Below are 53,937 nucleotides of genomic sequence, written 5' to 3'. Positions count from 1 at the left end.
CCGAGGAGGGGTCGAACTTCGAGGGGAAGCCCACGGCCGACGACGTGACCTGTGAGGAATGCGGGCACGGCAAAGCGTGGTACACGATCAAACAGACCGGGTCAGCCGACGAACCGCCGACGCGATTCTTCAAGTGTCAAGAATGTGGCCACCGGTGGCGTGAGTACAACTAGAGCAGCGAATCTAGAATCCGGAGCTCTTCGTCCTCGGATATTTTCTCGGAGTCCATACACGCGTGGACAACCTTATGGACGAGTTCGGGGTCCTGAAACGGGTCGGATTGCGGCGATCCGCCGCCATCCGCGATGGTTTCGACCTGCCCTTCGAGCTCGGCCAGTTGTTCGGAGAGGTCCTCAACAGTCGACTGGAACGTTGTCAGTGTGGTGTTCACCTCGCCGGCTGCTGTTTCGGCCGCCGCGATAGAGGACTCGGTGCTGTCTGACGCGGTATCTGGTTCTGACACCCGACCGTCGGCGTCATCTGGGGTGTCTGTTGACTCCGATGATTCGCTGTCGGATGCTGGGGTTTCGGTCTTACCGGAGGGGGTCGCCGACCCGGTCTCCTGCTCGCAGAACACAGCGTTTGCGAACGCCTCGCGGTTCGTCCAGTCGAACCCGTCGATGCCGTTGACGCGATTGCTCACGGTCGAAGCGGTGACGCCGAGCGTTTCTGCGAGATCTCGCTGGGACGCGGTGGGGTGTTGCTGAATTGCCCGGAGCGTCTCGCGCTCTGTCGACGAGAGGTCCTCGGGGGCCGGGTGCGACTGTGACCCCGCCGACGGTTCAGCCGGTGACTCGTCGGACGAGTCCGTCTCGTCGGTTTCAGCCGGGTCGCCGTGTTCTTCGAGGACCCGTTCGACCAGTTCCGCTGTCGCGCTCGGTACTTCGGCCGCAAGCTCTGCGATGGACGCCTCAGGGTTCTCGGCCGCTACGTCGAGTATTTGTTTGTGACGCATCGATTTGGGGGCCGTTTGGCCCTTCGTTGATTTGCTCATTGATATCACCACGTAGGGAAGGTGCCGCCACCCAATTCCCCCAACCTGATATACATTTGACCGAAACCAACGGAATTGTCAAAAGCTTTTGGTTAGACACAAACATTAATTAACATGTTATTTAATCAGACCGTGCCTGAATTTCGGTAACACAGACTATGCAAAGCGAGGAGGCAGGTGGGCTCCGGTCGAACGGGGAACGGTCGGTCAAAACAGAATCTGAGCCTTCTGAAGGCATTTATTCAGGGCAGGGCAACCCAGAGTCATGTACCGCCGTCGTGTTCTGGCACTCTGTGGACTGGCTATCATCGGTGCTGGATGTCAGGGTGAGACTGCTGACACCGAAACAGTGACGCCGGTCCGGTCGCCGGTCGTCAGCGAAACTGATACCGGGCCGCCGCCCGCGGTGACGGTTACCGACGCCGCGGTGATGCCCGGCGTCGTGGTCCCGGGTACCGACTCTATCACTGTCCAGCCAGCCGACGGCCAGTTCCTCGTGCTGACAACAACTATCCGGGGCTCGGGAGTAGACCGCACCGCGTTTTCACTCAGGTTCGACGGGTCGACGTACAGCCCCGAGACGTTCAGGAACGGCCTGTATCGCGATGGCGAGTGGGGCCGACAGTTCACCGAGACCGGTGGGCCGCTGGTCTTCAACCTCCCCGAAACCGGCTCAGCCAGCGATACTCAATTGTCCTGGCCCGGCGGGAAGTGGACGCCACCGGAGGCAGTTCGAGACCGACTCCAAATCCCGCTCCCCTCGTTCGATATCACGCTTGGCGGGCCAGAGCAGGTCACCGAGCCCGCCAAGCCAACGCTTTCGATAACGGTCACAAACACGGGCGACACCGCTGGTCGGTACGTCATTGCACTCAACCGAACCGGTCCACGCGTCGCCTACGCGCCAGTCGGCCGGTTTGACGGAAAACTGAAGCCGGAAGAGACAGCGGTCATCACGCACGACGGTAAAACACCGTACGTCGACGATACGGAACCCCGCGAAGTCATCTACCGACTACGAGCCCCGAAAGGCTCAACGACGCGACACACCGAATCAAGCCGGTCGACGAGGAAACCGCAACCGAATCGTAGTGCTCTATCGCGTTCGAAAACCGACTTTGCCTCGCAGAAAGTCACCAGACAGCCATGCGCTGGCGCAGAAGCGCCGCCTCAGACTCCTTCGAGGTCGGACCGGTACTCGTTGATCTTGTCGTCGGCGTCTTCGATGGCTTCGGTCACGTCGTCCGCGTCACCGCTACTGAGGTCGTTGAGCGCCGACTGGATGCGGGCGAGTCGACCGTGGTCCGGGCCGCGTTCGTCAGTCGCAAGACTGTCAAGCTGGTCGGCGAGTTCGGCGAGGCGTTCGCTCGCCTCATCGCTGCCAGTGTCTTCGGCCGCCGATTCGAGCAGTTCACTCGCGGACGCGAGTTCGTCGCGTGTCATACGTGGCAATTTACAGATGGGGACTAAAACGATTCGGCTTACGCGAGCGGGTTTATTTAAATAAGCAATGGGTGTCCAACGGGCCGGCATGACACTCCTGCGTGCAACAATCGCGATAAGGATGACCCGCGGTCGGCACGACGGACAACGTTTACCCCGCACCCGCTCGCAGACGTGCTATGGCAAATTTCCTCTTCTGTTCGCTGGACGCAGCGCTCATCGGCGACATTGCGTGGCAGGTCACCGAGGAGGGACACGACGTTCGTTATTACATCGAGGCCAACAGCGATCAGGAGATCGCCGACGGGTTCGTCCCGAAAACTGACGACTGGCGAGAGGACCTCGACTGGGCTGATGTCGTCATCTTCGACGACATCTGGGTGGGCAGCGATATCGGTACCGGCGAAATCGCACGGGAACTCCGAGCCGAAGGTCACGCCGTCGTCGGCGGGACGCCCAATACGGACGCGCTCGAAGAAGACCGCGGCTACGCGATGGAGATACTCGAAGACCACGGTGTCAACACTATCGAGCACCACGTCTTCGAGGACTTCGACGCCGGCATCCAACACGTACAGGAGAACCCCGCCCCGTACGTCATCAAACCGCTTGGGGAAGTCCAGAACGTCAAGCGACTCCTCTACGTCGGGAACGAGGACGACGGCAGTGATATCGTCGACGTGCTTCGTGCCTACAAGAAGGCGTGGGGCCATCGGATGAAAGGATTCCAGCTACAGCGGAAAGTTGCGGGCGTCGAAATCGCCGTCTGCGGGTTCTTCAACGGCGACTCGTTCGTCGAGCCAGTCAACTTCAACTTCGAGCACAAGAAGTTGTTCCCGGGCAACATCGGTCCCTCGACCGGGGAGATGGGAACCTCAATGTTCTGGGCCGGCCGGAACGAACTGTTTGAAGAGACACTCGGCAAGGTGGAAGGCTGGCTCGCCGACGAGGGGTACGTCGGCAGCATCGACATCAACTGTATCGTCAACGACAGCGGGATCTATCCGCTGGAGTTCACGCCGCGCTTTGGTTATCCGACCATAGCGCTCCAAGAAGAGTCGTTTGAATCAGAAACGGGCCAGTTCTTCCTCGATCTGGCACACGGGCGCGACCCGGACTTGAAGGTCCATCGTGGATATCAGGTCGCGGTTCGGGTCGTCCTCCCGCCGTTCCCATTCGACGACGAGGAGACCTACGATGAGAACTCCCGCAACGCCGCGGTCGTCTTCGAATCCGACAGCCGTGAGGGCATCCACATCGAGGACGCAAAGCGGGTTGATGAGCAGTGGCGGGTCGCCGGCGAGAGCGGGATGCCGCTGGTCGTCACGGGCAAAGGCGAAACAATGCAGGCGGCCCGCGAGCAGGCCTACAAGCGCGTCGATGCTATCCGTATCCCGAACCGCTACTACCGCGACGACATCGGCGAGCGCTGGATCGACGGCGACGGGGATCGGTTGCAAGCGTGGGGCTATCTCGGCCCGGCCCTGTAAGGACAGAGTGCCTGCATTGTCTTGCACCGCGCCCTTTGGCACGCGCCGAACGGGGACCTTTATGTGTGTAACACATACTCATGGATGACGAATGGATGCACAAACTGAACGGTCGCCGCTACACGTCTCGCACACCGACCACGACGACGGCTGGACGGTCGCCGTCGACCTCGACTCACTTCAGGTTAGCGACGACCACGTGACAGTTGACATCATCGGAACGGAGGCTATCGTGGCCGTCGACGCCCCGCACCTCCAGACGGAGTTCGACATCGACCTGCCGGCCGCCGGCGCAGTCCAGACACTCAGGAACGGCGTGCTCACGCTATCGCAGCGGAGCTAGCGCTGTCGCGGACTACTTGTTCAGCCGCAGTTTCGTCGTTGTGATAGCTCCATAACACGATGGGACTCCACAAGGGATTTGAGCGTGATGCTGGAAGCGTTCAGTGATGACCACTCATCCTGACCGGGACCCAAGCGACCTGCCGACGATTCGGGGCTCGGTGCCGCCGCTCCGTGCGTGGCTTCGAACGTTTCTCATCGGCCTCTGTATGGGCAGTGCCGATGGCGTCCCCGGCGTCTCTGGCGGGACAATCGCGCTTATCGCCGGGGTCTATGAGCGACTCATTGCTGCGATTACCGCCGTCACCCCGGGCCGGATAGTGCAGTTCTTTCGCGCACTCGCTCCCGTTGACGGCGGTGTCGATGTCCGTGGCGCGTTCTCCGAACTCCTCGAAATAGATATCTGGTTCCTCCTCGCGCTGGTCGCCGGCGTCGCCACCGCTGTCGTCATCGTGACACGAATTGTCCACATCGCCAGTCAGGAGACGCCGGCACTCCTCTTCGGATTCTTTTTCGGGCTCATCGCCGCCTCAGCGATAGTGCTACTGCGAAGTCTCACAGTCGACTCCCCATTTCAGGCCGGGGCCGGCGTCGTCGGCTTTCTGGTCGCATTCTACGTGTCCGGCGTCTCGAACGCCGCCACAAATGGTGGCGGCCTCGCACTGGTCTTTTTCGCCGGCATGGTCGGCGTTAGCGCGATGATTCTGCCCGGTATTTCGGGGTCGCTGTTGCTCATTATCCTCGGCCAGTACACCCGCATGTCGACGGCCCTCAGTGAGTTTGTCGACGCGCTCATCGCGCTCGTTACTGGCGGCCCAACCGAAGACGTGACCACGACCGCCGTGCCGGTCGTGACGTTCATTCTCGGCGGACTCGTCGGCTTGTTCACCATCGCGCGCGTCGTCCGGCGGGCGCTTGATTACAACCGCCGGGCCACGCTGGCCTTCCTCGTCGCGCTCGTCGTCGGCGCGCTGCGCGCCCCCGTCGTGGAAGTGCAGGACAAAGTGGGTTTTTCGACGGACGTGCTCATCGCGTTCGTCGCCGCTGGTGCCGTCGGCGCGGCCTTCCTGCTCGTGCTCGACTGGTACGCCGTCGACCTCGACCTCGATAAGGTGTAGGGCAGTCAGAAGCCCCAGGCGCGACGGTACTGTGGCGGCCCCTCTATTTCGTCGGTCGCGTCGAGTTCCTTCGCAGCAGTCATCGTGAAGTACGGGTCCCGGAGGTGTTCGCGGCCGACGATAGCCATGTCGGCCCGGTCATTAGCGATGACGGCTTCGGCCTGTTCGGGCGTCGTGATGCCGCCGACAGCGCCGACAGCAATGTCCGACTCGGTTTCCGCTCGAATCTGCTCGGCGTACTGGAGTTGGTAGTTCGGACCGGCGTAATCGGGGCGGGATTCGGGGTGGATGCCGCCGCCGCTCACGTCGATGAAGTCCGCACCGATGTCGGCGAGTCGGTCCGACAGGCGCACGGAGTCCTCGACGGTCCATGCGTCGCGGTCGGGGAGCCAGTCAGTCGCCGAGATACGGACGAACACCGGCTTGTCGTCGGGCCAGACATCACGGACGGCAGCGGTAACCTCCCGTGTCAGTCGCGTACGCCCCTTGAAGTCGCCGCCGTAGTCGTCCTCGCGGTGGTTCGTCACTGGCGAGAGGAACTGATGCAGGAGGTAGCCGTGAGCGGCGTGGACCTCTGCAACCTCGAAGCCGGCATCGAGCGCGCGCTCGGCGGCGGTGCGGAACGAGTCGATGACAGCCTCGATACCGTCCTGGTCGAGCGCTGTCGTCGGCGGTGCCTCAGTGTCCTCGTACGGCCACGGGTCGTCACTCGGGCCGACGACTTCCCAGCCCCCGTCGTCGGGCTGGAGCGGGTCGTGCCCATCCCACGGTCGTTCGATGGATGCTTTCCGGCCAGCGTGGGCCAGCTGAATGCCCGGGACGCTGCCCTGTTCGCTGATGAACCCCGTAATCGGTTCCAGCGCCGCCGCGTGCTCGTCGCTCCAGATACCCAGGTCCTCCGGCGAGATGCGGCCGCGAGCTTCGACGGCGGTCGCTTCGGTCATGACCAGCCCCGCGCCGCCGACGGCACGGGAGCCGAGATGTGTCCGGTGCCAGTCGGTGGCGAGGCCGTCGCGGGCGTCACAGGAGTACTGGCACATCGGTGAAACCATGACGCGATTCGGGACTGTCGTCTCGCGGAGTTCCAGCGGTGAGAACAATGCAGTCATCGCCGAGGATTCGCTGGCGAGACGGATAACCGCACTGGCGGCTGCAAGCATCGTCGTTAGTTCCGGCGACTGGTACTGAACGGCCCGCCGCTTGGCCCCTATTCAGTCAGCGACGCACCGGTGTTCCGGGGCGCGACAACGCGAACCGTTCCGTCGACATCGGCCGCATCGAGTGCCAGCACACCCGCGTCACGGGCCTCCGATTCGTAGTCCGCTGTCGTCAGTCCCCAGACGGTTGGCCCCCAAGAGCTCTGGCCGGCCCCGGAGATGACCGGGGCGCTCGCCAGTGAATCGACGAGTGCGCCGGCTGGCGGGCGGTAGACGCCGCCCTGTTCGTCAGCGTACCACGCGCCGTTGAGTCGGCCCAGCCGCGCCGCGGCCTGCCCGAAGTCGTCGTGGTCTCTGGTAGCAATCGCAGGAAGAACCCGGCGAGTCAGTAACGTCGAAATCTCGTCGGCGATGCCGGGGTCGGCGCGCTCAACGGCCTGCCGCATACTCTGGTCTTCCGCACTCCCGCTCTGCCCGGGGTCGGTGTCCGGGACGACGATAACAAAACGCCAGTGTGCGGGCACGTCGTGATGCGCCAGCACTGGCGGCACATCCCAGTCGCCTTCCGCTGGGGGTTCGGCCGTGAACCGCTCCGTTGGGTGACCGCCGTCAACGATGAATCCGCCCGACTCGAACGCGGCTACGCCGACGCCGCTTCGGCCGCCCCGTCCCAGTTGCGGCGCGTAGGTCCGTGCGTCAGCGGTCCGGTCGTAGGCCCGAACGACGGCGATGAGCGTCGCCAGCGAGAGCTGTGTGCCGCTTCCGAGGCCGACGTGTCGCGGGAACCGCTCCTCGACGGAGACAGCAGCGCCGGGAACGTCAAGCACGTCGACGACGCGCTGAACGTACGGCTCGGTCGCCGGGTCGTCACACTGGACTGTGTCGGCTCGTGTCGCCTCGACGGTCAGCCGCGGCTCGTCGAGGGCAAGCCCGACACCGCCATAGAGGCGCTCGTGGGCGAGCGAGAGGTTCTGAAACCCGAAATGAAGTCGCGCAGCGGTCGTGACCGTCGGCATACCGCGGCGGAAGTTCCCGACGGAAAAGAACCTGCTGTCACCGGTGGGTTTCGCCGTGCTCTCATGTGGGACGTTAGCGTGAGTACAAGTTATTTAAGGTTGCCCATGGCCTCGGTGAAATATGAGCAATCAGGAGCGGCAAGAACGTCCGGAAAAAGACCCGGACCTGCGGAGTACCGAGGTGACGGAGGGATACGAGAAAGCCCCCCACCGCGCGATGTTCCGCGCGATGGGCTACGACGACGAGGACCTCTCCTCGCCGATGATCGGCGTTGCGAACCCCGCTGCCGACATCACGCCGTGTAACGTCCATCTCGACGACGTGGCCGACGCCGCCTACGATGGTATCGACGACACCGAAGGGATGCCAATCGAGTTCGGGACCATCACCATCTCCGACGCCATCTCGATGGGGACCGAGGGGATGAAGGCGTCGCTCATCTCGCGTGAGATAATCGCCGACTCAGTCGAACTCGTCACCTTCGGCGAGCGCATGGACGGCATCGTCACCATCGGCGGCTGTGACAAGAACATGCCTGGGATGATGATGGCCGCCATCCGGACGGACCTGCCCAGCGTCTTCCTCTATGGCGGCTCCATCATGCCCGGCGAGCACGACGGGCGTGAGGTCACTATCCAGAACGTCTTCGAGGGCGTCGGCGCGGTCGCCGACGGGGAGATGAGCGAAGGCGAACTCGACGAGATGGAACGCCATGCCTGCCCCGGTGCGGGCTCCTGTGGCGGGATGTTCACCGCCAACACGATGGCATCTATCTCCGAAGCGCTCGGTTTCGCGCCGCTCGGGTCGGCCTCCCCGCCGGCCGAACACGAGTCCCGCTACGAGGAAGCCCGCCGAGCCGGCGAACTCGCCGTCGAAGTAGTGCAGGAACGCCGTAGCCCCTCAGACTTCCTCACCCGCGAGTCCTTCGAGAACGCCATCGCCCTGCAGGTTGCGGTCGGCGGGTCGACCAACGCCGTTCTCCACCTGCTCGCGCTCGCGGCGGAGGCCGGCATCGACCTCGATATCGAGACGTTCAACGAAATCAGCGCCCGGACGCCCAAAATCGCCGACCTCCAGCCCGGCGGCGAGCGGGTCATGAACGACCTCCACGAGGTCGGCGGTGTCCCGGTCGTGTTGCGGGCCCTGAACGACGCCGGCCTGCTCCACGGTGACGCGCTCACGGTCACGGGCAACACAATCGCAGAGGAACTCGAACAGATCGACCCGCCAACAGTCGAGGACCTCGATGTGGACTATCTCAACACTGTCGAGGACCCCATCCACGAGCGCGGTGCAATCCGCATCCTCTCCGGCAACCTCGCGCCCGACGGTGCGGTCATCAAAATCACCGGCGAGGACCACCTCCACCACGAGGGGCCGGTCCGCGTGTTCGAGCAGGAGGAAGGAGCTATGGAGTACGTTCAGGAGGGCCACGTCGAGTCCGGGGACGTGATCTGTATCCGCAACGAGGGGCCACAGGGCGGCCCCGGGATGCGCGAGATGCTGGGCGTCACCTCGGCTGTCGCCGGCCAGGGCCACGCAGAGGACGTGGCGCTGTTCACTGACGGCCGCTTCTCCGGCGCGACCCGCGGCTTCTCTATCGGCCACGTCGCCCCCGAGGCGTTCGTCGGCGGCCCAATCGCCGCTCTGGAGGACGGTGACACCATCACCATCGACATCGACGACCACGAACTGTCAGTCGACCTCACCGAAGATGAGATGCAACAGCGCCTCGAAGGCCACGACCCAGAACCGACGTACGACAGCGGCGTACTGGCCAAGTACCACAATGATTTCGGCTCCGCGGCCAACGGTGCGGTGACGAACCCCGGCGCGAAGTGGGACTGAGAGCCTAACGACCTCAGGGTTTTTATCGGACCGAACAGCGCTGTCAGTCCGGCAGTACAGACTTATTTCCGTGTGACCGTGATGAGGCCCTCTTTGAGCGCCGCTTCGAACCGCTCGTCCAGTGTCATCTGGTCCCAGCCGTCCGGCTGGTTCTCCGTGGCGATTGTAGAGAGCGACTCAACCAGCGACCTGTGGAGGAACCGTCCGTTCTCGCCGCACTCGCTGCAGGTCCTGATGATCGACCGAACCTCGAAGTTTCGCTCGACGGCGTCCTGACATCGGGCGCACACGTACGTTTCGGACACACCTAGCTATACGCTGTCCGGATACTCGGTTGTTGTGAATCCTTTCATCTGACCATCATTACTGGCTATTGGCTGTCCCGTCGACAGCTCTTTCTATCGAACATCACCGTACGGTTCTCTGGTCAGGAGGCAGGTACCGTGCCATGAAATTGCTCCATAGTGTCCATTCAGCCCAGTTAACGGGCACACACAGAAGATGACCGGTCACTGCGAACACCGGTGTCCAGTATCGGTCGTAGAGGCTCGTCCCGTTGTTGCTTCCTGTCGCATCGTCATCATGACTACTAAACATATTTACAATCCCAGTACAAATCGTGGGCGTGTTGATGTCCCCGCCGACTGTCCTCCTCATCGCTACCGAGACTGCTGCCGGAGAGCAGTTACAGGCGGCACTTGAACAGGCAGCAATCGACGCCACGGTCGATACGGCTGAACCCGAATGCGTCGATACAACGCTGCTACGTACTGCGGTTGACTGCCTCGTCGTCCCGGTGACGTGTGAGGGGATGGCGGGCGGACACCTGGCGGAGGCGGCTACGGGACTCTATCCGGACCTCCCAGTGATCATGTACGGCAGTGCGGCGGACCGTGGAGGCCATATTCAGACGGTCGCTGCCGACGATCTGGGTTCGCCGGAACTGGCAGCCGCAGTCGGTGAGGCGCTCGAAAACAGTGAGACAATGGCCGCACGGCCGGCTTCCCGGCCGGAGACGATCCTCGCCACGATGTTCGAACGGAACTCCGAACACCTGTACGTAAAAGACACTGACAGGCACTATCTGCTGCTCAACGATTCCTCGTACGCACCCCCGGAACTGCTTGGCCGGCGAGACGAAGACGGACTCCCCGCCGGGGCGACGTATCTGGATGCAGCACGCGGCGACGACTTACAGGTCATCAACGACGGGACCGACATCCTCGATGTCCATGAGTTCTCGCCGTCAATGGGGAAACACCTCCGAACGTCGAAGGTCCCCTGGTACGACGAAACCGACGAGCTGGCCGGCCTTATTGGCATTACGCAGGATGTCACCGACCAGAAGGAACGCGAACGCCTCCTCAGGCAGCAGAACGAACGCCTCCGGAAGGTGGCGTTGCTGGCCGCACACGAACTCCGAAACGAACTGCAGGTATCGACCGGCCATCTCTCCCAAATCGAGGCCGATGACGAGCACGTCGACGCAGTCGAGCGTTCTATCGACCAACTCTCCGGGATTGTTGATAAGGTCGTCTCGCTGGCCTCAAGTGATTCGCCGACATTCGAACCCGAACAACAGTGGCTCTCGACGGTCGTCTGGGACGTATGGAGTTCGCTGTCGCTCGAAGCCGCGTCGCTTGAAGTAACATCTGACAGGCGACTGCTGGCAGACGCGGAGTCGATGCGCCTGTTTGTTGAGATTCTGCTCTCGAACGCTGTCGAACATGGCGGCCCCGACGTTGCGATACGCGTCGGGGCCACGTCGTCTGGATTCTTCGTCGCGGACGATGGGCCCGGTGTTGATGTCTCGCCACCGGAGCGGGTGTTCGAGGCGGGGTACGCATCGGAGAAACAAAACAGCGGGTTCGGACTCTACATCGCCAACCGGATCGCAAAAGAACACGGGTGGTCGCTGTCGGTCGGTGACAGCGAGAACGGCGGCGCACGGTTTACCGTGACTGACGTGGAACGACCGGATTAAAGCTCGAAGGTCTCGTCGCCGTCAAGGACGTGAACGTCGGCATCGCTTCCGGTGCCTTTGACCTCGTTCACGAAGTCTTGCGTCTCGATTTCGATGGGTGGGAACGTGTCGTAGTGCATCGGGAATGCGTGGTCGACGTCCAGCCAGTCGACAGCAACGGCAGCCTGCATCGGTCCCATCGTGAAGTGGTCGCCGACCGGCACCGCCGCGGCGTCCGGTTCAAGGAACGGGCCGATGACGTCGCGCATCTCCGTCATGAGACCGGTGTCGCCGGCGTGGTAGAACGTCGTCGACTCTGCGTCGCTGACCTGTGTCGGCTTCGTATCGGAGATGATGAACCCGCCTGGCATCCCGCCGCTCGCGCCGTAGCTGGTTTCCATGCCGTTCGTGTGGTCTGCCCGGTGCATCGTGACGAACGCGTCGCCGATTTCGACGGTGCCGCCGAGGTTCATCCCCATGCCGCCGACGGCGTTGAACTCGCCGAAGTTGTCCTTGCAGTACTCGACGACCTCCGGCGTCGCCACGAGCCCACAGCCCTCGTAGCGGTCCACGTCGCCGATGTGGTCGGCGTGGCCGTGGGTCAACAACACGTAGTCCGGGCCCAGTTCTTCGGGGTCGGTGTCTGTGTGTGGGTTATCGAAAAACGGGTCGATGAGCAATTCGGTGTCGTCGACTGTCACGTGCCACGTCGAATGGCCGTACCATGTGAGTTCCATACCGGATGGACGCTACTCGTGGCGTCTACTTAATATTACAGTGGACTGGCTCTGTGGTGTCCGAGCGAGAGACCGGTCCCAAGCTATCACCGCTGGCAGCACCCAGTCATGGTGATTATCCGAAGGGTCTTTCAGCGTGTTCCCAGTCTGTCCGTTTGACTGCACTGGCCCCACCGGTAGCCACGCTTCGATGGGAGCGTTCTATGGGACGGGAACCGAAGCCGTTTTATATTTTTTAGGCTAGCCTAAAATCATGTCGAGTAATTCAAATGACCAGTCGGAGCTGACACGACGCGAATACGTCACCTGCGGCGGGACGGTCCTCGCTGGAGGACTGTTGTCTGGGTGTACGGGAAGCAGCGGCTCAGACCCGTCGGACTCGGAGACTGCCACGGAAACGGCCACAACAACAGCAACGGAGTCCAAACCGGCGGAGACGGCGGCCACGGACAAGCCTTACCGCGTCACCGTCGAACCAGTGGGAGAGGTGTCATTCGAGACAGTGCCACAGACGTGGGTCGCAGAAAACGCCAGCTGGGCCGATATGGGCGTCGCACTCGGCCTGACCAAACCGAGCGCGGTCGTTCTCAGCGGGGAGTACCGCACGTGGCATTACGAGGACGTGCCGGGACTTTCACCGTCGAAAGAGGACATGGTTTCACTCTGGCAGGACGGTATTTCGAAGGAACTACTACTCGAAATCGACGCCGGTGTTCACTTCATCGACCCCAACTACATGGTGAATCTCATCCCGAACTGGGACCGGTCGGATGTCGAGGAGATGCACGAACGCGTCGGCCCGTTCTGTGGGAACACCAGTTTCTCGACGTACTCCTGGCATGAGGACTATCCGTACTACAGCCTGTACGAAGCGACCGAGAAGGTAGCCGCAGTGTTCCAGCGACAGGACCGGTTCCGGGCACTCTCAAGTCTCCACGAAGGGTTCCTCGACCGATTGCAGGAACGGCTCCCCCCGGAAGACCAGCGTCCGGAAATCGCGCTCCTCTCGCCGGGGTCGACCGAGCCGGAGACGTTTTATCCGTACCGGCTCGGGGACCGAACGGCATACAAGCACTGGCGCGACCTGGGGGTGAGCGATGCGCTCGCCGGGAGCGAGATCCAGAGTTTCACGTCCGACCGAGGGACGATCGACTACGAGCCGCTCCTCGAAATCGATCCGGAGGTGCTGTTGCTGTACACGGACACCCATCGGACGGATACAGCGTTCGAGGACACGTACCGCTCGTTTCTGCAGGACCACGACACAGCAAGCCAGCTCACTGCCGTGCAGAACGGCGCTGTGTACCCGGCTGGCGGGATGTACCAGGGACCGATTATCAACCTCTCGAAGACAGAGCGAGCCGCAAAACAGCTGTTCCCGGACGAGTTCGACGAGGAAGAGACGCTGTATGACCGCCAGCGAATCGCGGACATCCGCGCCGGCGATATCTAACCGTCGCCGCTCTCCGACCGGACTCGTGAGAGCCGCAGCGCGTTCCCGGTCACGGCCGTTGTCATGCCGGCGTCGCCGGCCAGCACAGCAGCCCAGATGGGAACGACGCTGAACGGCACGGCGAGCGCGAGCCCAGCCTTGACCGCCAGGCTGGCCCAGATGTTCTGCCGGATGACGCCGTTCGCGTCGTTCGCCAGTTCGTACAGGTACGGGAGCCTCGAGAGGTCGTCACTCATCAGGGCGATGTCGGCCGTCTCAAGCGCTGTGTCCGTGCCAGCGGCCCCCATCGCGACGCCCACGGTCGCGCTCGCCAGTGCCGGCGCGTCATTGATGCCGTCTCCGACCATCGCGACGTTTTCGTACTCGGCAACGAGGTCATCGATAGCGGCGACTTTCTCGTCGGGCAGGAGTTCGGCCTGATAGTCGTCGATTCCGACCTCCCGGGCGATAGCCCCCGCAGTGCGCTCGTTGTCGCCGGTGAGCATCACCGTCCGCTCAACACCCAAGTCCCGGAGCCGTGAAACGGTGGCTTTCGCCGCCGGGCGTACCTCGTCGGCGACGGCGATGATGCCCTCTATCTCTTCGTCCGTGCCCACGATGACGACCGTCTTCCCTTCGGCCTGAAGCTCGGGGACGGCGTCTTCCAGCAGGTCCAGACAGTTGTTGCGCTCACAGAGCTGCTGGGCCGTTTTTGTGACGACGCCGCCATCGGTAGTGGCGTGAACGTGTGAGAGGTCGAAGCCGAGCTCCTCGAACAGCCCCGGCTTCCCAGCGTAGTGGGGCGTCCCGTCAAGGTCCGCCCGGACGCCCTTGCCGGTGATGCTCTCGAAGTCGTCGACATCGGCGCTCTCCACGCCAGCGGTCCCCGCCTCAGCGACAATGGCCTCGCCGATGGGGTGTTCGCTCCGCTGTTCGAGCCCGCGAGCGCACTGCAGAACTCCTTGTTCGGTGTTCCCGTTCAGCGGAACCACGTCGGTGACGGTCAGTTCACCTTTCGTCAGCGTCCCCGTCTTGTCGAAGGCGACCACGTCGACATCACCCATCGCTTCGAGGTGGTTCCCGCCCTTGATGAGTACGCCGTTCTTCGCGGCGCTGGTGATACCTGAGACGACCGACACGGGCGTCGAAATAACGAATGCGCAGGGACAGGCAAGCACCAACAGCGTCAGTCCGTGCACGACCGCGGTCGACCACGCCACCCCGAATACGGCGGGAGACGAAAGCGTCACAAGAACGGCGAAGGCGACGACGACCGGCGTGTAGTACGCCGAGAAGCGCTCGACGAACTGCTCGCGCTCGGTCTTGTTCGACTGGGCGTCTTCGACCATCTGAACGATGCGCGAGAGGGTGTTGTCGCTGGCCGCCGCCGTGACCTGCACTTCCAGATACCCCTCTTCGTTGATGGTTCCAGCGTACACCTCGTCGCCCTCGGTCTTGTCGACCGGGACGCTCTCGCCGGTAATCGGGGCCTGATTCACCGCGCTGGTTCCGTCGATGACCTCACCATCCATCGGAATCTTCTCGCCGGGCCTGATGACGACGACATCGCCGACCTGTACGTCATCGACAGGCAGGACCTCCTCGGCTCCGTCACGTTTGACCGTCGCTTCGTCGGGCGAGAGGTCCATCAGTTCCGCAAGCGAGTTCCGCGCGCGGTCCATCGAGTACCGCTCTAGCAGTTCCGCGATGCTGAAGAGGAACGCCAGCGTCGCGGCCTCGAAATACAGCGCCTCGCCGAAGGCCAGACTGGCGGTGAGCGCGCCCAGAATGGCGATAGACATCAGCAGGTCGATGTCAAGATTCCGGTTTTTCAGGGAGTAGTAGCCGCCACGCAGGATTTCCTGGCCGCCGGTCGCTACCGCGATGAGAAACAGGATATCGGCGACGTGGAGCGGCGAGCCGAGCACGCTTCCGACCTGCGCGTTCGCGCCGCGCAACAGGAACTCGAAGAGGAGGCCGAAGGCCACGAACACGCCGCTGGCCCACGTCTTCAGCGCTCTCGAACTGGTCCAGAGCGAGCCGTTTTCGTCCGGCTGTCTGGTCCCCGTGTCGTCCTCGCCCGTCGTCTCCGTGACCTCGTAGCCGGCACTCTCGATAGCGGCCACGAGGTCTCCTTCCGTCGTCGCGTCCCGGTCGTACGTGACAACGACCGTCCCGGTGGTCGGGCGTGTTTCGGCGCTTCTGATGCCGTCGACCCCACCGAGCGCGCTTTCGACCTTCCCAGCGCAGGAAGCACAGTCCATCTCCGGAACGCTGAATCGCAGCGTCTCGCCGCCGTCGTCTGGGACGGTGTAGCCCGCCGCCTCGACGCGCGCCGCTATCGCATCCACGTCCGTCTCAGTCTCGTCGTACTCAACGGTGAGTCGACCCGTTGTTACCTGTGGGTCAACGGCCTTGATGCCAGACAGTTCACGGACGCTCGACTCCACCTTTCCCGCACAGGAGGGACAGTCCATCTCCGGGACGGACAGCTGTGCGACGTGGGGCCCATCATGCGAGTGCGTTGCTGTAGGGGGACCGTCGGCACTCGCGCCGCCACACGCACCGCCATCCGAACAACCGTCGGACTCTGTCATTACCGGGGCTAGGCTACCCTGTCTTATTAATTCGGCTGCTAAAAACAGGTCCAACGGTGCAATAAGTTAATAAAATATTCCGATTGAGATATTAAAACGGGCAGTATCGACTCTACATATAGCCGGGGCGGTCGCCACTCTCAGTCGAACGGCGTCGTCCGCGTCGGCTTCCCCTGTGCGTACCGGATCCAGCGCCGCATATGCCGGCCGACTGCCCAGAACAGTACCACTGTCATTGCCAGTAGCGCCGACAGGAAGACGATTCCCAGCCGTATCGGTTCCTCGGTCGGGAGGCCGATGAGCAGGACAATCGTCCCGACGAGTGCCATCTCGACACCACATCGCAGTCCGGGCAACACGAACCCCGGTGTCGGCGTGTTCGTTCCCGATGAATCCTCTGCCATGCGCCCCCGTATGCAATCGGGACGATTGTAGTTTGTGCCCGCTTGCGGGCCGAACTGAGAGTCAGCGCACACGGCAATCAGGCACTCTGGTTGCGGTAAAGAGTTCTGACCGTGCCTTTTTCGCGGCACAGACCCACGCCCCAGTATGAAACAGTCTCTCACTCGCCGGGCGATGTTAGGAGCCCTCGGGACAGCCGTCGCAGCCACGGCCGGCTGTCAGAGTCCCGGGACCGGCAGCGACTCAGGCAGTGACACCGGAGAGCAGCCGGAGTCAGCCGACGCGGTTGCACAGTCCGACAGCGTCTACACCAACGTGTATCAGGAGGTGGCCGATGCCGTCGTCTCGATCAGGGTGTACGCCGAGGACTCCCGTGGTGGGCAGGGGAGCGGCTTCCTCATTGACGACGAGCATATCGTCACGAACGAACACGTCGTTGCGGGCGGGGACGAGTACTACGTCCGCTTTGCTGACACTGGCTGGCGGACTGCCTCCGTCGTCGGCGCAGACGTGTACAGCGACCTGGCGGTCCTCCGCATCGGTGCGACCCCGGACGTGACCCCCCTCTCGTTCGTCGAGACCGAACCCACAGTCGGAACCGAAGTCGTCGCTATCGGGAACCCCTTCGGACTGTCCGGCTCAGTGTCCGCGGGCATTGTCAGTGGCGTCGACCGCACGCTCCAGAGCGCCAACAACTTCTCCATCGCCGATGCGGTCCAGACCGACGCGCCGGTCAACCCCGGCAACAGCGGGGGGCCGCTCGTCACGCTTGAGGGTGACGTGGTCGGTGTCATCAACTCAGGTGGCGGCGACAACGTCGCGTTCGCCATCTCCGCCCCGCTCACCCAACGCGTCGTGCCGTCGCTCATCCAGACCGGCGACTACGACCACCCGTACATGGGTGTTGGACTCCGGAGTGTGTCGCCGCGAGTCGCTGAGGCGAACAATCTGGACCCCGGGTCGGGAGTGTATATCACTCGTGTGGTCAGTGATGGTCCGGCGGCGGGCGTTCTGCAGGGAAGCGATGGGGAGACGACGATTTCGGGGACAGCAATTCCCACTGGCGGTGACGTGGTCAGACAGATGGACGACACCCCGACGCCGACGCGGCAGGCGCTGGGGAGCTTTCTTGCACTGGAGACCAGCCCCGGCGAGACGGTCGACGTACTGGTCGAGCGCGACGGCGCACAGGAAACAGTCGAACTCACGCTCGGGACCAGACCGGAGCCGTAACGAACGTCGGCAGCCGAATCTGCTGTCCAGACCGCGGTTACTGCGTCTGGACCTCACCCAGTTCGCTACGGCTGCCACCGGCCACGAGGTAGCCGACGGCGGCGGCAAGCGGCAGTGTCACTGGGAGCCCCGCAATAAGCAGGCTGATACCGAGACTCCTACCGAGGACCACGTAGAGCCCAACGCCGGCCGCGGTGACCGTGACGAAGTCCGCAATGGTCGCCAGCGCTGCCAGCCGAAGGCGAACAGCGCGCCCGGAAACCGTACCGGCGGCCGCCTGATCGCGGTGCCACAGCAGGACGTAACTGGCAAACAGCGCGGTCAGGCCGGCCGACACACCCACGGGAAGTCCGATGAGCAGCGAGAACTCTATCTGTGGTTCGAAGCCAGCGGTCACCACGACGGTCGTGACAGCAAATACGAGTGCACCGAGGAGCAGGGCAACAACGATGCGGACGTGCGTGTTCATACGTATCAACTGAACGACTGTATATAAATAGTCCGCCGCTGCCGCAGAACAGGGTATCCAGCGGCGTTTCACACAGCGGCCCGTTCGCCCCCGTCGCGTCGGCTTATTCTAACGGCTCGGCGGCGTCCTGTTCGACTAGCGGGTCGGCGTTGTCGGCCGGCAGCGTCACCACGTCGTCCGTCGAAAGGTCGTACTCGCGCTGGTCGACGCCGAATATCTCGCCCACGTCGTCCGTGATGCGGACCGTGCGCCGGTCTACGTCGGCGGCCCCCGTGTCAGCACTGGCTGGTGACTGCGTTCCGCCGTCAGCCTGCGTCGGGTCCGCCGCAGGGCCGGAGGTCGACTCAGCACTCTGTTCAGCTGGCGGGGCAGGAACGTCGTCGCCGGCCGGCACGTCCGCCGGGTCAGTCTGGCCGTCAGCCGTGGGGTTGCTGCCCGTGTCCAGCTCGGGCGGCGGCGTTGGTGCGTCGGAATCCGCTGCTGGCGGGGACTGGTCCCCACCGCTGCCCATCATGTCAGCCGCGTCAACGCCGGTGTCCGGCGTCGACTGCTCGGGCTCACCGGCTGTCGCCTCGTCTGCCGTCTGTTGTGGGTCCGGGTCAGGGGCCTGTCGCTCGCCCGAGTTCGGCTCGTCGCCGACCGCGCCGGTCGGAGCCTCGCCCGCGATCACATTGAGGACGTGGCCTCGGTTGGATTCGATGGCCTCAACCATCGTCTCGAACAGGTCTCGTTCCTCCTGTGTGAGACCATCGTCCTCGGTCGGCATGTCCGCCGCGGCCAGCGACGCCATTTTGACAATTTTGCCCACGCGCCGTTCGTAGACCGCTTCGACGGTCTGTTCTGCGGTCTTGATGTCGTCCGTCAGGCGGTTGACCTCGGGCGAGTCGAAGGGGTCCTCGGCGCGCTCGGCCGCGCGGTCGCGCTCCGACCGAAGCTGTTGAATGAACTGCCCGGCGTCCTCGTAGAACGTCTCGCGCAGCTGCTGGAGCTGGTCGGTCTGGCGTTCCCGCGATTGGACGGACTGTAGCTCGTCTACGTTCATTCCTTCCCCTTCTCAGCACGCCCGCGGGCCATGAGAAACACGCCCACGTGCTCTGGTACAGTCTGATTACCCGCCTCCAGTGTAAAGCTATCGCCATCCAGTTCGACGAGGCCGCCGTCGGTCACCTCAACGGTGATGTCGTGGCCCCGGAACGTCTCCGGGACAGGGTCGACCAGCGGGTCGAACGCATCGAGGTCGTCGCGGTCGATTCGTTGAACCTCCAGCCCGCTGCCGCCGTGCAGCGAGCCGGGCAGGCGGATGAGCCGGTTCGTGTCCGTCGTCACCGGTTCGTCGATCGGTGCGTTGTCCGCCGCGACGACCTCGTGGAGCAGAATCTTCGCCAGCTGGTAGAACGCCGGATGCACGTCGATGTTGCCGGCTTCCAGTTGCTCGTAGTTCGACCGGGCGGCGTTCAGTGCCGCCGTCGCCTTCCCCTCGCCGATGCCGTCGTACTCCTGCAGTTGTTCGAGCGCGTCGGCCTCCTCCATCGCGAGCAGGTCATCGACGACGGCGAGCATGTGTCGGTGGGCGCGGGCGCTCCAGCCGCCTTCCGTCGAGAGTGTCCGTTTCTGGGCCGGACTGGACCGACCAGCCGTGCCGGCGACGGATTCCTCGTCGACGAGTTCGTCGAACTCCAGCCCGATGCCGCGGACGTAGTCGACAACCTCCCGGCGCGCGTCCCGCTCCAGGTGGCGGATACGCTCGTCACGGACGTGGACGTGGTAGCCCCGGCCACCGGAGAAGACGATAGTCAGGTCATCGAAGCCGAAATCGTCTTCCAGAAAGTCGAGCAGCCTGCGCAACGCGTCCTTGCACTTTGCGAGCATCTCGGCGTAGCTGTCCTCGCCCAGCACTACGGAGGGTAGGTGGTCGGCGTCGAGGTCGAACACGAGGTCAGAGGAGCGCCAGCCCTTGTCCGACATCGTCGAGGCGCTCGGCTCGTCGTAGCGGCCCGCGGAGAAGTAGACGTGGCGGGGCTTTCGGCGGCCGAGGAAGTCCTCGATTTCGCCGAGGTCCAGCAGCGAGCGATGGCGGACCATCGTCTCACCGGGGCCTTCAGTCCATGGGATGAACCCCCATTCACGTTCGTTCGCGGCCGGCGGCGGCGTTACGGACGCCTGTCGGTAGTGATCGCCGAACCGGCCACGGAGGTACGCTCGGGTCCGCTCTTCCATCGGCTACCTCGTTGGGGAGGTCCCTTGAAAAGCGTTCGCTTAGCCGCGCAGGAACTTCGACAGCTTGTCCGTAATCGAGTCCTCGCCGAGTTTGAGGTAGTAGGCGTCGCCGCCGTCCTCGTAGTAGTTGTCGATGCGCCGCGTGATCTCGAAGCCGATGTGTTTGTAGAACCCGAGTGCCTCCCGATTCGTCGCCCGGGCGTGACAGGTCACGCTGCCGTAGTCCTCGGCGACGCGGGCCACCAGCCGCTTGCCGAAGCCGTGACCCCTGTACTCGTCACCGACTGCGAGAAAGAGAATGTAGCCGTCGCGTCGAACCGCGGCGAAGCCGATGAGGCGGTCTTTGGAGCGGTCGATGTAGAGATAGGTGGTCGACCGTCGGTAGGCGTCGCGAAAGAACCCCCGTCGCTGCCGAAGAACGCCGTCGGACTCCCGGATGTCTTCCTTGAGCCGCCACGCCGCGTCGACGTGTTCGTCGTCCCCGCGTTCGACGATCTGTGTCTCGATGTTGACGCTCACTGCCGTATAAGTAGTGGAGGCGTGGATATAATTCCACCGCCTACAGAGAGGGGTGTCTAAGCGTCCAGTTTCACGGACCGGACGAACAGGATTAGGTAGATAGCGCACAAATTCTCAGGTATGGACACGCGTATACCGAGTTTTATCGGCACTGTCGCGCTCGTGCTCACGCTCCTTTCGCGACCTGCGGCGGCACACGTCGACTACGTGACGGAAGGGCCGGGCGAGGCCCTTGATGCAGTGGCGTTTGCGATATCCGTGCTATCGAACCCGGTGAATGCGGCCGTTTTCGGCATCTCGGGACTGGCTGTGACTGGCGGCCTCGCGGCGTATCTCTGGGTCCGACCGACGATTGCAGACATCGTCATCCTTCGGGACGTGCTCGTCGGCTACGCAGACCTCGTCCCGTGGATGCTCCGACTCAGCGTGGGGCTGCCACTCGTCGGTGCCGGTTTTCAGGGGTATCTGTTCGCCCCGACGGTGACGTTTGACCCCGCAACGAGCCCGGTCGTCCGCATCCTGTTTATCGGGCTGGGGTTCACACTCCTGTTCGGACTTGCGACCCGTATTGTCACGACGATTGGGCTGGTGACCTTCGGCTGGGCGCTGAGCGTTGACCCCGGTGTCGTACTCGCCATGGAGTACGTGCCGGCCTTTCTGGCACTGTTGATTCTTGGCGGTGGTCGTCCGAGCGCGGACCATATGCTCCAGCGGGTCGCCAGCACTGACGGGACCTACTACGGTCGCGTTGACCCGGTGCACCATCTCAAGGGGTTTCTGGACACAACAACGGCAACGTATCGTGAGTACGTCCCAGTCATCATCCGAGTCGGCATGGGTGTGACGTTCATCTATCTCGGACTGTTCCAGAAACTCGCTGAACCCGGACAGGCGCTTCTGGTCGTCGAAAAGTACAATCTCACCGCCGTCGTCCCCGTCGACCCTGGCATGTGGGTGCTCGGTGCTGGCCTGACTGAGATGCTGGTCGGCCTAGTGCTGATATTCGGCTTCATGACCCGCGGAGCCGCGGCTGTCTCCTTTGTCCTGTTCACCACGACGCTGTTCGGCCTGCCTGACGACCCGGTACTCGCACACATCACGCTGTTCGGAATGGCCTCGGCGGTGTTCACGATGGGTGCCGGGCCGCTCTCATTCGATGACTGGTTCGGTCGGCCGGCACAGAGCGACCGGGAGACCGTCGTCTCGGCGGACTGAGCCGGGTTGAAACGCTGACCGTGCTGGTCAGTTCGTGCCGTTCCACTGGTCCAGCTGGGTCCGATTCCCGCTCGCGTTATGATAGATCGTGATTGTGTCCTGTGCCCTCACCTGTTGCTGATAGGCACTCCCGCTGCTCAATTGCACAACATCGCCGGGTCCGACAGTTGCCTCCGAGTCTCGGCCAGCCACTTCTGCCCAAGTAACCCGATTGTCAGGGCCCTGAATGTCGACGTTCCCAGCTTTGAACTCGTCGCCGCGTTCGTGTGTGACGATAAGGACTTGATTATCTGAGATGTAGTCGTAGCTGTAATTCGCCTGCGGGCCGCCGCCGTCGTCGTCCTCGATGACGAGGACGTTCAGCCCGACAATAGCCGTGACGAGTAGCGTCAGTCCGATGAGGACGGCGACGCCGATGCCCTCTGTCATCCCGACTGTCTCAGTCCTAAACTGTCCCATAGCCGTCTATCACTCCTAATGTGAGACGGCGTTAAATGCTGTTCGACGGCGAGGGGAAGACACATATCGGTTCAACTCACAGCCACCGGTATGATAGACGAGACTGTCGAGGAGATCTCGGAGATGCAGACCCACAGTTCCTCCGTGGTCGCAGTCAAAGCCGCCCAGGCGCTCCGGGACCTGACTGACAGGGAGTACCCGACGGTCGAGGATTACCTCCGTTCGCTCGACCGGAACAGCAGCGCCCTCCGGCGAGCGAACCCCTCACACGCCTCCCTCCATACGACCCAGCACCGGATCGTGAACACCGTCTCGGATGCGGAGCCCGACGACGTGGCGGCCGCCAAGGAACTGACCAACGAGGCTATCGACGACGTTATCGACTCGGTGGAGTCGTCAAAAGACCGCGCCGCTGCCCGCGCCGTGTCGGAGATCGCCGATGACGACGTGCTGTTGACGCATGACTTCTCCTCGACCGTCCTTGCGGCCATCGACGACGCCATCGAAGCCGGCCACAGCTTCGAGGTGTACGTTACGGAGTCCCGACCGCGCTTCCTCGGTCGAAAGATGACGCGCCACCTTTCCGACCGGGACGGGGTCGACGTGACGCTTATCGTCGACAGCGCCGCCGGGCACTTCATGCCAGAGGTCGACCGCGTGCTCGTCGGCATGGACTGCATCGTCGACGACACGCTGTACAACCGCATCGGCACGTATCCGATTGCGACGGCGGCGGCGGACAACGACGTTCCGGTGACGGTCGTCGGGGCCGCCGCAAAGTACGTCGACGGGGCATTCGCCTTCGAAAACGAGATTCGGCCACTGTCGGAGGTGCTCCGGGAGCCGGCAGACGGATTCGAGGTCGCAAACCCGGCCTACGACGCCACGCCGACGCACCTGCTGGATACAGTTGTCACTGACGACGGGGTCCACGAGTACTGAGACTGCTGTACGTTCGTTCCGGCATCACTGGCCAGCAGGGCGGGTCCCGGCAACGGAAACCGGGGTCGAAGGTTCTTGTTGCTGGCAGTGAAGAAGCCACGTATGGACGACACTGCCCTCCTCCGCCAGACGATCCGTCGGTGTACCGCCGTGCTCGTTGCAACGCTTGCCACTGTTGGTGTGAGTCTGCAGCGTTCTTCAGGAGCGGGTTTCTTGCTCATACTGGCCGTTATCTCAGTGGTGTATCTCGCCGTTGAGTTCATCAAAGTGAGTCCGCCCGCTGAGAGTCTTGGCGGCTCCTCGTCTACAGAGGATGAGGAGTAATTACGTAGTGGTCCTACCGCTGTTGGACGACGGTGTCACAGTCCGGACACCGGAGTAACAAACTGTTCTCGGTTGCTTCGGCTGTCCAGTCGCCAGTCACTGCGCTCTCGTGACCGCAGTCGGGACAGAACAGCGAGGTCTTGGACCGCGTCTGTGGTGGTGGGTCTGAGTCGACCGCGCTGGTCGTGTAGATTTCGGTGGAGGTCATCAAAGAAAAGAACGCGCTGTAGGCTCAAAAATGTGTCGGCAGAATGTTTGATTGTTCACGCATAATGTGGAATTAGTATAGTTTAAATCCCAGTAAATGTGGACACTCGTGCCAAATTTTACCCTTCACATGTACATTCGGTCATCAGCGAACTGGTCGGAATCGGCGGCGTCCATCCGTTCTGCAAGTGCCTGATAGTGGGCCTCGATGTTCGCAGCGAAGTTCTCCAGTGGACCAGTGTCAATCTGGATCGAGTGGCTCTCTTTCAACGCAGTGAGCAGTCTGATTGCGGCCGCTGCGTCGGGCGCTTGTGGGTGGGTTGGCGTCGTGAACACACCGGTTGGAAGCGACTCATCGATTCCGCGCGTGACTAGCTCGGCACTCAGTCCGTCGAGGAACCCGTTTCCCATTGGTCTGATGTCGGTGTCGTTGAGATACGATTCCTGATACATCGGCGTTGCAATGTAGAACGGGACGTGGTCGTCCGGGCCGTGTGCGATGGGGACGCCGGTGAGCATCGTAATGTCTGAAACCCCCAGTTTTCTCCCCGCGGTCGCAATTGCGCCAGCGAGCGATCCGGCCTGAGCCGGCGGCACGAACCGCTCACCCACTAAGACAGCAAACGACGACGCCTCATCGACATACAGCCGTGTGTGATGTCTCGGGGTCCCGTTCTCGAAAGGGGTACTGAACGGCGGCTCCGACGTCCGCAGATGGCCGACTTCGCGCATCGAGTGCTGGTCAGCGAGATAATCGACGGCTGTGAGGCCGGCCAGGCCGTACTCAGAGACACCGACTGCCAGCGTATCTACCGGTGGTCGGTCGTCTGAGAGGACCACCGAGATGTCATCTGAAGACATATTATCTCAAACAGAGTGAGATGGCTAAGTAGTTCGGGAGGGGAATCCTTTTCTCGTGGCGGGATTGATTCCATGTCATGCGTTTTGGCCCTGTCTGGCCGTTGCAGACACCCACTCCGACGCCGACCGAAGCCGCGACGGAAGTGGCGACAGAGGTAGCCACTGACATCGGTGGATTGCTCCCCTTCGAAATCCCGATGTGGATTGCCAACATCGGGAAATCCCTGATCGTCATCGGGCTGGCAATTGTCGTTTCCCGCGTTCTCGTCCGTCTTCTGGGTCGGCGCGTCGCTCAGCAGTTCCGGCGGCCAAGTCTCACTCGAACAGCGCTTCGCGGCATCCGTGCCGGTGTGTACATTTTCGCGTTGCTGACCATTCTGGGCATTTACGGTCTGCAACTGGGTGATATTGCACTCTCCGTCACTGTGTTTTCTGCCGTGGTTGGTGTCGTGCTGGCCCCGATTCTCGGGGGCCTGATCTCTGGCGTCTTCTTGCTGGCTGACCAGCCATACGAGATCGGTGATATGATCGAACTCGCCGACACTGGCCAGCGAGGGTTCGTCGAAGATATCACACTCAGACACACCAAAGTGTTCACCCTTGACAACACGTTTCTCGTCATCCCCAACGGGGAGATTCGCCAGCGGGATGTCGTCAACTACTCGGCAGAGGACTCACGAACGCGGCTGTCGCTTGACGTAATGGTCACCTACGAGAGTGACATCGCCGTCGCGCGGAGCCTCATCGAAGCGGCGGCCCGGGAAGTGGACAACGTCATCTCCGGCGGGCCGGACATCCGCGTCGGTGCGGCCCGGTACCCCGCCTCGCCGACGGTGTATATCAACAATTTCGCCGACCACGGCGTGTTGCTGACATTACGGTACTGGGTGACCGAACCGTACAAGCTGCTTGCTGCCCGCTCGAGAGTCCAGACGAACGTCTGGCGGCGGCTCGAAGACGCAAATGTCGAAATCGCCTATCCACACTCCCACCTGTACTTCGACGACACCAGCGGGGAGATGAACGTCTCACTCACCAACGGATTGGGCGGGCTTGACGGCGTTGACCGGTCCCACACGGCCACCGGAGACGCGCCGGTCCCGCCGCGTCAGGATCCCGATGAACTCGGCGACGAGTGACGGCTGGACTGGGCATCCGGCTGGGCGGTGACGATTTCGCAGTCGAGTTCCTCGCGAAGGAACTGTTCGACATCGGGGTCGTCGACCAGCCGTCGGATCATCTGTCGCCAGCGACTCGCCTGTTTGCTCCCGATGACGACGATATCGGCGTCCTGTGCAGCGACCTCATCGAGGATCGTCTCTTCGACCAGCATCCCCGACCGGACGACGTACCGCGTCCGCGGGACGTGGCCGAACGCCTGCTCGACGGCGCGTTTGAGCTCTGTCCGGTCGACGTGGTGGCTATTCTGGTATAGATTTACGTGGAGGACGGTGAGGTCCGCATCTTCCGCGTCGGCGATCTGAATGGCCTCCGCGAGCGTGGCTCGGGAGTTCTCCGAGAGTGGGTATCTGACCGGGACGACGACCTGTGGCATCGGCGGAACGTACCGCGCCGAGGTTTAAATCGCTAGCGACGAGTGAGTCGTCCGTCGACCGCCGGGGCGATGTCCGTCTCGCGGACGTAGTCGGCCAGCGCCCTGTACTGTACGTCGGCGACGCTGACCCGGTGGGATTCGGTGAGGATCGGGAACTCCAGTTCGGTGTAGTAGAGGTAGTTGCTCGTCGCGAGCGTGTACGTCTCGGTGTCGCGGACCGGTCGCCCGTCGACCTGCAGTCGCTCGATGATTTGTGTATCATCGTTCCAGACCAGTTCGACGCCGCTGAAATGGGCGTGCCACCAGTCCGGCTCGCCGAACGCGACCTGTTGCCCGCTCCCCTGTCGACACAGCGTCCGGAGCTCCGCCCCCGTCAGTTCGGCGACTGTCAGGGGTTCCTCGAAGGGGACGACAGAAACCATATCGGCGACCGTCAGCGCCCCATCGAGCGGAACCGTGTCGTTTCGGAGACCGCCGCTGTTCTGGAGGGCCACATCTGCGCCCGTCGCCCATCGGTACGCGTCCGCAACGAGGTTGCCGAGCCGACACTCGCCGCCGTAGGTCGTCGCCTGACTACGGTCGATGGGGTCGGCGGCGTGACCGATAACCTCGTGCAGTCCCGCTGCGGAGAGCCTGTCTTCGATTGCCGCCGCGACGCGGTCATCGAGAGGGCCATCAGCTGTCTCGCGGAACTGTGCAGTCGGTTCCGGTCCGGCAAGGTCGACCTCAACGACGGTCCGGCCGTTGGCTCCTGGTCTGGTGAGCAGCGTCCCGTCGAGACGGTCGATGCGGCGCTCGTGGACGTGCCCGCCGAGGATTACGTCCACGTCGCAGGCGCGGGCCAGTTTCTCGTCAATCCGGCCCAGATGTGAGAGCACGACAACAGCCTCCGCCCCGGCGTCCCGAAGCGCTGTGGCCGCCTCGCTGACAGCCTCGAACGGATCTGTGAACGTCAGCGTCGTCGCCTGTGGATTGGCCGAGGCCGTGTCCGGGCTGGTGACACCGACGAAGCCGACTTGCACTCCGTCGACGATCCGGTTCGCCCACGGTCGGGTCAATCGTCTGGCAAACCGCTCGCCGTCCTGTTCGACGTTCGCAGTCAGCCACGCCTGTGGCGACCGTGCGATAATCTCCCGCGTCATCGCGAGTCCGTGGTCGAAATCGTGGTTCCCCAGCGTCTCGAACGCGGGCGTCAGCGCAGTGAAGAGGTCGAGCGACTGCTCGCCGTCGGTGACCAGCGACAGCACTCCCGGACCGGTGTTGTCTCCGGTGCCGACCACCAGCGCATCCGGGCCGTCAGCGGCGGCGACTGTCCCCGCAAACCGCCCGATTCGCTCGGGTGTATCGTACGCTTTCTCCACGTCGGAGTAGTGGATGATCCGGGGACTCACACCCATAGTGCAGGGGAACCAGCCATTAATGGTTTCCGCAGTGATTTAGCCGCTGGCGCGTCATGAGTCCGTATGGACGCACTCGACGGTCCCGATGGAGAGACGCTGTACGTCGACCGGAGCGACGGCGACACCGGTACGAAAGGCGCGTTTTACGTCGTCTACCGCGACGCCGACCGCGAGCGCCGCTGGGGCTACTTCTGTAGCAACTGCGAGACGTTCAACAACGCGATGGACTCGATGGGACGCATCCGCTGTAACGACTGTTCGAACCTCCGCAAAGCCGAAGAGTGGGACGCCGCTCACGAGTAGTAGTCGGCCTGCGCGGCCGAACTGCCTACGCCGGCCACTGAGCTAGGTCTACCCCAGCCCCTGTGCCGAGTCGAATCACCCACCAAGCGTCCCTGTCTCACTGGTAGCGCTGCCGATTTCGTTTGTTTCCCTGGCCGTTTCCCCAGGCGAACTGTCAACAGCATGGCCAGTGGGAACGTTTATCAGATAGCCAGTGGTACTGGATCTCAGATGGGGGCCGTTACCACATCACTCGACGAGCAGGCCCGGTCGATATTCGACGACCTCGGATACACCGTGTCGCGCACTGGCACCGAACTGCGAGCGGAACGCGACTGGCGCGTCGTCACTGTCACAGTGCTCAACTCGCAGGACCCGATACCCGAGGGCGGCGACTTGCGTTGTTTCGTCACACGCACCGACGATGCGACGCACCTCAGCCGCCGCCTCAATCGGCAGGACGTATCCTATGACTGGGCTGTCATCGGGATTACTGAGGACGGCGACTACGAGGTGGTCCGTCACCCCGGCGATACAGCCATGTCGGCTGACGCCAACACTTAGGGGCCTCTCCCTTCACCATCCGGCGTGCAAGTCGGTGTCATCAATCAAGCGCTCGAACAGCTAGTTACGAACGTTATTGACGCACTTCCGCGCCTCATAACCGCGTTCGTCTTTCTTGCGATCGCTGCGGTAGGCATCAAAGCGATCATGTTCGTTGTCCGGGCCGTTCTGAAACGGTCGCTGCCCGGCGAATCCCCCGTGTACCGACAGTTTCTGTCGGTGATCGTACTCGTGTTCCTGTGGTTCGGCGTGGCGCTATCCTTCCTCTCTATCGTCGGCCTGACCGCCATCGCCGCGTCGCTGGGCACGGCGACCGGATTCCTCGCGCTTGGCGTCTCATACGCGCTATCGGAGATGATCAAGGACGCTGTTGCCGGCGTCTACCTCCTCCGTGACCCCGATTTCAACCCCGGCGACACCGTCAAAGCCGGCGACACCACCGGGGAGGTGGCCGCCATCGAACTCCGGAAGACGCGGTTCCGCGTCGACGGTGACACCGTTGTCAGGGCCAACGCGGCCATCGAAGAACGCTGGACGAAAGTCGAGTCCGAGTCCTGAGCGAGGGTGAGGGCCGCGCTACCCGTTCACACGTGGTGTTTAAGCCTATCGACATCATATTCGACGTATGTTCGTCGGCCACGCGCTACTTGCGTTCGCCCTCGGCGCCCTCGCCGCGTGGTGGCTTGGGCTCTCCCGTGAGCGAGCGGTCCAGTTGGGCGTCATCGCCGGCCTGTTCGCCGCAGTTCCCGACGTTGATATCGTCTACGCCCCCTTCGGGCTACTCGTCGGGGCCGCCGAGAACCTGACGGCCGACGGCTTCTGGGAAACAGCAAACGTCGTCCACCGTGGGCCGACACACTCGCTCCTGTTAGGGGCGGCACTCGCCGCCGCCGCCGGCCTCTGGGCCAGTAACTCGCGGGCTACCCGAATCGGGTCGCTGTCCATCGGCGCCGTACTGACCGTTCTCACGGGCGCAGTCAGCGGTCCCATCGCAGGACTCGTGATGCTCGTGTTCGTTCTGGCCGTACTAGGTGTCGCCACAGTCGCACAGTCCCGCGATGTCAGCCCCCGGACGGTGACCGGGCTAGCGCTACTGGGACTCCTTACTCACCCGTTCGGCGACCTCTTCACCGGCGGCCCGCCCCCGTTCTTCTACCCCTTCGACGTGACACTCGTCGCCGAGCGGGTGATGCTCCACCCCGACCCGACCACGCACCTTCTGGCGGCGTTCGCTATCGAACTTGCGACGGTGTGGCTCGCCGTGTGGACGTACGTCCACCTCCGCGGCTACACGCTGACCGGACTCGTCCGTCCGCGGGCAGCGCTGGGACTGGGGTATGCAGCAGCCATCCTGTTCATGCCCGCACCGACGCTCGAACAGTCCGCGCACTTCGTGTTCAGCGTCCTCGCACTGGGCGTCGTCGGCGCACCGACCCGGCCCTTCAGTGACGGTGTCGACTGGCTGGAGACGGTCGTGACGGGGCTGGCGGCAGTGTCTATCGCTGCGCTCGCGTATGCCATGGCGTATGGCGCTATCTGAAACAATCCCCGCGCCGATATCGGTCGATAGGGTTTTTCCAGTCGCGACTCACCAGCCAATATGAGCCGAGACGTGGCGCGGTTGCTCCGGGACAGGCGCGTCAACGCCATCGCGGCGTGGTGCATCGTCGCTATGCTCGCGGCCGTTTCGGTGACAAGTGCCGTTCAGGCCGACCTGTTGTGGGCCGGATTCGCGGCGGCCGTTGCGGCGTTGGCGCTCTTTCCGCCAGTTCTATTGCGCAACCGGGACGCCATGCTGCCCTGGGAAATCCTCTTGCTGGCGGCGTCACCCGTTGTCGGCCGGCTGTTTGCGACGCTCTCGATGACCGGTAATCTCGCGACGTATCTCTCGGTTGCCGCCATCGCGCTCATTCTCGCCGTCGAACTCCAGCTCTTTACCCCTGTCCGGATGACGCCCCGGTTCGCCGTCGTCTTTGTGGCCATCACCACGATGGCTACCGCCGGCGTCTGGGCCGTCGTCCGCTGGGTAGCCGACCAGTTTCTCGGGACCACCTTCATCCTCGATCCGACGGTGTCCGAACACGTCATCGAGGAAGCGATAATGTGGGAGTTCGTCGCATCGACCATCGCCGGCATCGGTGCCGGGGTGGTTTTCGCGTACTACGTCCGCCGGCAGGCTGGGACCAGCCGCGTCCCCGAGGAGGTCCAGCCTGACCTATGAGGGTCCGTGACCGCTTCAGCATCAGCACGGCGACACAGCAACGGCTCTCGCGAAGTCTGTCACTGGCTCTCATCGGCCTATTCGCAGTTGGTATCGAGCGGGGCAACGTCGGCATCATCGTCAATTCGGGCGTCGCCATCCTCGTCACGCAACTCCCGGCGCTGCTAGAACGGGACTATGGCATTGCACTCGACCCCGCGCTGACGCTGTGGATTACCTCGGCGGCGTTCTTCCACGCGCTCGGGACTGTTGGCCTCCCGGGGTCCGAGGAGAATTTCTACGTCAGTATCTGGTGGTGGGACCACTTCACCCACGCCCTCTCGTCATCAGTTGTCGCCGCAGTCGGGTACACGACCGTTCGTGCGCTCGACGAGCACACTGACGAGATCTCGATTCCCTCGCGGTTCATGTTCGTGTTCCTCCTCCTGTTCGTGATGGCCTTCGGCGTGCTCTGGGAGGTCATCGAGTTCTCGATTACGCTTGCTGCCTCGGCGACCGGGAACGACACGATTCTGACACAGTTCGGGCTCAGCGACACGATGCTCGACCTCGTGTTTGACGCTATCGGAGCCATTATCGTGGCTATCTGGGGGACAGCACACCTCACTGACGTGGTCGGTCACGTCGAGACACTGCTGAACCGGCAGTCGCAGTGACCTGTCCGTACTTTTATCACATATCTGTGTGAACAAATAGCACGCAGATGGTTTTCAAAAAGATCACACTCATCGGGACCAGTTCGGAAAGCTTCGACAAAGCCGCCGACGATGCTATCGAGCGCGCGGAGGCCACACTGGACAATCTCAAATGGGTGGAAGTGGAGGAACTGGGCGTCGAGATCGCTAGCGTCGAGGGCCGCGAGTACCAGGCCGAGGTCGTCGTGGCGTTCGAGCTCGAAGCGTAGCTACGTCCGGAAGGACTCGCCACAGCCGCATTCGCTAACCACATTCGGGTTCTTGACGTGGAACCCGGCTCCCTGCAGGCCACCCTCGTAGTCGAGGACTGACCCCTCGATGTAGTCGATGCTGGCGTCGTCGACAAACACGCGGAGCCCGTTGCGCTCGAACACCTCGTCGTCTTCCTCGGGTGCGTGTTCGAACCGCATCCCATAGGAGAGTCCGGCACAGCCGCCCTGCTGGACGTACAGACGGAGCCCAGATTCTTCGACATCCATGCCTTCGCTTTCGAGGAGGTCCAGTGCCTCTCCCGCTGCCTGCTCGGTGACGGCGACGTCCTCGCCCCCGAGGTTCGGGTCGCCGTCGTCCGCTGTGCTGCTCATACACTTACGTGGACGCCCGAACGTGTTAACAGTGACGCCGGCACAGGGGGAACGCCCCCCATTCAGTTGACCTCGCTGTACAGCGTAACGATATCGTCGTATTCGAGCTTGCCGTTCTCGTTGAAGTCGTAGGCCGTCTTGTTGAGCGCGACGCTGTCATCGTCGAAATTGTCGAACAACAGCTGGATGTCATCGTAGTCTACCCGCCCGTTGCCGTTGACATCCTCGAAGTGGCCGTCGCCGTCGGGGTCGGTCGGCTCGTCGCTCCCGGTGACCGGCGGCGGGCCGACGATGATGACACCCAGTTCCGTGTTCGCTACGAGCGCAGTACCACTGTCGTCATCAAGCCTCTCGACCGACACTTCGATGTCAGCCGTTCCGGCGCTCTGTCCACGGATGTCGAGCGTGGCAAGTCGGGTGTCAGTGCCACCGACAACTGACTGGGCGTTCTTTTCCACATCGGCAAACCGGATATCGGCGGACGCTCCATCACTGGCAACGTCCGTCTCGGAGATACTGAATGGGTCAGCGACTGACACACCTGTTATCGTTGCGATTTCGGGGTCAGAAATAGTGACAGTCATCGCTGCGCCTGAGAGTCCTGTCTCCAGCCAGCGGCCGGTCAGTTCTGCCGTCCCGTTCTTGCCGTTGCCGACGGCGATAGAGTCGGCGAGGATCAACGGGTTGTCATCGGGGATGCCGGGCTGGCCTGCGGTGAGTTCAACTGTTGCATCCGTTCGCATCGGCGCACCGGGTTCGTCGACGTACTCTAAGACCTGAAACTCCGTCGTCCAGTTGTCAGGCGTGACCGTACAGCGGACGTAGCCGCGCTGATTGTTGTAGTACTCTACGTTGTCGTTCTCTGTGACGACGTAGCGACCGAAGTCGTCCATGTCGGTGCCGTTCCCGCCCGACGAGATTGATGTCCCGACGAACTCCGCGCCAACTGGTTCACTGGAGCCGTCTTTGGCACTGATAAGCGTATTCGCCCAGTGAGAGTGGAAATCACCGGTGATGACCACCGGGTTGTTGGCGTCCTCCTCAAACGCAGTTTTGACCAGATTCTGCTCGGGGACGTAGCCGTCCCACTGCTCTGTCCGGAACCCTTCTTCTGGCCCCTGCTTGAAGTCCATCGTCGCGAAGGGAAGCTGGTTCGCCAGCACGTTCCACGTCGTCTCAGTGGCCGAAAGATTCTCAAGCAACCACTCCTCCTGTGCGTCCCCGAGGATGGTTCGGTCCTCCTCGAAGCGCTCCGCACAGTCGACCTTATTGAACACGTCATCACAGGCCTGGTCGGACCGATAGAGCCGCGTATCGAGGACGTTGAAATCGAGCAGGTCACCGAACTCGTAGTACCTGTAGAGCTTCTGGCTGGCGTCGTCGGGCTTTTGCTCCATCCGGAACGGCAGATGCTCGTAGTACGCTTTCAATGCCGCCGCGCGGCGCTGTATAAACGCCTCAGTAGATTGCTTGTCGGGGTCCTGCGGAACGTTCCCTGCCCAGTTATTGTCGACCTCATGGTCGTCGCGAGTAACGAGCCACGGGGCGCTGGCGTGAGCGGCTCGCAGATTCGGGTCTGATTTGTAGAGGCCGTAACGGAGTCGGTAGGTGTCAAGATCCGTCGTCTCCTTCTTGTATTCCTGTGGGAGCGACTTTTCGCGCGGTGATTCTGAAACATCGATGCCGTACTCGTAGATGTAGTCTCCCAGATGGACGATGAGGTCAAGCTCGTCTTCAGCCATCTGCCCAAATGCTGTGTAGTGGCCATCGACCCAGCGGTTACATGAAGCAAAGCCGAACTGAAACGCGTCGACGGACGCGCCGGCGGCGGGCGCGGTCTTGGTCCGGCCAATCGGACTCGTCTCACCGCGGCACGCAAACTGGTAGTAGTACTCGGTAGCGGGTTCAAGCCCGTCTGCGTCGACGTGGATAGTGTGCGCGTGGTCCGGTTCGGCAGTCGCGGTCCCGGTGTTAACGATATCGCTCATCCCTTCGTCAGTGGCGACCGTCCACTCGACGCTGAATGTCTCACTGGGCATCGCACCGTCCGCTTCGAGGGGGTTCGGGGCGAGCCGCGTCCAGATGATGACAGAGTCAGGGAGCGGGTCACCGGATGCGATCCCTAACGTGTACGGGTCCGATTCGAAGTTGCCGTCGTCGTCCACCATCGCACTGGCGCCTTTAGACAGTCCGAGCACAGCCGCCAGCGAAACGCCGCCAGTTCGCTGCATGAACGTTCGCCGGTTCTGTGCTGTTGTGTCTATTTCAGGGAGGTCCGTAGGCCTCATGCCTAACTGCCGCCCCAGACGCCGATTAAAATTCTATAATATTGATATGTTATAGTTGTATCTCTTCGTTCCGGGTATGTTGTTTCTGGGTTGCGAATTACGCATACACCGGGCGCAATAGGTATCGATACCTGTAAAATCAAGCATCTTATGCTGCAGGCTATTCGGTGACCCGGCAGCAACGCAGACGCGGCGTGGTCCTACCCACGCATCTGACGAAAGCACGGAGTACCGACGGACTCACACCGATATATCGACGGCCACTGTGCTGTCCGGTGTGGCAGCTACTCGAACCGTTTGCGGACGCTCTCAGCGTGGGCGTCCAGCCCTTCGGCTTCGGCGAGAGTCGTAATCGTGTCCGCGATGTCGCCCAGCGAATCCTCGGAGAGGCGCTGGACTGTCGTCGACCGGACGAACGTGTCTACGGAGAGACCGCCGGTGACCCGCGCGTTGCCGCCGGTCGGCAAGACGTGGTTCGTCCCGGTCGCGTAGTCGCCGGCTGCAACGGGGCTGTACGGGCCGAGGAACACGGACCCGGCGGAGGGAATCCGTTCGAGGAGCGATTCGTCGTCAGCGGCCTGAATCGAGAGGTGTTCGGCGGCGTACTCCTCGGCGAAGAGGACGGCTTCGCTCATCGAACGAGCGAGGAGGACGCCAGATGTGTCGTTGTCCAGTGCGGCGCGGATGACTGCCTCGCGCTCCCGGCCGTCAGCCTGCTCGTCAACGGCATCGACGACCTGCTCGGCGAGGTCCGCGTCGTCGGTGACGGCGACGACAGAGGCGTTCTCGTCGTGTTCGGCCTGTGCGATGAGGTCTGCCGCGACCAGTTCCGGGTCCGCGTCGCCGTCGGCGACGACCATAACTTCGGAGGGGCCGGCCAAGAAGTCGATTGCCACGTCGCCACGGACCTCGGCCTTCGCTGCTGTGACCCAGCGGTTGCCGGGGCCGACGACGATATCCGTCGCGCTCACGGTCTCGGTCCCGTAGGCCAGCGCCGCAATGGCCTGTGCGCCGCCGACCTGATAGACGGCGTCAGCACCGGCGACGTGGATGGCGGCCAGCGTTACGGGGTTGACCTCCTCGGCTGGCGGGGTGGCGACGGCGACGTGTTCGACGCCAGCGACCTTCGCCGGGATGACGCCCATCAGCGCGCTGGAGGGGTAGGCCGCCGTGCCACCGGGGGCGTACACCCCAGCGCTGTCGAGCGGGCGGAATCGGCGGCCCAGTTCACGCCCCTCGAAGTCGTCGCGCCAGTCCTCGGGGACCTGTCGCTCGTGGAACGCGCGGATGTTCGCCGCGGCGTCCTCGATTGCCTCGCGCACGTCGTCGTCAATTTCCTCGTAGGCTCGCTCTGCGGCGTCGGTGATGTCGATGTTGCCCACCGACACATCGTCGAATTCTTCGGCGAAGCGCCGGAGCGCCACGTCGCCCTCCTCGTGGACCTGCGAGACAATATCGCGCACGTCGTCTCTAACGGCGTCGACGCCGGCGTCGCGGTCGAAGAAAGCGGCCCGTTCGTCGGGACCAAGGTCAGCTATCGTCCGTACGTTCATACGCCTGATTCGGGACGGGGCAAAAAACGGGTTTCCCTTCGTCGGCCGGCAACGGCAATGGAGCGGAGTGCGGGAGAGAGGGACCGATTCGTCGGGCAAGAGTGACTTCAGAATCAGAGGCTGTCGGGACGCACATGCCTGTCGCGAATGTTCGACTCACTGTCAGTCGCTCTCTCGTCACCGTTTTCCGGTACTCGGGCCTACACAGACTATGGCTTCAGTCGACGACCATCGTCGCCGGACAACCGACCTCCCTCCGGCGACGACCGAATATTTCGCCCCCGAACTAGCGACTATTGATAGCTATCTCGAAACGGTCCCGCCAACTATCGACACGGCGGCCGGCGACGCCGCAGTCGGCCCGATACACACGCTCCCGTGGTTCTACGTGGCCGACCTGACTGGCTGGCGCGGCAGTACGCTCGCCCGACTGCTAGCCGCAGAGCAGGGCGTGGCCTGCTACGAACTCTCCGCCGGCGCTGCGGACGCGCTTCCGGCCCTGTGGTCCCTCATTGACGAGAGCGGTGACAGCCCCGTTGTACTCCATCTGGACCTACAGGGCGACGGCGGACGGATTCAGCGAACGCTCCGGGAGGCGCTCCGACGCGGCTACACGCATACTCCCGACGGCTGGGACGAGCCGGTGCGCGGCGAACCGGCGAACCTCCACGTCGTCTTCACCGATACGACCCCCTCGAAGCGGCTGGCAGTACCACTGCCCGCCGCGACCACGCCGACCACCGGTGCGGTCCTCTCGTATGCGCCCCGCCGGAGCATGCTCCCGGAACGGCCCGACGGGACGACGATGCTTTCGGACCCGCCAGCGCTCCACGACCGCGAGGCCGAACTGGAGCAGTTCCTGCTGGCTGCGCTGGCTGGCTACGGTGACGACGACGCCAGACAGCAGTACGTCGACACCGCCGTCGAAATTCTGTCGATAACCCATTCGCTCATCGGGAAGCGTGACCTGCTGTTCGACGTGTCGCCGCGACTGGCGCTAAAATACGGGTCGCTCTTGGACAGGCTTTCAGTCGGTGCGACGACAGAGCGACTCGGTCAGGACGTGCTCGGGCAAGTGCCACAGAGTCCCGGGAGCGAGGATATTCGGGCAACGCTTCGGGACCTGCTGCCGAAATAGGTGGCCGAGATGGCGGTTGTAGCGCCGTCCGCGCGCTCAGTTCGCGTCGCTGACGATTTTGATGACCGCTCCCTCCTCAAGTTCCGTCTCATCGCTGATGCGCCGGTTCTCACGGGCGTCGACGGCGTGGATGTAGCCGTCGCCGATGTCTGAGTGGACAGCGTACGCAAGGTCTTTCGGGGTTGCTCCTTGTCGCAGCAGGAATGCATCGGGGAGGACGTTCTCCTGCCCATCGGTCCAGTGCGTTTCGTTCTGGACAGGGTAGGCCGTCAGATGGTCGAGCAGGTCGTAGACGGCGGTGTCGAGAGCGCCCTGAACGCCGGTGCCGCCCCAGTCGTCCATCACGCCACGGATGCGGTTCAGCCCCTCTCGTTGCTGGTCGCTCACGTCGCCGACGATATCGAAGTCCGGGTCGCCCGGGTCGTAGTCGATGACGCCAGCCTGTGCGGCGTTGCGCAACGCGAGTTCGCCGTCGGCGGTCGCGGGCACGACCACGTCGGCGGCTTCCTGCAGGGCTTCGATGTTTCCCTCCGGAGCGATATCGGCCTTGTTCGCGACGACGACGAGCGGCTTCGTCCGCTGGCGTATCTCTGTCGCCAGTGCTTCGCGGTGCTCGTCGGTCCAGGCGATGGGGTCCTCGGGGTACTCTAGGTCACGGAGCGTCCGTGCTACGTCGAGTTCGGAGGCCCCGACGCCGGCCAGCATATCCACGAGCGATTCGTCGAGCTTGAAATCCGGCGACCGGGACTGCCGTTCGATTGACTCCCAGTTGCGCTCGACGATGCTGGCGAGCCACAGGTCCATCTCCTCCTCGACGAAGTGGACATCCTCGACAGGGTCGTGCTCGCCGACTTCGACGGGTTCGCCCTCGGCGTCAGTCCCACCAGAGGCGTCGACGACATTGAGGATCACATCGGCGGTCGACAGCTCGTCGAGGAACTGGTTCCCGAGGCCGCGCCCCTCGTGTGCCCCGGGAACGAGGCCGGCCACGTCGATGAGCTCCACCGGGACGTAGCGCTTGCCGTCCCGGCAGTTATCGTCACCACAGCGTTCCTCCCGGTCGAGACAGGGGCAGTCCGTTCGGACGTGGCTGACCCCGCGGTTGGCGTCGATGGTCGTGAACGGGTAGTTCCCCACGTCCACGTCGGCCATCGTCGCCGCCTTGTAGAAAGTAGACTTGCCGGCGTTCGGCTTCCCGGCCAGCGCGATAGAGAGCATGGCAGGACCTACCAGTGGCCGCCGAAAGGGGGTTTCGGTTCGCGGCCCTACAGGCTGACCCGCTCGCCGCGGTCGTCACTTTGTTCGATGGCGTCGAGGACTCGCTGTGCGGCGAGGCCGTCGGCGAAGGACGGCTCCTGTTGCCTGCCATCGGCCACGGCTGAGAGGAACTCGTAATTCTCGTGGACGAACGTGTGTTCCCAGCCGATGACGTGGCCGGGGGGCCACCAGTGGTCGACGTAGGGGTCGTCTTCATCCGTGACAAGCACCTGCTGGAAGCCGCGGTCACCCTCGGTGAGCACCTGCAGTTCGTTCAGCCGTTCGAGGTCGAACTTGACTGCGCCCTTAGACCCCTCGATTTCGATAGTGTGGGCGTTCTTGTGGCCGTTGGCGACCCGCGACGCTTCCAGCGTTCCCATCGCGCCGCTGTCGAAAACAATCTGTGCGCTGTAGGCGTCGTCGACGGTCACCGGACGCGTCTCGTCGCTGCCCTCCACAGGGCGCTCCTCGGTGAACGTCCGGAGATGGCCGCTTACGTCTGTTATTTCGCCGGCGGCGTCGCCGAGCAGGAACCGGGCCAGGTCGACCGTGTGCGACCCGAGGTCGCCGAGCGCCCCGCTGCCGGCCATCTCCTCGTCGTTGCGCCAGGACCACGGGGCCTCGGGGTCGACCAGCCAGTCCTGGAGGTACTGGCCGCGGAAGTGGTGAATCTCCCCGAGGACGCCGTCGTCGATGAGCCCCTTCGCGTACTGGATGGCCGGGACGAACCGATAGTTGAACGCCGCGCCTGCGGGCACATCAGCGTCAGCAGCGGCCTCGGCCATTTCCTCAGCCGTATCGAGCGTGGGCGCAAGCGGTTTCTCGCAGAACGTCGGCGTACCGGCCTCTAGCGCCGCGATGGACGGCTCGGCGTGGACGTGGTTCGGGCCGAGATTGTAGAACACGTCTACCTCGTCGACGATAGCCCGCCAGTCTGTTGCAGTCCGGTCGAAGTCGAACTGGTCGGCCGCGTCGGCCAGCGCGTCCTCGTCGCGGCCGACGAGCACGTCCTTGTTGACGGCGGGCGCTTCGGGGAAGAACATGGGCAGGCGGTCCAGCGCGTTTGCGTGGGCCTTGCCCATGAAGCGGTAGCCGAGCATACCGATATCGAGGGTCATAGCCGGCTGTTCACTCGGAGCCGAAATAACGCTCATGGTGACGGCAGGGCAGCGGGCCGCCCCGAGGGAAAAGCCAAAACCGGATGCCCGTGTTGATACTCCATGGCCACTGAAACGACCGTTCGTATCGAGGATATCATGTCGACGCCGTTAGAGACGATTTCTGCCGACGAAACCGTCAAAGCGGCCGCGACGCAGATGCAAGCGCAGAACATCAACGGCATCTTCGTGCCGGGGGCAGAGGCGGGCATCATCACCACCACCGACATCGTTGATGCCGTCGCAAGCGGGAAGGACCTCTCGTCGGCGACCGTCGGCGACGTGATGACGTCGCCGGTCGAGCGGGTGACGACCTCGCTCGAACTGGGCGAGGCCGCCGCGATGATGACGACCTACGACATCAAGCACCTCCCAGTCATCGACGAGCATCAGGACTACGTCGGCATGGTGTCGTCGACGGACATCACGCAAGCGCTCTCCTGAAGGGAGCTGTTCTCCGGCGGGCTTTCGACAGTCAGATGAAGTCGTCTATACCGGTTGAATTGCCGTCGTTGTCACCTGTTCCGGGCAGCGCGTCCGCGATGGCCGAGGTGAACGAGGCGAGGCCGCGGGTCTGGTACCAGACTGTTCCGGGGCCGGTGAAGTCCATCACGAGGCCCTCGCCGCTGAGCAGCGTCGACTTCAGCCCGCCGACGCGGTGGGCGTCAAAGTTGACTGACTCCTCCCAGGCGACGACGTGGTCGTTGTCGATTGTGTAGGACTCGCCGGCGTCGAGTTCCACGGTCTCCAGCCCGCCGAAGGCCTCGATGAGGACGTTCCCGGTCCCTTTCAGCGCCAGCGGCGTGATGCTCGCGCCGGCCAGCAGCGATTTGATACCGCCGAACTCGGAGTCGATGTCGATGCCGGGGTCGGACGCGAGGAACGCCCCGTCGACGGCGTACAGCGTCTCGCCCGTGAGTTCGTGGTGGTGGACGTCACCGGGCGTCGGCGGCGCGAGCGTCACGGTTCCGGGACCGCCCCTGGCGGTGAACTCGTTTGCGAGCAGCGACTCGCCGCCAAGCATCGACTTCGCGGAGCTGAGGAGGCCATCCCGGCTGGTCGTCGTTTCGATTTCGATAGTCGGCGAGTGGCTGACCATCGCGCCGGGTTCGGCGAGTATCGATTCGCCGCTGTCGAGGGCAGCGCGGACGTGCGTGTACGAGGGCTTGTGTGTGAGTTCGATGTCCATAAGTGTCACTGGATACGGGAATCCAGTCGTAGTATCTCACAGACAGTATATAAGAGTAAGTGTCAAAAAAGCCGCTTCGTTGGTTCTATTGCTTACTCAGCCCAGTAGGCGTCGCCGGGCTGGGTCTCGAAGACAGCGCGGTCGAGCACGTCGACGGCCTTTTCGAGCCCCTCGCGGGCGCTGGTCAGCGAGTCCTCGTGTTCAATAGAAAGTGCACCGTCGTAGCCGACCATCCGCAGCGTCGACACGACGTCTTTCCAGTGGGACTCGTCGTGGCCATAGCCGATAGAGCGGAACAGCCACGACCGGTCCGCCTCGTCCGTGTACGGCGCGGTGTCCAGCACGCCCTTCTCGCGGGCGTTTGACTCGTACACTTTCGTATCCTTGGCGTGGACGTGGTGGATGGCGTCGTGCTCACCGAGCAGGCGGATGGCTTCGGTCACGTCGATACCCTGCCAGTACAGATGCGACGGGTCGAAGTTTGCGCCGATGCGGTCGTTCGTCCGGCGGCGCAACTCCAGCAGCCCGCGGGGTTCGTACACCAGCATGTTGGGATGCATCTCGATGGCGACATCTACGTCGTGTGCGCCCGCATGGGCCGCGAGGTCCGACCAGTATTCGTCGGCGACGCGCCACTGGTACTCGTGGGCGTCGGCGTGCTCGGTCGGCCACGGGGCGGTAATCCAGTTCGGGACCTCATCGTCAGGTCCGCCCGCGGGCAGCCCCGAAAACCCCGTGACGGTGTTCACGTCGAGCTGGTCGGCTAACCGGATCGCTTCCCGGAGTTCCCGGTCGGCCTCTGCGGCGCGCTCGTCGTCCGGGTGAAGCGGATTGTTGTGTGTCGCCAGCGCGCTCACCCGGAGGTCGTGTTCGTCTAAAAGCGCCTCGAGTTCGGCCTGTTTCTCCTCGTTGTCGAGATACGCCTGCCGGTCGAGGTGGTCGTCGCCGGGGAAGCCGCCACACCCTAGTTCGACCGCGTCGACGCCTAAGTCGCTGAGATACGCCAGCGCGTCGTCGAGTGACTGTCCGCCCAGCGGGACCGTCAGTACACCAATGTCCATGCGCGGCGATACAGCCGGTGTCGAAAAAAGCGTACTGCCGTCGCTCCGGCCTCGCTATCCAGCCCACAAGCAGTACAGACCAGAGGCGGACCGCGACAGACCGCGGCGTAAAGGATTAACGCCGGGAGTGCGGTGGTACTGTCATGATTGTGGCCGTACTCGGAACCGGACAGCGGGGGCGGGATGTCGCACAGCGATGTGTCCGTGCGGGCCACGAAGTGCGTCTTCAGGGAACGGATGCGTCGGACGTGATGGACCGGGTCGACGAGATCCGGCGCGCATTCAACAGGGACCTCTCGGCCGGTATCGACGGAACCACCGGACTCGAAAGCGCCGTCAGCGGCAGCGATGTCGTCATCGACGCAACCAATGGCGGGACGGAGAGCCATCGAGAGGTGGTCGCCGAAACTGAGACCATGGTCGAGGACGAGACGATCATCGCCGTCAGCGATACGTCACTGTCGGTGACTGCCGTCGCTACTGGCCTGCGGAGCCCGGACCGTGCCGTTGGCCTCAACCTCGTCGACCCGCCAGACGGCGCTATCGTCGAGGTCGTCATCGCCGAGCAGACGACGGCGGCGACCCGCGACCGCGTCACTGACTTCGTCGAAAGTCTGGACGCGTCGCCAGTCGTCGTGCGAGACACACCAGGGTTCGCCGCGCTCCGCCTCGAACTCGCTGCCATCGCCGAAGCGATCCGGATGGTCGAAGATGGCGTCGCCGGGATTCGTGACATCGACCGGACGTTCGAGCGCGGGGAGTCGGACCGTGACGGGCCACTCGTCCGCGCCGACCGCCACGGGCTGGAAACGGTGCTCACAGCGCTCGAAGACCTCTCCAAACGGCTTGATGAACGGTTTGCGCCCCCGGCGCTGCTCCGACAGAAGGTCGCAGACGGGCAACGCGGCGCAGTCACCGGCGAGGGATTCTACGTCTGGGAAGACGGCACACCGACGACCGGTGCCGAGCCGGACCCAGACGTGCCAACGCGAGATAGCGAGCCCGATCTCAGATGAGCACGCAGGAGGACCCCCCGGCCGAACCGGATAGGGAGGACGACGAGTTCGCGACGCTGTTCGACGAACTTCAGGAGCTAGAACAGCTCGTCGACTCCGAAGACGAGCGACGGCAGGTCCGGGATGCAATGCGTGCGGCCGCCGATTCACAGGACCACGAGCCTGCGACCTTTGGTCGGGTCGTCTGGGGCTTCGGGCGGTCCGACCTCGCGGAAGCACTGCTTGGCTCGCTGTTGTTCGGGATTCCGATGGCCGTCGAAGGTGGGACAGTCGATGCTGGGCTTCACATCGCCCAGCACCCGCTGTATCTCGCCGCGACAGTCATCATCGCAATCGGGCTAGTCATCTCAATTCTGTACGTCGCCGACTTTCAGGACGTTCGAGTGGCGAACCGGATACTAGGGGTCGTGCCGCGGCGGCTTGTCGGCGTCACCGGAACGGCACTTGTCGTTTCCGTCGCGCTCCTTACTGGGTGGGGGCTGGTCGAGTGGTCGACCGACCCCGCAGTCGTCTACGAATCGGCCTGTATCTGTGCCGTGGCGTTCGTCCCGATGGCGATCGGCGCTGCGCTCGGGGACATCCTGCCCGGGAACTAGGGCCATGGCAGTCACTCGCGGTGGCGGTCGCGTTTGGCAATCGTTAAAAGCCGCGGTCGGATACGGAGTGGTATGAGCGAGAGCCAACAGAAACAGGCGCGCAAGTGCGTCTCGTGTGGCATCAACATCGCCGGCACGAACGCCGCCGCGTTCAAGTGCCCGGACTGTGGCCAGCAGATCTACCGCTGTGCCACCTGCCGGAAGCAGAGCAACCTCTACAAATGCCCGGATTGCGGCTTCATGGGGCCATAACAATGGGGAAAGTAGCAGCCAAGATCAAGGTCATGCCGGAGAGCCCCGAAGTCGACCTCGACGACCTGCAGGAGCGTCTCGAGGGCGTGCTTCCCGAAGGAACGAAGATCAACGGATTCGAGCGCGAGGACGTCGCCTTCGGCCTCGTCGCGCTGACGCCAACGGTCATCGTCCCTGACGATACTGGTGGCACGGAAGCCGTCGAAGAGGCCTTTGCGAACGTCGATGACGTCGAGTCGGTCTCCATCGAGAGCACCGGTCGCCTGTAGTCGACTCGTCGCTGTCGTTTTCTACTCGGCTCCGTAGCAACTGCAAACGCGTGGCTGGCGACAGTCACGGAACGCACGTTTTATTAGGGCGACCGGATTAGCGAAGAGCAAGAATGCCTAGTTCAAACGGACCTCTCGAAGGAACACGAGGCAAGCTCAAGAACAAGCCCCGCGACCGCGGCACCTCGCCGCCCCAGCGCGCCGTCGAAGAGTTCGACGACGGCGAGAAAGTCCACCTCAAGATTGACCCGTCCGTGCCGAACGGGCGCTTCCACCCGCGGTTTGACGGCCAGACCGGAACCGTCGAGGGGAAGCAGGGTGACGCGTACAAGGTCGATATCGTTGACGGTGGCAAAGAGAAGACCATCATCGTCACCGCTGCGCACCTGCGCCGGCAAGAATGACGATATTCAAAGAAAAAGTCAGTGAGGAGTTCCTGACGGTCGCGGAGACCAAGGAGATACTCGAAGACCTCGAGATGGAGCGGGCCGCGGACGAGGACCGCGAGATGCGCTACGAGCTCAAGCGGGCTATCGAGCACGTCAACCGGTTTGCCCTCCTCGACCCTGAGGAGTCGCTGCAGCTGGTCGAAGAGCTCGAAGAGCTCGAGAAGGTCGACACGCCGACGGCCTACAAGATCGCGAACCTCCGGCCGCTGGACCGCGACGAGCTCCGGGCCGTGTTCGCTCAGGAGCGGTACACGCTCGACGGCGACGAACTCGACGAGATAATCAACATCGTCAAGCAGTACGCGTAACGACGCCGTCAGTTCGGCTGCCGCCGCTCTTTCTCTGATTTCGACAACGACCAGCCACGCGAACAGTGGTCGCTTTCCGCTGCCGTCGAACCGAACATGAAGAGAGCGACGGCGTCCCGTGAAGCGGTTGGGGGCATCCACCGGCATTAAGTGTGCTGTGCTCGTACTGCCTGACATGACTGAATCGGAGAGCGGCGGCGACACTATGATGGCGGCTGTCCTCGATGTCCTCCCGCACGGGCGGCCTGGAGACGACCGGCCACAGCACCAGAAGGAGCCGCTCGCGTACGCGCTCGACATCGATGAGTTCTACATTTACGAGCTGCAGCTTGCGGACAAGGATGCCGATATCGCGTTCGGTGACCGCATTGATCTGACAGAGTTCGGTCGCGTGACGGAAGTCGAGTTCGAGGATATTCCGAGCGGTGCCCGCTCGGAGCTCGACTACGCCGTCGAGGAGGTTGTCGAGGCGAACGAACAGCGCTTCGTCGACTTCTACAACGACGCCCAGCCGATCACGCTTCGACTCCACCAGTTGAACCTCCTGCCGGGCATCGGGAAGAAACTCCGGAACACGATTCTCGACGAGCGAAAGCGAAAACCCTTCGAGAGCTTCGAAGACCTCGAAAAGCGCGTCAGCGGCCTCCACAGCCCCAAGGAGACGCTTGTCGAGCGGATACTCGAAGAGCTACAGGATGACGACCTGAAGTACCGACTGTTCGTCCGGCGCGAGGAACAGTCCTCGTAACACTGTCGGCTGCAAGCAGCTAGGGTAGGGCCACCAGCACAAGGCGACCCTTTTCTACCGCGACCCGCTACGGCTCGCTAATGACTACGACTGAGACAGGGACTCGGGACCCCGACGCGCTTGTCCGGCGGGCCGGCAAACGGGCCGACACCCGGCAGGACCAGCACTTTCTCGTCGACGACCGGGTACTGGACCGAATTCCAGAGTACGCGACCGACGCGGACATAGACCTCTCGCACGTTCTGGAGATCGGCGCAGGCCCGGGTGCGCTGACCGACCGCCTGCTCGCAACGGCCGAGCGGGTGACTGCAGTCGAGCGCGACCCGGACTTCGCGGCCCATCTCCGCGAGGAATTTACCGAGGAAGTCGCGGCGGACCGGCTCACTATCGTCGAGGGTGACGCGCTTGAAGTTGACTTACCCGATTTCACCGCCAGCATCTCGAATTTACCCTACGGCGCATCCTCGGAGATCGCGTTTCGGTTGCTGCCGGAACAGCGCCCGCTTCTGTTGATGTTCCAGCAGGAGTTCGCCGAGCGGATGGCCGCCGACCCGGCGACGGACGACTATGGGCGGCTGTCGGTTACGGCAGGCCACTACGCCGACGTGGAGGTCGTCGAGACGGTGCCGCCGGAAGCGTTCGACCCCCAGCCTCGTGTGACGAGTGCGCTCGTCCGGACGATGCCGCGGACCCCGGATTACACCGTCCCCAGCGACGACTTCTTCATGGACTTCCTGAAGGCAGTGTTCACCCAGCGCCGGAAGACGATGCGCAACGCCGTCCGCAACACGGCCCACATCTCCGGGCTGGGCGACCCTGACGCGGTGGTCGAGGCCGCCGACGAAGGCCTCATGAGCGCCCGTGCCGGGAAGCTCACACCAGCCGACTTCGCCACGCTGGCGACACTCGCGTACGAGGTCGGGCAGCCGGAGGCCTGAGATGGGTGAAGAGGCGAACGACAGCGGCGACGGGGGCGACGGTTCCGGCACCGAACGCCCCTCGCTGGCCGACCAGCGGGGCGTCGAGTCGGTGTACCAGCCAGCGGAGGATTCGGACCTGCTGGCCCGGACGGCCCGCGAGCGAGTCGAGGCGGGTGATACCGTCCTCGATGTGGGGACGGGCTCCGGCTATGTCGCCGCGACGCTTGCCGACGCCGGGGCACGGGCGGTGGGCGTCGACGTGAGCCCGCTGGCCTGTCGAGAGGCGGCCGAGAACGGCGTCCCGGTCGTTCGCGGCGACCTCGTCGAGCCGTTCCGGGCGGACGCCTTCGACCTTGTCGCGTTCAATCCACCGTACCTGCCGACGCCGCCCGAACAGGAGTGGGACGACTGGATGGAGCACGCACTGTCGGGTGGCGACGACGGACGGCGACTCGTCGACCCGTTTCTCGAAACTGTCGAGCGCGTGCTGGCTCCGGGCGGCGAAGCACTCATGCTCGTCAGCAGTCTCACGGACCCGGCTGCAGTGCGAGCGTACGCGAGCGAACACGGGCTGGCGAGCGAGCAGCTTGCGAGTGAGAAACACCCATACGAGGCCCTCGTCGTCCTGCGGTTCTATCGAGATTGATTACTGTTAAGCATTTTAGTGAATAGGAAATATTAAAGCCCGTCATTGACTACTCCTTGGCAATGACACAGGTAATCGCCACGACCCCTGGGCTCTTTCCGCTCCCGGACTGGGCCAAGGACGAACTGGCAGATCTGAAGGGCCATCAGAAGACCGACCTCATCTCGGGCGACGAATCCGGTGAGGTTGTCGCGGCCTACGACAAGGCCCGCGAGGACGTCATCACCATCCAGCAGGACGCCGGGCTCGACCGCGTGGTCGAGGGCCAACTCCGCTGGGACGACATGCTTGCGCACCCGCTTGCAGTCCACGACAGCGTGGAGACGAAAGGCATCGTCCGCTACTACGACAACAACAATTTCTACCGAGAGCCGGTCGTACAGGGCGACCTGAGTGCTGACGGCGGCGACGTTGCCGCAGACCTCGGCGCGGCCGCCGAGCACGTCGACAACGGCCTTCAGGCCGTACTCCCCGGGCCGTACTCGCTTGCGGACCTCGCGACAGACGAGCACTACGGTGACGACGCCGCGTTCCTCGATGCTATCGCCGACTTCCTCGTCGAGGAAGTGAACGCGTTCCCGGATGTCGAGACGCTGTTCCTGCTTGAGCCGTCGCTGGTCGAGAACGCACCCGCCGACGGCGAGGACGAGCGCGCCGCCGAAGCAATCGACGCCGTCGCCTCGGCCGCTGACGCCGAGGTCGTCGCTCACACTTACTGGGGCGCAATCGAGGAGAAGGCCTACGCGCACCTGATGGACGCCGACGTGGACGCCATCGGCTTCGACCTCGTTGCGAACCACGACCAGACCGTCTACAACGTCCAGGAGTACGGCACCAAGGACGACGTGGCGCTTGGCGTCGTCGACGGCCAGAACACGCTCGTCGAGTCGCCCGAAACGATCCGGGACCGAATCGACTGGTTCGAGCAGCAGACCAACACTGCTTACGACACCGTCTACGCGACGGCGAACACGGAAACGTTCTATCTCCCGGTGAACAAGTTCGAAGATAAGCTCGAAGCGCTCGCAAACGCCGCGGATCTGGAGGCGGCGGAGGCATAACGATGACAGGACCACGAGACCAGTTCAAACCGGCGGACCACCCGAACGACCACTTCCTGCTGACGACCGTCGTCGGCTCCTACCCCAAGCCCAAGTGGCACGACCGTGCCCGCGAGCTGTTCGAGGATGAGGACGCCGACTTCGGCGAGGACGAGTGGGAGGAATCGAAAGACGACGCCTCGCGGCTCATCACCCACGAGCACGAACGTGCAGGCCTCGATGTCATCTGTGACGGCGAGATGCGCCGCAACGAGATGGTGGAGTACTTCGCCCACCGCATCGACGGCTACGAGTTCAACGGCCGTGTGAAGGTGTGGGGCCACAACTACTTCGACAAGCCGAGCGTCGCCGACGAGGTCGAGTACGGCGAGCAGTGGCTCGTCGAGGAGTTCGAGTTTACTGACGAGGTCGCCGAACGGCCCGTCAAGGTTCCGATTACAGGGCCGTACACGCTCGCCAACTGGTCGTTCAACGAAGTGTACGACAGCGAGGAGCAGTTGGCCTACGAACTGGCCGACCTCGTCAACGAGGAGATCGAGGCGCTGGTCGAGGCTGGCGCTCGATACATCCAGATCGACGAGCCGGCACTGGCCACGACGCCGGACGACCACGCCATCGTCGGCGAGTGTCTGGAACGCATTGTCGACGAGATCCCTGACGACGTGCGTCTCGGCCTGCACGTCTGTTACGGCGACTACTCGCGCATCTACCCCGAAATTCTGGACTACCCGGTCCACGAGTACGATCTGGAACTCGCAAACGGCGACTACGACCAGCTCGACGTGTTCAAAGAGCACGAGTTCACGAAGGACTTCGCCATGGGCGTGCTGGACGCCCACACCGCAGAGGTCGAGTCCGTTGCGGAAATCAAGGAGAACATCAAGAAGGGGCTGGAAGTCGTGCCCCCGGAGCGACTCACCGTTTCGCCGGACTGTGGCGTGAAGCTCCTGCCCCGTGAGGTCGCCCGCGGGAAGATGGAGAACATGGTGCAGGCCGCCCGGGAAATCGAAGAGGAGCTGGATGCCGGCGAGATTGACGTTGTTGCGAGTGGTGCGGAAGCGCACGCAGACGATTGAATCGGTAAGCAGTCTCGGCTGCAAACTGTCAAGCGTCTGTGTAGCGGACGATTGAATCGGTGAGCAGTCTCGACCGCGAGCTGTCAACTGTTTTGTAGCGAACAAGTAGCGAGAGTCCGAACGTGGTGCGGGCTCTCGAATACCAAGCGAAGGGTGCGGGACACGCTGCGCTTCGAACCTGAATCGGTGAAGCCGTGCATGGAGCGACCCGCGAGCAGCGCGGGCTGAGCGACCGACAGGAGTCTGCTCACGGTGCACGGTTGACTGTATTTCGACGAAGGTGGGCTTTGATTTCGGCAGCTATCGAACATTCTCGCACGCGGCGGCCCCTGAACCGGCAAATGTAGCAGACACATCTGGCGACCATATCGGGTGCGGGGTCGACCAAGAACTGTGGAACTCCGACCAGCGCGATCTCGAACTGTCCGTCACGGGAATGCTTGAACACCAAGGCACCCGGAAGACAACTATTTACTTTCTTATAAATTTGTGAATTTGCCGTCTAAACTGGAAGAGACACACCGTACGTTTGTTCGACAGACATCGAAACTAACATCGACCCAAGAGGAATATAATTGTTGATGTACTAATAGTATAAGGGTATTCCATAGTCAGGTGAATACCCTATATTATGGATATAGAGCGCCTCAAACCAATGATTCTCGAATATAAGTTCGTGCTGTGTGTTAGCACATAAGTCTGGGAAAGAGTTTTGAGGGTCTCTGGAGAAGCTAGCGATGAGAAAGCTATGACAGGGGACACACATCTTCGGGCAGAACTGTATCTTCGTGGAGATACGTACGGCACGTTCGACGCACAACAGCAGGTGCTCAATCGGGTGAAGCGACTGGAGGCCAACGGCGTGTTCAGCGAGTCGATGGTCGCCGGTGAGTGGCAGCGGATCAGGACGATGGCGGAGGACAAGCGGTCGGAAGCCATCCAGACATACGAGGAGTTCACAGACTGGGCAGGCCAGAACGGCCACTCGCTCGAACCGGCGTTCGAGCGGCGGAACCGGAGCTACGTCGGGATGGACCGCGTCGACGACGTGGTCGTGTTCCCAGTCGTCTCGCTGGCAATTTATTACGGCGACGACCTGGAGGGCGTATTCCCGTGCTCGGACAACCAACGGACCTACACTGTCGGCGACGCGCTAGAGGCTTTCGAGCGCGGCGACGAAGACTGGCTCGCACAGTTCGACTCGCTGTCGGTTGACCGGACCGACCCGCTGCTGGAACCGGGCGTCGACGCGACGATTTAACCGCGTAGCGCGTCGACTGGTTCTTCGCTCGCTGCTTTCCAGGCCGGATACAGCCCGCTGACGATACTCGTCAGCACCCCGAAGGAGAACGCCGCACCGACGTACCAGGCGTTCGGTAGCCTGAAGACGGCCATCGCGTCACCGACGGCGTAGTGGTTTATCGCCAGCCCGGCACCGAGGCTCAGAATGACACCAGCGACGCCACCGAGGAACCCAAGCAGCGTCGCTTCCATCAGCATCACTTTGAGGACATCCCGCTTCTGATAGCCGACAGCTCTGAGGACGCCGATTTCCTCCCGGCGTTCGACAGTGGACATCAGCATGACGTTGAGAATCGAGATGCCGGCCACGAGCAGCGAAATCGATGCGATGCCGGCGAGGACGGTGTTGATGATCTGGAACTGCTCTTCGATGGTGTCGACGAGCGAGCCCAGTTCCTGCACGAAGACCCGCTCCTCACGGTCGTTGAGCGCGTCGCGGATCCCCATTGCCGTCTCGTTGGCCCGTGTCCCGGTCGACTCAATAACGTACACTTCCGAGTAGCCACGCTGGCTGAACGACGTCGCCGGCATGATGATTCGGTTGTCGGGGTTCGTCGAGGAGAACGGATCACCTTCTTCGAGCACGGCCCGGATACGGACACTGGTCCCGTTGACGGTGATCTGGCTCCCGGGATGCAGGTCGTGCTCCTCCGCGACGTTCGACCCGACAAGCGCACCGGACCGGAACGGCGATACCCGCCCCTCCTTGGCCTCGTACAACTCCGCCGGGTTCTCAACGCCGTATATTGTTTCCCTGACTGCGTCCTCGCGGTTGTACGACACCGGCTCCACGCGGGTCTTCACCGGTGAGACAGTTGCTGTTGGGCTCGCCTCCCGGCGGATCGAGCGTATATCTCGTTCGGTGAGTTCAGTGATGTTTTCGCCGGAGTTCGGATACACCGTGAGCTGGTTTCCGACGTTGCCGAGGTTCTGGGTAAACGAGTACTGGAGCGCGACGCCGAACATCCCCAGCGAAGCGATGGCAACGACGCCGATGACGATACCCAGCGACGCCAGCAACGACCGCATCTTCGTTCGCGTGAGGTTGCGCCGCGCCATCAGCGCGGCCGGGAAGAACCTACCCGCCATTTTTTCGTTCCCTCCCGATGGTGCCGTCGACCAGATGGACGGTCCGGTCGACGTATTCGTTGACCAGGTCGTCGTGGGTGACTGCGACGATTGCCACGTCGTCCTCGTCGGCGATGCGTTGGAACTCGTCGAGTATCTGCCGCCCGGTTTCGCTGTCGAGGTTACCCGTCGGTTCGTCGGCGAGAACGACCTTCGGGCTGTTGATGAGCGAGCGGGCGATGGCGACGCGTTGCTTCTGGCCGCCGGAGAGTTCGTCGGGCTTGTGGCCCAGTCGGTCACCGAGCCCAAGCCGCTCTAAGAGCGTTCTGGCCCGTTTTTTGACTTTCGGGTCACTGTCCAACAGCAGTGGTACTTCGACGTTCTCGACAGCAGTCAACGTCGGCAGGAGATAGAAGTGCTGGAACACGAACCCTATCGTTTGCTTGCGGAGCGCGGTCCGCTTGCTGTCGCCGAGGCCGGTCACGTCCTGCCCCTCAAGCAGGACGGTCCCCTCTGTCGGCGTATCTAGCAGTCCAAGGATGTTAAGCAGGGTCGTCTTGCCACTGCCGCTGGGGCCCATAATCGAGACGAACTCGCCGGCTTCGAGGGTGAAGTCGATACCCGCGAGTGCGTAGAGGGTCTGGCCGCCGGTCCGGTAGCGCTTGACCAGTCCCTGTGCGTCGATAACCGTCATACCTCGATATCGTCGTCACCGCGGCGATAGCGGCGCACGAGGACACCGACGACGACGAGTAGTGCCAGGCCGCCGGCGATGAACACCGGCAGCATACTGTTCTGGTCACCGCCCCCGCTGTCGTCGTCCTGGCCCGCTTGCTGTGCTGAAGCGCCCATCCGGTCGATATCCACGTCGAACGTCTGTCGCTTCCGCGTGTCGTCGACGAGGTAGGTCACCTCCAGCGGTACCGACGTGACATTCCCCGTCGTCTGGGCGTACACGTCGAAGGAGACGAAGTCACTGGCCGGGACCGTGCCGACGAAGTAATCCCGGTTCGGGGTCGCCGGAGTGACGCTCTCAGTGTTGACGACGCTGACGAGGACGCTGTCCGCATCCGTCGACCCGACGTTGCTTGCACTCCCTGAAATCTGGAGGCGTCCCCCCTGTCGGATCACGTCCAGACCGGTGAGGTCGATCGTTCCCGGGACGGATCGGAGCGTCGTTTCGGTCGTCATCTGCTCCGTTTCAGTCCCGAGTTCGTAGTTGGCCGTGACAGTGACATCCGCACGGGGTTCGTCCATCGTGGCGTTCAGTCGCACCTGTCGGGTCGTACTCGCTGAGATGTTCTCAAGCAGGACACGCTGGAACGACGCGTTCTCCGACGTTGCACTAATCATGACATCCGAGAGCGGAGCGTTGGCCCCGTTCGAGACCGCGACCCGCAACGCGCGGTCAGTGCCGCTGCCGACCGCAGTCGTATCGAGTTCCACACTGTTCCGTAGCGGGTCCGAATCGATGACTGTCGTCCGTGTCGTGCTACGGGTAGTGTCTCCGTCAACAGTGTAGCTAATCGTTGCGGTCAGTGAGTGTTCGCCGGCAGATTCGGGTCGGAACCGGAACGGGGCTGTAATCGAGCCGTTCTCTGCGACGCTTGACCGGACTGTCAGACTGTTTGTCACCTTGACGCCATCGCCTTCGACGACAATCTCAACGTTCGTTATCTGGGTGTCGAGCCCGTTTGCGACGGTGACCTCCCCGGTCGACTCAACGCCGGCGACAGAGTCGTCAGCCGTGATATCCATCTGCGGGTGCCGCTCCTGAACGTTCAACTGGACCGGATATTTGAGTTCGATGTTGTCTCCGGTCTTGCGGTCACGGCCGTACACGATGACGCGGAGGTCCTTGCTTCCAGCCGAATCAAACGAGGCGGTCAGGGGTACTTCCAGTGTGCTGCCCGGCGAAATTGAGCCAAGGTCCGAGACGCGTTCGTACTCTGTGATTCCTCTGCCGCCCGACTTCCGGATTGCAATATCGTTGATTTCGAGCGGGGCATCGCTGCTCTCAAGATTCCGGACAGTCGTGTCGAACGTGACGGTTTCGCCCGGCGCTGGCGATGACGGCGACACGTCAACGGTTGATATCGATGCGTTGACGCTCGCGCCGGCGACTGACAGCGGAAGCGAGCCGACGATGACCAAGCAGGCGAGTACAGCCACACCGTGACGCATCACGCAGTCACCTCTGGCTGTAGTAATCGTATGCTGGTCCGACAACTCATTGGGAGGACGCTATCGGGGACCGTTACCATGTGCGCCGGTCCGTTCCGGTCAGTGTTAAATA

At 62.9% G+C, this 53,937-nt stretch carries 61 protein-coding genes (1 of these 61 only partly in view); 33 read left to right on the top strand and 28 right to left on the bottom strand.

Annotation, left to right across the window (positions count from 1 at the left end; all coding sequences use genetic code 11):
• Nucleotides 1–173, top strand: the 3' portion of a protein-coding gene (locus RR_RS05440) for a transcription factor S (RefSeq protein WP_004593290.1). It extends 151 nt beyond the left edge of the window; only the last 173 of its 324 coding nucleotides appear in the window; its start codon lies off the left edge, out of view; it ends in the stop codon at nucleotides 171–173.
• Here the strand turns inward: RR_RS05440 and RR_RS05435 are convergent.
• From RR_RS05435 to RR_RS05430, 3 genes are all read right to left on the bottom strand, one after another.
• Complete coding sequence (locus RR_RS05435) at nucleotides 170–955, bottom strand: winged helix-turn-helix domain-containing protein (protein ID WP_049939131.1); 786 nt, start codon at nucleotides 953–955, stop codon at nucleotides 170–172. The two genes, RR_RS05440 and RR_RS05435, sit on opposite strands and share 4 nt — an antisense overlap.
• A 360-nt stretch (nucleotides 956–1,315) precedes the next feature.
• On the bottom strand, nucleotides 1,316–1,462 hold the full coding sequence (locus RR_RS22280; protein ID WP_171814230.1) for a hypothetical protein: 147 nt from the start codon (nucleotides 1,460–1,462) through the stop codon (nucleotides 1,316–1,318).
• A gap of 702 nt (nucleotides 1,463–2,164) precedes the next feature.
• Nucleotides 2,165–2,437 (bottom strand): DUF7553 family protein, encoded by a 273-nt coding sequence (locus tag RR_RS05430; RefSeq protein WP_004962674.1) that lies wholly within the window; start codon nucleotides 2,435–2,437, stop codon nucleotides 2,165–2,167.
• A gap of 179 nt (nucleotides 2,438–2,616) precedes the next feature.
• Between RR_RS05430 and RR_RS05425 the strand changes: the two genes are divergently transcribed.
• The 3 genes from RR_RS05425 to RR_RS05415 all read left to right on the top strand — a co-directional run bounded on the left by RR_RS05425 (nucleotide 2,617) and on the right by RR_RS05415 (nucleotide 5,387).
• Nucleotides 2,617–3,927 (top strand): phosphoribosylglycinamide synthetase C domain-containing protein, encoded by a 1,311-nt coding sequence (locus RR_RS05425; RefSeq protein ID WP_011222954.1) that lies wholly within the window; start codon nucleotides 2,617–2,619, stop codon nucleotides 3,925–3,927.
• 91 nt (nucleotides 3,928–4,018) lie between these two features.
• Nucleotides 4,019–4,270 (top strand): DUF7127 family protein, encoded by a 252-nt coding sequence (locus RR_RS05420; RefSeq protein ID WP_004962681.1) that lies wholly within the window; start codon nucleotides 4,019–4,021, stop codon nucleotides 4,268–4,270.
• A gap of 106 nt (nucleotides 4,271–4,376) precedes the next feature.
• Complete coding sequence (locus RR_RS05415; RefSeq protein ID WP_011222953.1) at nucleotides 4,377–5,387, top strand: DUF368 domain-containing protein; 1,011 nt, start codon at nucleotides 4,377–4,379, stop codon at nucleotides 5,385–5,387.
• 5 nt (nucleotides 5,388–5,392) lie between these two features.
• Here the strand turns inward: RR_RS05415 and RR_RS05410 are convergent, their stop codons facing one another.
• Together RR_RS05410 and RR_RS05405 are read right to left on the bottom strand one after the other, a co-directional pair.
• A complete protein-coding gene (locus tag RR_RS05410; RefSeq protein ID WP_049938739.1) occupies nucleotides 5,393–6,496 on the bottom strand; it encodes an NADH:flavin oxidoreductase/NADH oxidase in 1,104 nt (367 codons plus the stop codon).
• 98 nt (nucleotides 6,497–6,594) lie between these two features.
• Complete coding sequence (locus RR_RS05405) at nucleotides 6,595–7,560, bottom strand: beta-ribofuranosylaminobenzene 5'-phosphate synthase family protein (RefSeq protein ID WP_011222951.1); 966 nt, start codon at nucleotides 7,558–7,560, stop codon at nucleotides 6,595–6,597.
• Between the two features lie 121 nt (nucleotides 7,561–7,681).
• Here RR_RS05405 and ilvD point away from each other — a divergent pair, with 121 nt between their 5' ends.
• Complete coding sequence (gene ilvD, locus RR_RS05400; RefSeq protein ID WP_011222950.1) at nucleotides 7,682–9,409, top strand: dihydroxy-acid dehydratase; 1,728 nt, start codon at nucleotides 7,682–7,684, stop codon at nucleotides 9,407–9,409.
• A 62-nt stretch (nucleotides 9,410–9,471) separates the two neighbouring features.
• Here the strand turns inward: ilvD and RR_RS05395 are convergent, their stop codons facing one another.
• Entirely contained in the window at nucleotides 9,472–9,714 is a 243-nt protein-coding gene (locus RR_RS05395; protein WP_004962695.1) for a hypothetical protein, read from the bottom strand.
• A gap of 326 nt (nucleotides 9,715–10,040) precedes the next feature.
• Between RR_RS05395 and RR_RS05390 the strand changes: the two genes are divergently transcribed.
• Nucleotides 10,041–11,393: an ATP-binding response regulator gene (locus RR_RS05390; RefSeq protein WP_011222949.1), complete on the top strand. Its 1,353-nt coding sequence runs from the start codon at nucleotides 10,041–10,043 to the stop codon at nucleotides 11,391–11,393.
• Here the strand turns inward: RR_RS05390 and RR_RS05385 are convergent.
• Nucleotides 11,390–12,109 carry a metal-dependent hydrolase gene (locus tag RR_RS05385; RefSeq protein WP_011222948.1) on the bottom strand — a complete coding sequence of 240 codons (720 nt, stop codon included), beginning with the start codon at nucleotides 12,107–12,109 and terminating at the stop codon, nucleotides 11,390–11,392. The genes RR_RS05390 and RR_RS05385 overlap by 4 nt on opposite strands.
• 253 nt (nucleotides 12,110–12,362) lie before the next feature.
• Here RR_RS05385 and RR_RS05380 point away from each other — a divergent pair, with 253 nt between their 5' ends.
• Entirely contained in the window at nucleotides 12,363–13,562 is a 1,200-nt protein-coding gene (locus tag RR_RS05380) for an ABC transporter substrate-binding protein (RefSeq protein ID WP_011222947.1), read from the top strand.
• On the opposite strand, the gene RR_RS05375 is transcribed toward RR_RS05380, so the two are convergent.
• Together RR_RS05375 and RR_RS05370 are read right to left on the bottom strand one after the other, a co-directional pair.
• Nucleotides 13,559–16,138 (bottom strand): heavy metal translocating P-type ATPase, encoded by a 2,580-nt coding sequence (locus RR_RS05375; protein ID WP_011222946.1) that lies wholly within the window; start codon nucleotides 16,136–16,138, stop codon nucleotides 13,559–13,561. The genes RR_RS05380 and RR_RS05375 overlap by 4 nt on opposite strands.
• A gap of 140 nt (nucleotides 16,139–16,278) precedes the next feature.
• On the bottom strand, nucleotides 16,279–16,542 hold the full coding sequence (locus tag RR_RS05370) for a hypothetical protein (protein WP_004962707.1): 264 nt from the start codon (nucleotides 16,540–16,542) through the stop codon (nucleotides 16,279–16,281).
• A gap of 145 nt (nucleotides 16,543–16,687) precedes the next feature.
• Between RR_RS05370 and RR_RS05365 the strand changes: the two genes are divergently transcribed.
• Complete coding sequence (locus tag RR_RS05365; RefSeq protein ID WP_004962710.1) at nucleotides 16,688–17,773, top strand: S1C family serine protease; 1,086 nt, start codon at nucleotides 16,688–16,690, stop codon at nucleotides 17,771–17,773.
• Between the two features lie 37 nt (nucleotides 17,774–17,810).
• On the opposite strand, the gene RR_RS05360 is transcribed toward RR_RS05365, so the two are convergent.
• The 4 genes from RR_RS05360 to RR_RS05345 all read right to left on the bottom strand — a co-directional run bounded on the left by RR_RS05360 (nucleotide 17,811) and on the right by RR_RS05345 (nucleotide 20,978).
• Entirely contained in the window at nucleotides 17,811–18,242 is a 432-nt protein-coding gene (locus RR_RS05360; RefSeq protein ID WP_011222945.1) for a hypothetical protein, read from the bottom strand.
• Nucleotides 18,243–18,345: 103 nt separating this feature from the next.
• Nucleotides 18,346–19,284 (bottom strand): hypothetical protein, encoded by a 939-nt coding sequence (locus RR_RS05355; RefSeq protein ID WP_011222944.1) that lies wholly within the window; start codon nucleotides 19,282–19,284, stop codon nucleotides 18,346–18,348.
• Nucleotides 19,281–20,459 carry a DNA primase small subunit PriS gene (gene priS / locus RR_RS05350; protein ID WP_011222943.1) on the bottom strand — a complete coding sequence of 393 codons (1,179 nt, stop codon included), beginning with the start codon at nucleotides 20,457–20,459 and terminating at the stop codon, nucleotides 19,281–19,283. Before priS ends, RR_RS05355 begins: the two co-directional genes overlap by 4 nt.
• A 39-nt stretch (nucleotides 20,460–20,498) precedes the next feature.
• Nucleotides 20,499–20,978, bottom strand: coding sequence for a GNAT family N-acetyltransferase (locus RR_RS05345; RefSeq protein WP_004962720.1), 480 nt, complete (start codon nucleotides 20,976–20,978; stop codon nucleotides 20,499–20,501).
• 120 nt (nucleotides 20,979–21,098) lie between these two features.
• Between RR_RS05345 and RR_RS05340 the strand changes: the two genes are divergently transcribed.
• Nucleotides 21,099–22,193: a DoxX family protein gene (locus RR_RS05340; protein WP_011222942.1), complete on the top strand. Its 1,095-nt coding sequence runs from the start codon at nucleotides 21,099–21,101 to the stop codon at nucleotides 22,191–22,193.
• 27 nt (nucleotides 22,194–22,220) lie between these two features.
• On the opposite strand, the gene RR_RS05335 is transcribed toward RR_RS05340, so the two are convergent.
• Nucleotides 22,221–22,652 (bottom strand): type IV pilin, encoded by a 432-nt coding sequence (locus RR_RS05335; protein ID WP_011222941.1) that lies wholly within the window; start codon nucleotides 22,650–22,652, stop codon nucleotides 22,221–22,223.
• A gap of 90 nt (nucleotides 22,653–22,742) precedes the next feature.
• Between RR_RS05335 and RR_RS05330 the strand changes: the two genes are divergently transcribed.
• A complete protein-coding gene (locus RR_RS05330) occupies nucleotides 22,743–23,594 on the top strand; it encodes a translation initiation factor eIF-2B (protein ID WP_007188378.1) in 852 nt (283 codons plus the stop codon).
• 102 nt (nucleotides 23,595–23,696) lie between these two features.
• Nucleotides 23,697–23,918 (top strand): hypothetical protein, encoded by a 222-nt coding sequence (locus RR_RS05325; RefSeq protein ID WP_011222940.1) that lies wholly within the window; start codon nucleotides 23,697–23,699, stop codon nucleotides 23,916–23,918.
• Between the two features lie 13 nt (nucleotides 23,919–23,931).
• Here RR_RS05325 and RR_RS05320 read toward each other — a convergent pair whose 3' ends face one another.
• On the bottom strand, nucleotides 23,932–24,126 hold the full coding sequence (locus RR_RS05320) for a hypothetical protein (RefSeq protein WP_011222939.1): 195 nt from the start codon (nucleotides 24,124–24,126) through the stop codon (nucleotides 23,932–23,934).
• Between the two features lie 125 nt (nucleotides 24,127–24,251).
• On the bottom strand, nucleotides 24,252–24,986 hold the full coding sequence (locus RR_RS05315) for a proteasome assembly chaperone family protein (RefSeq protein ID WP_004962736.1): 735 nt from the start codon (nucleotides 24,984–24,986) through the stop codon (nucleotides 24,252–24,254).
• Nucleotides 24,987–25,063: 77 nt separating this feature from the next.
• Between RR_RS05315 and RR_RS05310 the strand changes: the two genes are divergently transcribed.
• Complete coding sequence (locus RR_RS05310) at nucleotides 25,064–26,125, top strand: mechanosensitive ion channel family protein (protein ID WP_011222938.1); 1,062 nt, start codon at nucleotides 25,064–25,066, stop codon at nucleotides 26,123–26,125.
• On the opposite strand, the gene RR_RS05305 is transcribed toward RR_RS05310, so the two are convergent.
• Both RR_RS05305 and RR_RS05300 read right to left on the bottom strand, forming a co-directional pair.
• Entirely contained in the window at nucleotides 26,095–26,541 is a 447-nt protein-coding gene (locus RR_RS05305; RefSeq protein ID WP_049938738.1) for a universal stress protein, read from the bottom strand. The two genes, RR_RS05310 and RR_RS05305, sit on opposite strands and share 31 nt — an antisense overlap.
• Nucleotides 26,542–26,573: 32 nt before the next feature.
• The gene (locus RR_RS05300) at nucleotides 26,574–27,938 is read right to left on the bottom strand and encodes a bifunctional metallophosphatase/5'-nucleotidase (protein WP_011222935.1); all 1,365 of its coding nucleotides are present in this window, start codon (nucleotides 27,936–27,938) and stop codon (nucleotides 26,574–26,576) included.
• 66 nt (nucleotides 27,939–28,004) lie between these two features.
• Between RR_RS05300 and RR_RS05295 the strand changes: the two genes are divergently transcribed.
• The 7 genes from RR_RS05295 (at nucleotide 28,005) to RR_RS05265 (ending at nucleotide 31,912) form a co-directional block, all read left to right on the top strand.
• Nucleotides 28,005–28,244: a DUF5816 domain-containing protein gene (locus RR_RS05295; RefSeq protein ID WP_004962750.1), complete on the top strand. Its 240-nt coding sequence runs from the start codon at nucleotides 28,005–28,007 to the stop codon at nucleotides 28,242–28,244.
• A 210-nt stretch (nucleotides 28,245–28,454) separates the two neighbouring features.
• Nucleotides 28,455–28,787 (top strand): DUF7116 family protein, encoded by a 333-nt coding sequence (locus RR_RS05290; protein ID WP_049938736.1) that lies wholly within the window; start codon nucleotides 28,455–28,457, stop codon nucleotides 28,785–28,787.
• 24 nt (nucleotides 28,788–28,811) lie between these two features.
• Nucleotides 28,812–29,345 (top strand): mechanosensitive ion channel domain-containing protein, encoded by a 534-nt coding sequence (locus RR_RS05285; protein ID WP_049938734.1) that lies wholly within the window; start codon nucleotides 28,812–28,814, stop codon nucleotides 29,343–29,345.
• Between the two features lie 67 nt (nucleotides 29,346–29,412).
• The gene (locus tag RR_RS05280) at nucleotides 29,413–30,327 is read left to right on the top strand and encodes a metal-dependent hydrolase (protein ID WP_011222932.1); all 915 of its coding nucleotides are present in this window, start codon (nucleotides 29,413–29,415) and stop codon (nucleotides 30,325–30,327) included.
• A gap of 60 nt (nucleotides 30,328–30,387) precedes the next feature.
• Nucleotides 30,388–31,008: a hypothetical protein gene (locus RR_RS05275; RefSeq protein WP_011222930.1), complete on the top strand. Its 621-nt coding sequence runs from the start codon at nucleotides 30,388–30,390 to the stop codon at nucleotides 31,006–31,008.
• Nucleotides 31,005–31,664: a hypothetical protein gene (locus RR_RS05270; RefSeq protein WP_011222929.1), complete on the top strand. Its 660-nt coding sequence runs from the start codon at nucleotides 31,005–31,007 to the stop codon at nucleotides 31,662–31,664. Before RR_RS05275 ends, RR_RS05270 begins: the two co-directional genes overlap by 4 nt.
• Nucleotides 31,665–31,711: 47 nt before the next feature.
• Complete coding sequence (locus RR_RS05265; protein WP_004962769.1) at nucleotides 31,712–31,912, top strand: dodecin; 201 nt, start codon at nucleotides 31,712–31,714, stop codon at nucleotides 31,910–31,912.
• Here RR_RS05265 and RR_RS05260 read toward each other — a convergent pair whose 3' ends face one another.
• The 3 genes from RR_RS05260 to hisD all read right to left on the bottom strand — a co-directional run bounded on the left by RR_RS05260 (nucleotide 31,913) and on the right by hisD (nucleotide 36,128).
• The gene (locus RR_RS05260; protein ID WP_004962771.1) at nucleotides 31,913–32,287 is read right to left on the bottom strand and encodes a HesB/IscA family protein; all 375 of its coding nucleotides are present in this window, start codon (nucleotides 32,285–32,287) and stop codon (nucleotides 31,913–31,915) included.
• A 62-nt stretch (nucleotides 32,288–32,349) separates the two neighbouring features.
• Nucleotides 32,350–34,575 carry an alkaline phosphatase D family protein gene (locus RR_RS05255; protein WP_011222928.1) on the bottom strand — a complete coding sequence of 742 codons (2,226 nt, stop codon included), beginning with the start codon at nucleotides 34,573–34,575 and terminating at the stop codon, nucleotides 32,350–32,352.
• A gap of 284 nt (nucleotides 34,576–34,859) precedes the next feature.
• Entirely contained in the window at nucleotides 34,860–36,128 is a 1,269-nt protein-coding gene (gene hisD / locus RR_RS05250) for a histidinol dehydrogenase (RefSeq protein WP_011222927.1), read from the bottom strand.
• A 211-nt stretch (nucleotides 36,129–36,339) separates the two neighbouring features.
• On the opposite strand from hisD, the gene RR_RS05245 reads away from it, so the two are divergent.
• Nucleotides 36,340–37,266, top strand: a complete 927-nt coding sequence (locus tag RR_RS05245; protein ID WP_011222926.1) for a hypothetical protein — start codon at nucleotides 36,340–36,342, stop codon at nucleotides 37,264–37,266.
• 36 nt (nucleotides 37,267–37,302) lie between these two features.
• On the opposite strand, the gene RR_RS05240 is transcribed toward RR_RS05245, so the two are convergent.
• Together RR_RS05240 and RR_RS05235 are read right to left on the bottom strand one after the other, a co-directional pair.
• Nucleotides 37,303–38,484 carry a redox-regulated ATPase YchF gene (locus RR_RS05240; RefSeq protein ID WP_011222925.1) on the bottom strand — a complete coding sequence of 394 codons (1,182 nt, stop codon included), beginning with the start codon at nucleotides 38,482–38,484 and terminating at the stop codon, nucleotides 37,303–37,305.
• Between the two features lie 47 nt (nucleotides 38,485–38,531).
• Entirely contained in the window at nucleotides 38,532–39,641 is a 1,110-nt protein-coding gene (locus RR_RS05235) for a Gfo/Idh/MocA family protein (RefSeq protein WP_049938733.1), read from the bottom strand.
• A 102-nt stretch (nucleotides 39,642–39,743) separates the two neighbouring features.
• Here RR_RS05235 and RR_RS05230 point away from each other — a divergent pair, with 102 nt between their 5' ends.
• On the top strand, nucleotides 39,744–40,124 hold the full coding sequence (locus tag RR_RS05230; RefSeq protein WP_004962786.1) for a CBS domain-containing protein: 381 nt from the start codon (nucleotides 39,744–39,746) through the stop codon (nucleotides 40,122–40,124).
• Nucleotides 40,125–40,155: 31 nt separating this feature from the next.
• Here RR_RS05230 and RR_RS05225 read toward each other — a convergent pair whose 3' ends face one another.
• A complete protein-coding gene (locus RR_RS05225; RefSeq protein WP_004962788.1) occupies nucleotides 40,156–40,869 on the bottom strand; it encodes a TIGR00266 family protein in 714 nt (237 codons plus the stop codon).
• Between the two features lie 92 nt (nucleotides 40,870–40,961).
• A complete protein-coding gene (locus RR_RS05220; RefSeq protein WP_004962791.1) occupies nucleotides 40,962–41,930 on the bottom strand; it encodes a sugar phosphate isomerase/epimerase family protein in 969 nt (322 codons plus the stop codon).
• Between the two features lie 143 nt (nucleotides 41,931–42,073).
• Here RR_RS05220 and RR_RS05215 point away from each other — a divergent pair, with 143 nt between their 5' ends.
• The 12 genes from RR_RS05215 to RR_RS05160 all read left to right on the top strand — a co-directional run bounded on the left by RR_RS05215 (nucleotide 42,074) and on the right by RR_RS05160 (nucleotide 50,532).
• Nucleotides 42,074–42,946, top strand: coding sequence for a 3-hydroxyacyl-CoA dehydrogenase family protein (locus RR_RS05215; RefSeq protein WP_011222923.1), 873 nt, complete (start codon nucleotides 42,074–42,076; stop codon nucleotides 42,944–42,946).
• Nucleotides 42,943–43,542 (top strand): DUF2391 family protein, encoded by a 600-nt coding sequence (locus RR_RS05210; protein WP_007188360.1) that lies wholly within the window; start codon nucleotides 42,943–42,945, stop codon nucleotides 43,540–43,542. The genes RR_RS05215 and RR_RS05210 overlap by 4 nt, the downstream gene beginning before the upstream one ends.
• Before the next feature lie 72 nt (nucleotides 43,543–43,614).
• Complete coding sequence (locus RR_RS05205) at nucleotides 43,615–43,794, top strand: HVO_2753 family zinc finger protein (protein ID WP_004516620.1); 180 nt, start codon at nucleotides 43,615–43,617, stop codon at nucleotides 43,792–43,794.
• 2 nt (nucleotides 43,795–43,796) lie between these two features.
• Nucleotides 43,797–44,063 (top strand): elongation factor 1-beta, encoded by a 267-nt coding sequence (locus tag RR_RS05200; protein ID WP_004962801.1) that lies wholly within the window; start codon nucleotides 43,797–43,799, stop codon nucleotides 44,061–44,063.
• A 113-nt stretch (nucleotides 44,064–44,176) separates the two neighbouring features.
• A complete protein-coding gene (locus RR_RS05195; RefSeq protein WP_004962804.1) occupies nucleotides 44,177–44,467 on the top strand; it encodes a 50S ribosomal protein L21e in 291 nt (96 codons plus the stop codon).
• Nucleotides 44,464–44,820, top strand: a complete 357-nt coding sequence (locus RR_RS05190) for an RNA polymerase Rpb4 family protein (protein ID WP_004962807.1) — start codon at nucleotides 44,464–44,466, stop codon at nucleotides 44,818–44,820. Before RR_RS05195 ends, RR_RS05190 begins: the two co-directional genes overlap by 4 nt.
• Nucleotides 44,821–44,995: 175 nt before the next feature.
• On the top strand, nucleotides 44,996–45,568 hold the full coding sequence (locus RR_RS05185) for a DUF655 domain-containing protein (protein ID WP_011222921.1): 573 nt from the start codon (nucleotides 44,996–44,998) through the stop codon (nucleotides 45,566–45,568).
• 80 nt (nucleotides 45,569–45,648) lie between these two features.
• On the top strand, nucleotides 45,649–46,506 hold the full coding sequence (locus RR_RS05180) for a 16S ribosomal RNA methyltransferase A (RefSeq protein WP_011222920.1): 858 nt from the start codon (nucleotides 45,649–45,651) through the stop codon (nucleotides 46,504–46,506).
• Nucleotide 46,507: 1 nt separating this feature from the next.
• On the top strand, nucleotides 46,508–47,134 hold the full coding sequence (locus RR_RS05175) for a HemK2/MTQ2 family protein methyltransferase (RefSeq protein ID WP_011222919.1): 627 nt from the start codon (nucleotides 46,508–46,510) through the stop codon (nucleotides 47,132–47,134).
• Nucleotides 47,135–47,196: 62 nt separating this feature from the next.
• The gene (locus tag RR_RS05170) at nucleotides 47,197–48,195 is read left to right on the top strand and encodes a methionine synthase vitamin-B12 independent (protein WP_007188357.1); all 999 of its coding nucleotides are present in this window, start codon (nucleotides 47,197–47,199) and stop codon (nucleotides 48,193–48,195) included.
• 2 nt (nucleotides 48,196–48,197) lie between these two features.
• Entirely contained in the window at nucleotides 48,198–49,271 is a 1,074-nt protein-coding gene (locus tag RR_RS05165) for a methionine synthase (protein ID WP_007188356.1), read from the top strand.
• Between the two features lie 748 nt (nucleotides 49,272–50,019).
• Nucleotides 50,020–50,532 carry an HTH domain-containing protein gene (locus RR_RS05160; RefSeq protein ID WP_011222918.1) on the top strand — a complete coding sequence of 171 codons (513 nt, stop codon included), beginning with the start codon at nucleotides 50,020–50,022 and terminating at the stop codon, nucleotides 50,530–50,532.
• Here the strand turns inward: RR_RS05160 and RR_RS05155 are convergent.
• From RR_RS05155 to RR_RS05145, 3 genes are read right to left on the bottom strand one after another with little or no spacing between them, the layout of a single operon-like run.
• Nucleotides 50,529–51,662, bottom strand: coding sequence for an ABC transporter permease (locus tag RR_RS05155; protein ID WP_004962826.1), 1,134 nt, complete (start codon nucleotides 51,660–51,662; stop codon nucleotides 50,529–50,531). The two genes, RR_RS05160 and RR_RS05155, sit on opposite strands and share 4 nt — an antisense overlap.
• Complete coding sequence (locus RR_RS05150; protein WP_004962828.1) at nucleotides 51,652–52,335, bottom strand: ABC transporter ATP-binding protein; 684 nt, start codon at nucleotides 52,333–52,335, stop codon at nucleotides 51,652–51,654. Before RR_RS05150 ends, RR_RS05155 begins: the two co-directional genes overlap by 11 nt.
• Complete coding sequence (locus tag RR_RS05145; protein ID WP_011222917.1) at nucleotides 52,332–53,825, bottom strand: hypothetical protein; 1,494 nt, start codon at nucleotides 53,823–53,825, stop codon at nucleotides 52,332–52,334. The genes RR_RS05150 and RR_RS05145 overlap by 4 nt, the downstream gene beginning before the upstream one ends.
• Nucleotides 53,826–53,937: the final 112 nt, after the last annotated feature.

Source organism: Haloarcula marismortui ATCC 43049 (genome assembly GCF_000011085.1).
Taxonomy (GTDB): Archaea; Halobacteriota; Halobacteria; order Halobacteriales; family Haloarculaceae; genus Haloarcula; species Haloarcula marismortui.
Note: the sequence above shows the minus strand (reverse complement) of the source record. Positions and strands in the feature narration are given on the sequence as shown.

What these genes read in the sequence shown, in the direction of transcription:
- RR_RS05205 (WP_004516620.1), top strand. Translation starts at nt 43,615, where the DNA reads ATGAGCGAGAGCCAACAGAAACAGGCGCGCAAGTGCGTCTCGTGTGGC.
- RR_RS05225 (WP_004962788.1), bottom strand. Translation starts at nt 40,869, where the DNA reads ATGGACATCGAACTCACACACAAGCCCTCGTACACGCACGTCCGCGCT.
- RR_RS05390 (WP_011222949.1), top strand. Translation starts at nt 10,041, where the DNA reads ATGTCCCCGCCGACTGTCCTCCTCATCGCTACCGAGACTGCTGCCGGA.
- RR_RS05365 (WP_004962710.1), top strand. Translation starts at nt 16,688, where the DNA reads ATGAAACAGTCTCTCACTCGCCGGGCGATGTTAGGAGCCCTCGGGACA.
- hisD (WP_011222927.1), bottom strand. Translation starts at nt 36,128, where the DNA reads ATGAACGTACGGACGATAGCTGACCTTGGTCCCGACGAACGGGCCGCT.
- RR_RS05270 (WP_011222929.1), top strand. Translation starts at nt 31,005, where the DNA reads ATGAGGGTCCGTGACCGCTTCAGCATCAGCACGGCGACACAGCAACGG.
- RR_RS05210 (WP_007188360.1), top strand. Translation starts at nt 42,943, where the DNA reads ATGAGCACGCAGGAGGACCCCCCGGCCGAACCGGATAGGGAGGACGAC.
- RR_RS05320 (WP_011222939.1), bottom strand. Translation starts at nt 24,126, where the DNA reads ATGACCTCCACCGAAATCTACACGACCAGCGCGGTCGACTCAGACCCA.
- ilvD (WP_011222950.1), top strand. Translation starts at nt 7,682, where the DNA reads ATGAGCAATCAGGAGCGGCAAGAACGTCCGGAAAAAGACCCGGACCTG.
- RR_RS05215 (WP_011222923.1), top strand. Translation starts at nt 42,074, where the DNA reads ATGATTGTGGCCGTACTCGGAACCGGACAGCGGGGGCGGGATGTCGCA.
- RR_RS05380 (WP_011222947.1), top strand. Translation starts at nt 12,363, where the DNA reads ATGTCGAGTAATTCAAATGACCAGTCGGAGCTGACACGACGCGAATAC.
- RR_RS05290 (WP_049938736.1), top strand. Translation starts at nt 28,455, where the DNA reads ATGGGGGCCGTTACCACATCACTCGACGAGCAGGCCCGGTCGATATTC.
- RR_RS05230 (WP_004962786.1), top strand. Translation starts at nt 39,744, where the DNA reads ATGGCCACTGAAACGACCGTTCGTATCGAGGATATCATGTCGACGCCG.
- RR_RS05245 (WP_011222926.1), top strand. Translation starts at nt 36,340, where the DNA reads ATGGCTTCAGTCGACGACCATCGTCGCCGGACAACCGACCTCCCTCCG.
- RR_RS05275 (WP_011222930.1), top strand. Translation starts at nt 30,388, where the DNA reads ATGAGCCGAGACGTGGCGCGGTTGCTCCGGGACAGGCGCGTCAACGCC.
- RR_RS05340 (WP_011222942.1), top strand. Translation starts at nt 21,099, where the DNA reads ATGGACACGCGTATACCGAGTTTTATCGGCACTGTCGCGCTCGTGCTC.
- RR_RS05160 (WP_011222918.1), top strand. Translation starts at nt 50,020, where the DNA reads ATGACAGGGGACACACATCTTCGGGCAGAACTGTATCTTCGTGGAGAT.
- RR_RS05265 (WP_004962769.1), top strand. Translation starts at nt 31,712, where the DNA reads ATGGTTTTCAAAAAGATCACACTCATCGGGACCAGTTCGGAAAGCTTC.
- RR_RS05335 (WP_011222941.1), bottom strand. Translation starts at nt 22,652, where the DNA reads ATGGGACAGTTTAGGACTGAGACAGTCGGGATGACAGAGGGCATCGGC.
- RR_RS05430 (WP_004962674.1), bottom strand. Translation starts at nt 2,437, where the DNA reads ATGACACGCGACGAACTCGCGTCCGCGAGTGAACTGCTCGAATCGGCG.
- RR_RS05180 (WP_011222920.1), top strand. Translation starts at nt 45,649, where the DNA reads ATGACTACGACTGAGACAGGGACTCGGGACCCCGACGCGCTTGTCCGG.
- RR_RS05235 (WP_049938733.1), bottom strand. Translation starts at nt 39,641, where the DNA reads ATGACCCTCGATATCGGTATGCTCGGCTACCGCTTCATGGGCAAGGCC.
- RR_RS05425 (WP_011222954.1), top strand. Translation starts at nt 2,617, where the DNA reads ATGGCAAATTTCCTCTTCTGTTCGCTGGACGCAGCGCTCATCGGCGAC.
- RR_RS05220 (WP_004962791.1), bottom strand. Translation starts at nt 41,930, where the DNA reads ATGGACATTGGTGTACTGACGGTCCCGCTGGGCGGACAGTCACTCGAC.
- RR_RS05330 (WP_007188378.1), top strand. Translation starts at nt 22,743, where the DNA reads ATGATAGACGAGACTGTCGAGGAGATCTCGGAGATGCAGACCCACAGT.
- RR_RS05260 (WP_004962771.1), bottom strand. Translation starts at nt 32,287, where the DNA reads ATGAGCAGCACAGCGGACGACGGCGACCCGAACCTCGGGGGCGAGGAC.
- RR_RS05405 (WP_011222951.1), bottom strand. Translation starts at nt 7,560, where the DNA reads ATGCCGACGGTCACGACCGCTGCGCGACTTCATTTCGGGTTTCAGAAC.
- RR_RS05255 (WP_011222928.1), bottom strand. Translation starts at nt 34,575, where the DNA reads ATGAGGCCTACGGACCTCCCTGAAATAGACACAACAGCACAGAACCGG.
- RR_RS05175 (WP_011222919.1), top strand. Translation starts at nt 46,508, where the DNA reads ATGGGTGAAGAGGCGAACGACAGCGGCGACGGGGGCGACGGTTCCGGC.
- RR_RS05360 (WP_011222945.1), bottom strand. Translation starts at nt 18,242, where the DNA reads ATGAACACGCACGTCCGCATCGTTGTTGCCCTGCTCCTCGGTGCACTC.
- RR_RS05435 (WP_049939131.1), bottom strand. Translation starts at nt 955, where the DNA reads ATGCGTCACAAACAAATACTCGACGTAGCGGCCGAGAACCCTGAGGCG.
- RR_RS05295 (WP_004962750.1), top strand. Translation starts at nt 28,005, where the DNA reads ATGGACGCACTCGACGGTCCCGATGGAGAGACGCTGTACGTCGACCGG.
- RR_RS05145 (WP_011222917.1), bottom strand. Translation starts at nt 53,825, where the DNA reads ATGCGTCACGGTGTGGCTGTACTCGCCTGCTTGGTCATCGTCGGCTCG.
- RR_RS05195 (WP_004962804.1), top strand. Translation starts at nt 44,177, where the DNA reads ATGCCTAGTTCAAACGGACCTCTCGAAGGAACACGAGGCAAGCTCAAG.
- RR_RS05280 (WP_011222932.1), top strand. Translation starts at nt 29,413, where the DNA reads ATGTTCGTCGGCCACGCGCTACTTGCGTTCGCCCTCGGCGCCCTCGCC.
- RR_RS05370 (WP_004962707.1), bottom strand. Translation starts at nt 16,542, where the DNA reads ATGGCAGAGGATTCATCGGGAACGAACACGCCGACACCGGGGTTCGTG.
- RR_RS05155 (WP_004962826.1), bottom strand. Translation starts at nt 51,662, where the DNA reads ATGGCGGGTAGGTTCTTCCCGGCCGCGCTGATGGCGCGGCGCAACCTC.
- RR_RS05325 (WP_011222940.1), top strand. Translation starts at nt 23,697, where the DNA reads ATGGACGACACTGCCCTCCTCCGCCAGACGATCCGTCGGTGTACCGCC.
- RR_RS05170 (WP_007188357.1), top strand. Translation starts at nt 47,197, where the DNA reads ATGACACAGGTAATCGCCACGACCCCTGGGCTCTTTCCGCTCCCGGAC.
- RR_RS05375 (WP_011222946.1), bottom strand. Translation starts at nt 16,138, where the DNA reads ATGACAGAGTCCGACGGTTGTTCGGATGGCGGTGCGTGTGGCGGCGCG.
- RR_RS05315 (WP_004962736.1), bottom strand. Translation starts at nt 24,986, where the DNA reads ATGTCTTCAGATGACATCTCGGTGGTCCTCTCAGACGACCGACCACCG.
- RR_RS05240 (WP_011222925.1), bottom strand. Translation starts at nt 38,484, where the DNA reads ATGCTCTCTATCGCGCTGGCCGGGAAGCCGAACGCCGGCAAGTCTACT.
- RR_RS05200 (WP_004962801.1), top strand. Translation starts at nt 43,797, where the DNA reads ATGGGGAAAGTAGCAGCCAAGATCAAGGTCATGCCGGAGAGCCCCGAA.
- RR_RS05300 (WP_011222935.1), bottom strand. Translation starts at nt 27,938, where the DNA reads ATGGGTGTGAGTCCCCGGATCATCCACTACTCCGACGTGGAGAAAGCG.
- RR_RS05305 (WP_049938738.1), bottom strand. Translation starts at nt 26,541, where the DNA reads ATGCCACAGGTCGTCGTCCCGGTCAGATACCCACTCTCGGAGAACTCC.
- RR_RS05410 (WP_049938739.1), bottom strand. Translation starts at nt 6,496, where the DNA reads ATGACTGCATTGTTCTCACCGCTGGAACTCCGCGAGACGACAGTCCCG.
- RR_RS05355 (WP_011222944.1), bottom strand. Translation starts at nt 19,284, where the DNA reads ATGAACGTAGACGAGCTACAGTCCGTCCAATCGCGGGAACGCCAGACC.
- RR_RS05385 (WP_011222948.1), bottom strand. Translation starts at nt 12,109, where the DNA reads ATGGAACTCACATGGTACGGCCATTCGACGTGGCACGTGACAGTCGAC.
- RR_RS05310 (WP_011222938.1), top strand. Translation starts at nt 25,064, where the DNA reads ATGCGTTTTGGCCCTGTCTGGCCGTTGCAGACACCCACTCCGACGCCG.
- RR_RS05415 (WP_011222953.1), top strand. Translation starts at nt 4,377, where the DNA reads ATGACCACTCATCCTGACCGGGACCCAAGCGACCTGCCGACGATTCGG.
- RR_RS05185 (WP_011222921.1), top strand. Translation starts at nt 44,996, where the DNA reads ATGACTGAATCGGAGAGCGGCGGCGACACTATGATGGCGGCTGTCCTC.
- priS (WP_011222943.1), bottom strand. Translation starts at nt 20,459, where the DNA reads ATGGAAGAGCGGACCCGAGCGTACCTCCGTGGCCGGTTCGGCGATCAC.
- RR_RS05190 (WP_004962807.1), top strand. Translation starts at nt 44,464, where the DNA reads ATGACGATATTCAAAGAAAAAGTCAGTGAGGAGTTCCTGACGGTCGCG.
- RR_RS05150 (WP_004962828.1), bottom strand. Translation starts at nt 52,335, where the DNA reads ATGACGGTTATCGACGCACAGGGACTGGTCAAGCGCTACCGGACCGGC.
- RR_RS05420 (WP_004962681.1), top strand. Translation starts at nt 4,019, where the DNA reads ATGGATGCACAAACTGAACGGTCGCCGCTACACGTCTCGCACACCGAC.
- RR_RS05165 (WP_007188356.1), top strand. Translation starts at nt 48,198, where the DNA reads ATGACAGGACCACGAGACCAGTTCAAACCGGCGGACCACCCGAACGAC.